A 57671-nucleotide genomic window follows, 5' to 3' on the forward strand; every position below is an offset into this window, starting at 1 on the left:
CGGCAATTTGTCCGAAGCGGCGGCGGAGGCGATCGGAGCCGACGGATTGCTATGCCGCGTCGGGTCGTTCTATCACGATATCGGCAAGACGAAGCGGCCGAGCTATTTTATCGAAAATCAAACAAATATCGAAAATCCGCATGACTCGATCGAGCCGCAATTAAGCAAATCGATCATCGTCGCCCATCCTCGGGACGGCGTAGAGATGTTGAAGGATTACAAAATTCCGAAACCGATCCGCGACATTGCCGAACAGCATCATGGCACGACGTTTCTGAAATACTTTTACTATAAAGCGCTGAAACAGGCGGAAGAGCAAGGAATCGAGCCGGATTTCACGGAGGACGACTACCGCTATCCGGGCCCCAAGGCGCAATCGAAAGAAGCGGCGATCGTCGGCATTGCGGACTGCGTCGAGGCGGCGGTACGAAGCTTGCGCAACCCGACAGTGGACCAAATCGAGTCGATGATCAGCAAAATTATTAAAGACCGGCTGGAAGATCAACAATATAACGAATGCGATCTGACGATGAAAGAATTGGATGTCGTCGCCAAATCGTTGAAAGAAACCGTCATGGGAATTTTTCATTCCCGGATCGAATATCCGGAAGAAGTGAAGCTTAAGGCTAAAGGAGCCGATGAATCTTGAGTTTACAGTTGGAATGGAATAACGAACAAGAAGAAATGGATATACCGGATTCGTTGATCGAAAAGCTGCAAACCGCGCTGCAGCATGCAGCGGAAGCGGAAGGGATCGAAGAAGGGCTGGTCGATCTGACGTTCGTCGACGACGAGCAAATTCATCAACTGAATCGGGAATATCGCGGCATCGACCGCCCTACGGACGTGTTATCCTTTGCGATGAACGAATCGCTGGATGAGGAGCCGGACATTATTTACGAGGTCGAAAGCGAAGACGAGCTTGCGCCCTTGGGAGAGATGCTCGGCGATATCATCATTTCTGTGACGCGCGCCAAAGCGCAGAGCGAAGAATACGGGCATTCCATCGAACGGGAAATCGGCTTTTTGTTCGTACACGGTTTTTTGCATTTGCTCGGTTACGACCATCAAGACGAACAAAGCGAACGAACGATGATGGACAAGCAGGAAGCGGCTTTGGCGAAAGTCGGGCTGACCCGGTAATGTCTGGCCGCCGTTCCTGGTTTGATACGTTCAAAGTCGCGTTTCTCGGCATCGGATACGCATTCCGGCATGAGCGTAATATGAAAGTTCACGGCGCGGCGTCCGTCGCTGTCATTGCCGCCGCCGCCTATTTTCGCGTATCGGCGGTGGAATGGCTGTTCCTGCTGCTGGCAATCGCTCTCGTCATGACCGCGGAAATGATCAATACCGCCATCGAAAGAGCGGTCGATCTGCAGGTGCATGAGCCGCATCCGCTTGCCAAAGCGGCCAAAGACGTCGCTGCCGGCGCGGTATTGCTGACCGTGCTGTTCGCTGTCATTGCGGCGGGCGTCATTTTTACGAAACCGGTTATCTCTTTATTAGGAGGATGATGTACATGTTCGACGCGAAAAAATTGATGGAAGAAGCGGCGAAAGCGCGCAGCCGCGCTTACGTGCCCTATTCGAATTTTCAGGTGGGGGCCGCGCTCGTAGATGAAGACGGCAATATCCATTACGGCTGCAATATTGAAAATGCCGCTTACGGCCCTACAAACTGCGCGGAACGGACGGCTGTATTCCGCGCGATTGCGGACGGCCATCGCCCGGGAAGCTTCAAGGCGATCGCCGTCATCGGCGATACCGACGGGCCGATCGCGCCGTGCGGCGTATGCCGCCAAGTGATGGTCGAGCTATGCCCGAGAGATATGCCGGTCATTATGGGCAATCTGAAGGGAGATATCGTTCAAATGACGGTCGGCGAGTTGTTGCCCGGAGCATTTGACAAGACGAGCTTAAAAGGGTAGAACAGAGGAGGCAACTGCAGAACGTGCAACAATCAAAATCGTTTAGATCCGGTTTCGTCGCGATTATCGGGCGTCCGAACGTCGGCAAATCGACACTGATGAATCAAGTGATCGGACAGAAAATCGCGATTATGTCGGACAAGCCGCAAACGACGCGCAACAAAATCCATGGCGTCTATACGACGGAAACGTCGCAAATCGTCTTTTTGGATACGCCGGGCATTCATAAACGCCAATCGAAGCTTGGCGATTATATGAACCAGGTGGCTCTGAATACGCTGAACGAGGTCGAGGCGGTTCTCATGCTGGTCGATGTGTCGGAAGGGCTCGGAGGAGGCGACCGGTTTATTATCGAACAGCTCAAAACCGTTTCCACCCCTGTTATTTTGGTGCTGAACAAAATCGATCAAGTCCATCCGGAGCAATTGCTGCCGGTTATCGATCAATATAAACAATTGCACGACTTTGCGGAAATCGTGCCGATCTCCGCATTGAACGGCAATAATGTGGGCGCTCTGCTGGAACAAATTACGAAATATTTGCCCGAAGGCCCGCAATACTACCCGGAGGATCAAGTAACGGATCATCCGGAGCAATTTGTTTGCGCCGAACTGATCCGCGAGAAAATTTTGCATTTGACCCGCGAAGAAGTGCCCCATTCCATCGCCGTTACGATCGAGGATATGCGGGTTCAGGATAATGGCGTCGTATACATTTCAGCGGTTATATTCGTGGAGCGCGATTCGCAGAAAGGAATCGTCATCGGGAAGCGGGGAGCGCTGCTGAAGGAAGTCGGCAAGCTTGCCCGGCAAGATATCGAAAATTTGCTAGGTTCGCGCATTTATCTTGAGTTGTGGGTCAAAGTGAAAAAGGATTGGCGCAACCAAGAACGCATTTTGAAAGATCTCGGTTTTCGGCACGACGAATAATCGTCATTCCAGTTATTGTGAGGGATAGGTTGCCTGAATTCGCACATCCTAACTATTGAATTCATTTCTCATGATCAATGGAAGGGATGAATACCTATGCGGGATTTTGTATGGAATTACTTTGCGAGAACGGGCGATGTCGATGCTTATATGCTGTACAAAGAAATGAACGGAAGAGACGATGCCGAATCATTAGAGAGCAATATGGAACAGGTACCCGATGAGACGGCAGAATGACCGGTATTTTATGGAGTTGATGGGGGAAGAGGCGTGCTATACAGGGTGGAAGGGATTGTCATCCGCAGCATGGACTACGGCGAAGGGAACAAAATCATTACGCTTTGCACAAAAACGAACGGAAAAGTAGGCGTGCTGGTCAGGGGAGCTAAAAAAGTAAAAAGCAGGCATGCGGCCATGACGCAATTGTTTACTTACGGAGAATATGTTTTTTTCAAAACAGGACAGCTCGGCACGTTGAATCAGGGTGAGATTTTCGAATCTCACCATCTTTTGCGTGAACAGCTTCATTTGGCCGCCTACGCTTCTTATGTCGCCGAATTGCTAGACCGAGGGCTGCAGGATACGGATGTCGGCAGCTTTTTATTCGAACAGCTCAAGGCATGTTTGGCCGCGTTGTCGGAAGGGAAAGATCCGCAAGTAACGGTGCATCTGTTCGAGATGAAAATATTGCAGGCGTCCGGATACGGTCCCGAGCTTCATTCATGCGTCAATTGCGGCCGGGAGGATCAGCCGTTTCTTTTAAGTCCGCGGCTCGGAGGAACGCTCTGCCTGTATTGCCGCGCGAAAGATCCCGCGGCGATTGCCGTTTCGGAAGGAACGCTCAAGCTGCTGCGCATATTTGAGAAGCTGGATCTTCGCAGATTGGGCAATATTAGCGTCAAAGAAGAGACGAAGACGCAGATGAAGCAATGCATGAGGGAACTGATGGATATGCATTTGGGTTTGCGTCTGAAATCGCGAAATTTTCTCGACCAAATGGATAAATACGATATTTGAATGCACCGGAAGGAAGCTTGCAATTTGATGTTGCTTTCTAGGCCGGGTAACGATATAATATATAAAGTTTTAAACCAATCAGGAATATACGTGGTATGGAGAAAGTAATCGATTATGTTTCGATGCAGCGAACGGGGATGGTGGGAGCCCGGACGAACCGATCGATGAAACGGCACTCCATTGCGACAGCCACAATGATGGAAAAAGAGGATCAAGCTTGAGACGGGGGTCGTTTTAAGCAGGTCAAGTAGGGTGGAACCGCGGGAACATATCTCTCGTCCCTACGTCTGTACGGCAGGCGTAGGGCGGGAGTTTTTTTGTCGTATAGAGGAGTTGACTTTTTGAACACTATTTGAACACGCTTATAAATATTTCCCGCAGCGTTTTTCAGGTAGGAAGGTTTATTTCAATTTCAAAAGTAAAGGAGCTGCGCAACGTGTCAATGAATTTTCAACAAATCATTTTGACGCTGCAACATTTTTGGGCGGAACAAAACTGTGTCATCGTACAGCCTTACGATGTCGAGAAAGGGGCGGGGACGCTCAATCCGATGACGTTCCTGCGATCGATCGGTCCCGAACCTTGGAATGTGGCTTATGTGGAGCCTTCGCGGAGACCGGCCGACGGGCGGTACGGCGAGAATCCGAACCGGCTGTACCAGCATCATCAGTTCCAAGTCATCATGAAACCTTCCCCGGACAATATCCAAGAAATGTACTTGGAAAGCTTGAAACGGCTCGGCATCGATCCGCTGCGGCACGATATTCGTTTTGTTGAGGATAACTGGGAGCATCCGGGGCTCGGAGCATGGGGACTCGGATGGGAAGTATGGCTTGACGGCATGGAAATTACGCAATTTACGTACTTCCAGCAGGTCGGAGGGATCGAAACGAATCCGGTCGCCGTTGAAATAACGTATGGATTGGAGCGCCTCGCCTCTTATATTCAGGAGAAAGAAAACGTATTTGATCTTGAATGGGTGGAAGGCGTCACGTATGGGGATGTATTCTTGCAAGCCGAATATGAGCATTCCAAGTATACGTTCGAGACGTCCGATGTGAAAATGTTATTTGAATTGTTCAATACGTATGAAGAAGAAGCGAGAAAAACGATGGAGCAAAATCTTGTCTATCCGGCATACGACTATGTGCTGAAATGCTCGCATACGTTCAATTTGCTCGATGCGCGCGGAGCGATCAGCGTTACCGAACGAACGGGCTATATCGCGCGGGTCCGCAACATGGCGCGCCAAGTGGCGGCGACTTATTTGGCGGAGCGCGAAAAGCTCGGCTTCCCGATGCTGAAGAAAGGAGTGGAGCAGCATGGCTAAAGATTTATTGCTGGAACTCGGTATGGAGGAAATTCCGGCCCGCTTCATTCGCCAGGCGATGGAGCAGTTGAAGGAACGGACTGCGAAATGGCTGAACGATTCCCGTATCGAATTCGAACAAGTACAAGCCTATGCGGCGCCGCGGCGCATCGCGGTGTTGGTTGGCGGCGTGGCGGAGAAGCAACAAGACGTGCGGGAAGAAGTAAAAGGGCCATCCAAGAAAATCGCGCTGGACGAAAACGGCGGCTGGAGCAAAGCGGCGTTAGGCTTCGCGCGCAGCCAAGGCGTCGACCCGGAACAGTTTTACTTTAAAGAATTGGGCGGCGTTGAATATATCTACGCGAATAAGAGCAGGATCGGAACGGAAACGTTCTCGGCGCTGTCCGACGGTTTGATGCAGATCATAACGGCGATGAATTTTCCGAAAAATATGCGTTGGGGCGGATATGAATTCAAGTTCGTTCGTCCGATCCGCTGGATCGTTTCTTTATTCGGCGATCAGGTTGTGCCGATGGAAATTTGCGGCGTGCGCTCCGGCAACGTGACGCGCGGCCATCGTTTTTTGGGCGGCGAAACGGCTATCGCGCAGCCGTCCGAATATGTCGAGCGATTGCGCGAGCAGTTCGTGATCGCGGACGTCGAAGAACGCGAGCGGCTGATCGTCGGCCAAATTACGGCATTGTCCGAGGACAAGGGGTGGAAAATCGCCGTTAAGGACGATTTGCTTGAAGAAGTGCTATTCCTCGTCGAATACCCGACTGTATTGTTCGGTACGTTCGATCCTGCGTTCCTGCATATTCCGCAAGAGGTGCTTATTACTTCGATGCGCGAGCATCAAAGGTATTTCCCTGTGTTGGACGATGGCGGGAAGCTCTTGCCGTATTTCGTCACCGTACGTAACGGGGACGCGAAGTCGCTCGATCTTGTGGCGAAAGGGAACGAGAAGGTGCTGCGCGCCCGTCTGTCCGACGCGAAATTTTTCTATGAGGAAGATCAGAAATTGGCGATCGCCGACGCCTTGGCGAAGCTGGATTCGATCGTTTTCCATGAAGAATTGGGTACGATCGGCGATAAAGTGAGACGCATTCGCGCCATCGCGGATCGACTGGCCGGACTGCTGCATGCGGATGAAGAGACGGCTCGCTACGTGTCGCGGACGGCGGATATTTGCAAGTTCGACCTTGTCACGCAAATGGTATATGAATTTCCGGAACTGCAAGGCGTAATGGGAGAAGATTACGCCCGCAAGGCCGGCGAACCGGAACAGGTCGCGCGCGCCATATTCGAGCATTATCAACCGCGTTTTGCCGCGGATGGCACGCCGGCGTCGCTCACAGGAGCCATCGTCAGCATCGGCGATAAAATCGATACGATTGTCGGATGCTTCTCGCTCGGCATGATTCCGACCGGTTCGCAAGATCCGTACGCATTGCGCCGCCAAGCCGCAGGCATCGTGCAGATCATGTTGGATCGGAAAATGGCATGCCTGTTGTCCGAACTGTTCGAGCTTGCATTGCAAGTGCATGAAGCGAGCGGATTGCTGAAACGTTCCGCGGACGAAGTGCGTAAAGATTTATACGAATTCTTTGGCCTGCGGGTGAAGAACGTTCTATCCGACACGGTGCGCTACGATGTTGTCGACGCGGTCATGGCGGCAGGATTCGACGATATTGCGCAAACGGTATTGCGCGGACAGTACTTGATGCAAGCCGTAACGGGACAATCCGATTTTAAAACGACTGTGGATTCGTTCAATCGCGTGAACAATTTGGCCGCCAAATCTACCGGCGCGGCGGAGGCGAATCCGGCCTTGTTCGCACATGCGGCGGAGAAGCGGTTGTATGAAAAGGCGATCGATGTACGATCCCGTTACAAAGAGGCGCTGGCGGCAGGCGATATCGGGAAGGCGTTGGCGGAATTAAGCAGTTTGAAGCAACCGATCACCGAATATTTCGATCATGTCATGGTCATGGACGAGAACGAAGCGGTTCGCGCGAATCGTCTTGCAACATTGGCCGGCATTGCGGCCGATCTGCAAACTTTTGCCGATTTTTCCAAGCTCGTTTGGTAAGGAAAGGGGCGGCGGCAATAACAAATCGTCGATTGCCGTCAATTCTTCGCTACCTTCAAGCAGGATTTTTCAAATCTTCATCGTATATAATATTACGGTAGATTTTTATAAAAGCGGGTGATTCCTCATCCATGCGCCAAATTACCAAATCATTGTAGATGCCGATGCTTGTCCCGTAAAGCAAGAGATCGTGTCCGTCGCCAGATCGTTCTCCGTCGGCGTACTGATGGTCGCTTCCTTCGATCATCGTTTGCCGGAAGAAGCCGGCGTTCGAGTCGTGCAGGTGGACCGATCGGATCAGTCGGCGGATTTGTACATCGCGAATCATATTCGCGCGGGGGATGTGCTGGTTACACAAGACTTTGGCCTCGCGACGATCGGGCTTGCAAAGCGCGCGATCGTTTTATCACCGCGCGGTCAGCGGTATACGGACGAAACGATCGATTTTTTGCTGGATCGCCGGCATCATCAGGCGAAACAAAGGCGGGGCGGCAAGCATTCGAAAGGGCCAAGGCCGTTTACGGATGAGGATCGACATTATTTTCAACATAAGCTGACAAAAGTTTTAAAGAATTTGCAGGAGAATGTTGTCCTGTAGCGAATAGTAATACGTGCGTGTCTTAAAGAGATGAAGGTGGTAGGGATGAGTACCGGACACGGCAACATTCCGGACGAGGTCATAGCCGCGGTCATCGCAAGGCATGACATTGTGGATACGGTAAGCAAATACGTTCATCTGACCAAGCAAGGCAAGTATATGAAAGGACTATGTCCTTTTCATTCGGAGAAGACGCCGTCGTTTACCGTAACGCCGGAAAAACAAATTTTTCATTGCTACGGATGCGGCAAAGGCGGTAACGTTATCCGCTTTCTAATGGATATCGAAGGATATTCGTTCCCCGAAGCCGTCAAATGGATGGCGGAGGAAGCCGACATCCCGGTTTCATGGGAATTATCGGATCATCGTTCTCCCCGCAATCAAATGCGCGATATATTGCTGCAAGCTCATGAATGGTCGGCCAAACTGTATCATTTCCTGCTTAACAATACCGATCACGGCCGGCCGGCTATGGACTATTTGCGGGCAAGAGGAATTACCGACAAGCTGATCAACCAGTTTCAGATCGGGTATGCGCCGAACCGTTGGGATACGCTGACCCAGTTTTTGACGAAGCGCGAGTTCGATCTCGCCCTGATGGAGAAAGGCGGATTGCTCTCGCAACGCACCGACGGAACGGGATATATCGATCGGTTTCGGGACCGCATTATCTTCCCGATCTGGGATCAACACGGCAAGGTGATTGCGTTCGCGGGCAGATTGATGGGCGAAGGACAACCGAAGTATTTGAATTCGCCGGAGACGCAGTTGTTCAATAAAAGCCGCAGTTTGTACCATTTCCATCAAGCGAAGGCGTCCATTCGCAAATCGCGCGAGGTCGTCCTGTTCGAAGGCTATGTCGATGTGATACAAGCCTGGGATGCGGGCGTAACGAACGGAGTCGCTTCAATGGGAACGGCGCTGACGGAGGAGCACGTCCGATTTCTGAAACAGCAGGCCGAACGCGCGATTATATGTTACGACGGAGACGAAGCGGGCAAAGCCGCGGCGATGAAAGCTGTACCGCTGCTTGAAAAGGCCGGACTGGACGTTCGGGTCGCGCTGCTTCCCGACCGGATGGATCCCGACGAGTACGTCAAAACATACGGCAAGGAACGTTTCCGGCGTCAAATCATCGAATCGGCAGTATCAGTCACGAAATTTAAGCTTATATATCTGAAAAAAAACCATATACTGCTAGAAGAAGAAGGCAAAATCCGTTACGTCAAGGATGCGGTTAAGGTCATAGCCGAGATAAGCTCTCCTACGGAACGCGAAGTGTATTTAAAGGAACTGTCTCACGAATTCAAGATCGAGTACGAAACGTTGAAGCAAGAATGCAACGAACTGCGCCTATCTTTGCAAAAATTAAGGCAAGCTGGGGATAATAAAGACAATTTGTGGAATAATGTTATGAATGAAAAACGAGCAACCCCTCCCCATTTGCTTCCTGCTTACCATAACGCGGAGCGCAGTTTACTCGCCCTCATGTTTCAGGACGCCGAGGTGGCTCGTTACGTACAAGATCGTCTCGGAGATCGATTCAACGTGGAAGATCATGCAGCACTCGCTGCTTATCTATATGCATATTACGCGCAAGGCAAAGAACCGGACATCAGCAGATTCATTTCCTCTTTGATGGACGATCGATTGGAAAAGGTCGCCAGTTCCATTTCCATGACCGATCTGCGAATTGAGTTTAACGCTCAAATGTTGGACGATTACATTCGGGAAATTGGAAAAGTACCGAAGCTAGCGGACATCGAACGCAAAAAAGAAGAAATGCTGCATGCGCAGCGGTCCGGAGATTCTGTGCGCGCTGCACAAATTGCAAGTGAGATTATTGCCCTAGAGAGAGACCTGAAATGAAGTTATGATCGCAGTTTCTAGGGAGGAGGGAGTCGAAATATGGCGAATGATCAACATACTGAACTAGAAACAGAATTGACATTAGAGCAAGTAAAGGAACAGTTGATTGAATTAGGCAAAAAGAGATCTTCGTTAAGCTACAAAGAAATTATGGAGAAAATGTCGACCTTTGACCAAGACCCGGAGCAAATGGACGACTTCTTCGAACAATTAAGCGATTTGGGCATTGAAGTGCTGGGCGACAGCGACGAAGAGTTGACAATGCGCGATAACAGCGACGAACGCGAACACGACGATTTCAACTTCGACGACGATCTGGCGCTGCCTCCGGGTATTAAAATTAACGATCCGGTTCGTATGTACTTGAAGGAAATTGGCCGGGTACCGCTGCTTTCGGCCGATGATGAGGTGGAACTGGCCAAACGGATTGAGAACGGAGACGAAGAGGCGAAGCGAAGATTGGCGGAAGCGAACTTGCGGCTTGTCGTTAGCATTGCGAAACGTTATGTCGGGCGGGGCATGTTGTTCCTGGATTTGATCCAGGAAGGGAATATGGGTTTAATTAAAGCCGTAGAAAAATTCGACTATGACAAAGGCTTTAAGTTCAGTACTTATGCGACATGGTGGATTAGACAGGCGATTACCCGCGCGATCGCAGATCAAGCGCGCACCATCCGCATTCCTGTACACATGGTTGAGACGATCAACAAACTGATTCGCGTTTCCCGACAATTGCTCCAAGAATTGGGGCGCGAACCTACGCCGGAAGAGATTGCGGCCGAGATGGAATTAAGCACGGATAAAGTTCGTGAAATTATGAAAATTGCGCAAGAGCCGGTATCGCTTGAGACGCCGATCGGCGAGGAAGACGATTCCCATTTGGGCGATTTCATCGAAGACCAGGAAGCGCTGGCCCCGGCGGACGCGGCGGCGTACGAATTGTTGAAAGAACAATTGGAAGACGTCCTCGATACGCTTACGGAACGCGAAGAGAATGTTCTGCGCTTGCGATTCGGACTTGACGACGGACGAACGAGAACGCTTGAGGAAGTCGGCAAAGTATTTGGCGTTACCCGGGAGCGTATCCGGCAAATCGAAGCGAAGGCGCTGCGCAAGCTGCGCCACCCGAGCCGCAGCAAGCGACTCAAAGATTTTCTCGAATAATGCGTTATGCTGACCTTCTGCGCCATGCAGCAAGGTCTTTTTCTTAACAGGGCGGTTAACCCGATAATCAAAGGGAGGCGAACGGGCCAGTGGATCAGGAAAAACGGAAAATTATCGTGAAAGAAATCGAACATTGGCGAAGCAGCAGATTGCTGCCGGAGCAGTATTGCGATTTTTTGCTTAATCTGTATACGGAACAAAAGCCTGCGAACCGTTCGTTTTCCTCTTTCGCCGCTACCGCCGTGAAACAAGGAAATTGGATCTACTGGTTGTTCGGATTTGCAATTATTTCCTTGTTTTACAGTGTTGTACTTCATTTTAATGCTTTTCATCCCGGATTGCAAATTTTGACCTCCACAATTTTTGTTGCGCTCTGCTACGGGGCGGGAGCGATCGCGCGCCGCAAAAGCCAAGTCTTCGCGCTGCTCGCGATCGGAGCCGGCAGCATATTCATGTTGTTTATCGGAATCTATTTGCTGCGTTTGCACGCCATCGACGGGAATCATTGGATCGTCCTCTATGTAGCGCTTTGCAGCATCGTATGGATCGTCGCGGGATACCTTTTGCGTTTCGGGATGCTTCATTTTTGCGGTTGGTGCGGGCTCGTTCTGTTGTATGCCGGATTTTTGTCTCAAACGCTGCCAAATGCGAGCGGCTTGGAACTGCAGCTGTACTGGCTGCCGGCAAGCGTTGCGTTTCTTTGGTTGAGCTGGTTGCTTCGCGGGCGGAACAAGACGGTTGGCGCCGTTTTTTTCCTGGTCGGTGCGTTGCTATGGTTTATGCCGGAAGTCGGTCAGATGATCTTTTACGATGCGACAGTCGCGCTATTGCAATGGGCTTTGTTTGCGAAAATGGGTTTGGCGGCCGTCGCACTCTTTATATTACGAAAAAAATGGATTGAGTGGGTATTGTAACGTATGAAAATAACGAAATTGTCTGCAAGATTACTGAAAATCGCCCAAAAGGTGCCGCAGGGGAGCAGATTGGCCGACATCGGTTCCGATCATGCGCTGCTGCCGGCCTATCTCGTTGGAAACGGTACGGTGCCTGCGGCGATTGCCGGCGAAGTGAATGACGGTCCGCTGGAAGCGGCGCGGAAACAAGTCGGAGCGGAAGGGTTGGAACGGCAAATTTCCGTCCGCAAAGGGGACGGGCTTGCCGTCATCGAGCCGAACGAAGTGGATGTCGTGACAATCGCGGGCATGGGCGGCGCTTTGATCGTGAAAATATTGTCGGCGGAGCCGCAAAAGCTGGAAGGCGTCGGGCGGCTCGTATTGCAGCCGAACGTTGGGGAAGATCTCGTTCGCCGCTGGTTGCTCGATCACGATTGGTTTCTGCTCGACGAGGAGATATTGGAGGAAGACGGCAAAATATACGAAATATTGACCGCGGTTCGCGCGGCGGACGCGCAGCGGCAAAACGCCGAGTTATATGGCGCGAATCCGCTGCCGGAATGCGGCATTTCCATGACGCGCGAGCGTTTGCTATATATGGGCCCCTACTTGCTTCGGCAAGGGGACGAAGCGTTTATGAGCAAATGGCATCAGGAGCTGGATAAGCTGCAGCATATTTGCCGTACGCTTCAGCGTTCGGAAACGGAGGATGCACGCAGCAAGGAACGGGAATTCAGGCATAAAATGAAGGAAATCGAGGAGGTATTGCAATGTTTGCAAAAGGACAAACCGTAATCCAATACATGGAGCAGATTGCCCCGAAACATTATGCGGTGCCGGACGACAGGATCGGCTTGCAGCTCGGGACGCTGCGCAAAGAGATTCGGAATGTGCTGATCGCGCTGGACGTAACGGAAGAGGTCGTGGAGGAGGCGATTGAGCGGGAAGTCGATTTAATCATTGCGCATCATGCGATCATATACCGCCCGGTGAAGCAATTGAATACCGATACGCCGATGGGGAAATTGTATGAGAAGCTGATCAAGAACGACATCGCCGTTTATATTGCGCATACGAATTTGGACGTGGCGGAAGGCGGAGTCAACGATCTGATGGCTGAAGCGCTAGGAATTCGCGATGGAATTTGCTTGGAAGAGATTCATACCGACCAATTGTTCAAGCTGGTCGTTTTCGTGCCGGAAGCGCATCACGAACCGGTGTTGCAAGCGGTTCTCGATGCCGGAGCGGGCTGGATCGGCAATTATTCGCATTGCAGCTTTAATATAAACGGCTTCGGTACGTTCAAGCCGCAGGAAGGCACCGATCCGTTCATCGGCAGCCAAGGCCGGCTGGAACGGGTGCCGGAAGTCCGTATCGAGACGATCGTGCCGCATAGCATGCGCAAACAAGTGATGCAAGCGATGCTGAAAGCCCATCCGTATGAAGAGGTGGCGTACGATTTGTATCCGGTCGATTTGAAAGGCCGTTCCTTCGGGCTGGGACGCGTCGGAAAGCTTGAGGAACCCATTACGCTGCAGCAGATGATCGAACGCGTGAAAGAGAAATTTGACGTGCCTGTCGTTCGCGCAGTGGGCGACTTGCAGCGCGAAATCCGCAAAGCTGCCGTGCTCGGCGGTTCCGGCGCGCGCTATGTCAAACATGCATTGTTTCACGGGGCGGATGTGCTTGTGACCGGCGATATCGATTATCATACGGCGCATGACGCGCTCGCCGACGGCATCGCCTTGATCGACCCGGGCCATAATATCGAGAAGATCGTTAAGCCGGCCGTGGCGGAGATGCTGCAGCGCAAGCTGGAGAAGGATAAATACGAGACGAAAGTGTTCGCATCCCGCATTCATACGGAACCGTTCCGATTCGTTTAATGTTCGCATTGTTGGAAAAAAAAGCTTCGTCTTCTAGTCGTTTAATATTGTGATTTGCGGCGAATGCTAGTATACTATCTAATGTTGTCGGAAAGTTTGACAGACAATCGCTGGTGACTTCGGTCACGAGAGGAAAGTCCGGGCTCCGAAGGGCAGGATGCTGGATAACGTCCAGTCAGCGCGAGCTGAAGGATAGTGCCACAGAAATGGACCGCCGATGGCCGCTTGCGCGGCACAGGCAAGGGTGGAACCGTGGTGTAAGAGACCACGAGGAACGCTGGCGACTTCGTTCCTGGTAAACCCCATCCGGAGCAAGACCTAATGGAACGCGAGCGGCTTCGAGCCGCAGCCTTTGCCCGAGGCGCGTTCGGGTTGGTCGCTGGAACCGTGCAGCAATGCGCGGTCTAGATAGATGATTGTCGCTTGACGTGGGAGGGTAGTTCCCGTTCAGACCACTACAAGTACAGAACCCGGCTTATGGCAAACTTTCCAAACTGCAACTTTTTTCCTTATACATAATCGAAATGACATTTCGGGCTGATCGCAGTCCAGATGTCATTTTTTTTTGCAATCAATCATATTCGCGCCATACCAATGTAGAGCCAATGAAGCTCCCTTTATTAGAAAAGCTGCGAATGGAGTCGATTTCATAATCCGCCACCGTTGATGTAAAGGCTTTATTGCGCATATAGAAGGCGGTACCTCCCTATTTCGAAGGCGATCCGCGCAGTACTTCTTGTTTGGCGCTAAACGAAACTGACAATCCTTATTGGGCTCAAAATGAAGACGGCGTCATTCTAACGAATGTACAAATCGTTATTCATTGGAAATCGGCGGTTTTTTTGCCTTTTCCCCCTCATTAGCGTGTTTGAGTTTCGTTAGACATTGCAACATGGAGATTTACAAGCGATTAGCGTGTACACGTTTCGTTAGCGCGCTCGATGGGTCGTCAGCCGCCGGCGATATTTTGAGATTAACTCTAATCACCCATCAAAGCCCGTTGCGCGCCCTGAAGAGATTCGTCCCATTGGTCAAATGGATGTTTTCCCATAAATATCGGGCATCCAATCCTTTTGTAACGACGTTTCTCGTGCCTTCTGTCGATATCCCCTTTGTTCAGAGAGGTGCCTTCTGTCGGTATCCCTCTCGTTCAGAGAGCCGATTTCGCAAATCATATTTGAACATTCAAGCATTCTCGTTGCTTGTCCCGGGGCGTCGGTTTGGCAATGAGGTTCTTACATTTTTAACCTTCCGCGGTCAGAGTGAACGGAATTAAGATGAGGCGCTAAGCATGGTTCTGAGTCAAAGGGATTTCTACAAACGGCGCAAACGTGGCTCTGAGCGAACGGGATTTCGACAAAGGGCGTAAATTCGTAAACTTTCTCCTGAAAGAAAGGGATTTCCACAAACGGCACGGTACCAATGAAAAGCAGAGGCTTCTGTGAAGTTCGGTTAGTTGGTATTCAAAGAGAAATTGCGTTTATAATTTCCTTATATAGGATAATATTGGGTAATAGGGGGATTCGCGTGAATAAGTTTGCAAAGAAAATTGGGTGGGTTGTTGTTTTGGTGACCATCATAGCGATAGGAACGCTATTTTATTTCAACATGTTTATGTACGCCTATGGCTTGATGTTTGTTCTGTTAGCGGGTTTGATGTTCGCGGGAGAAGTATGTATGATGTTGTCACAAGTATTTGCCGCCGACTCTCAACTGTATTTAAGCAAAACGGCAAGAACCGAAGGGCGCCGGAAAGTCTATCCCGGGTGAAAAGCGATGAAAAAGATCGCGAAAAAAATTTTAATCGTATTGGTTATCGCTATTGCGGCCGGCATTTCATAAACAGGAATAAGGCAGCACGGAGAATCGTTCCGAGCTGCCTTCGTTATTTTATTGCCCAAACTTGCGCATCGTTTCTTCGAGACGGCGGCGCATTAGCTGCGGGAAGAAATGTAACGATTGCCGTCCTTGATCCGCTTCGCGGAGCGCTTTAATGACATCCACCTGTCCATAGCCGAATATTTCGTCCCGGCCGGGATTTCCCAGATCGATGGACGTTCTTCGCATAATATCCATCACTTCCGTATTGGTTAACGCCGGATTTTTCGAACGGATTAAAGCCGCGAGCGCAGCGACATGCGGGCTGGCCATCGAGGTGCCGGACAGCGCTGCGTATTGATTGTCCAAATAGGTGCTGGCAATGGTGGCGCCCGGAGCTACGACGTCGATATAATTGCCGTAATTGGAGAATGACGCCTTCTTCCGGTTATAATCCGTTGCCGAAACGGCGAACACTTCGGGATAGGCTGCCGGATAACCGGGACGATCCGTATTGTCGTTGCCTGTGGCGGCGATGAGCACCACGTCGCGATCGAAAGCGTACTTGATCGCATCGTGCAAAAATTGGGCTTCCGCATAGTTGCCGAGACTTAAATTGATCACTTTGGCGCCGTGATCCGTCGCCCAAATAATGCCTTCCGCCACCGAGTACGATGTGCCGGCGCCTGAACTGTCCAGCACTTTGACCGGCAATATTTTGTTGTACCAGGTCATGCCCGCGACGCCTTCATTGTTGTTGACCAAGGCGGCTATAATGCCGGCGACATGCGTGCCGTGTCCGACATCGTCCTGCGGAGGTTTGGAAGGATCGATGACGTTGTACCCGTCAAGCAATTGTCCTTTCAAATCCGAATGGGTCAAATCCACTCCGGTATCGACGACGGCTACAATGACATCGTTGCTGCCTTTCGAAATCGACCAGCCTTTATTCGTCTCGATCATCGGCAAATTCCATTGATACTGCTGATACAGCGTATCGTTCGGAATTTCGGCCGCCTGCGGGTCGGCAGGCAACGGATCGGCTGGTGCCGGATTGGCAGGCGCCGGGACGGCGGGGGCTTGAGCGGGCGGAGCCTCATTGGTCAAATATAAGTAATGAGGTTCGACATAAAGCGGATTCCAGCGCTGGAAATATTGCTCCAATTGCTTGACGCTCATGCTTCTGGATTTGAAAATATAGGTGTTCCCCACTTTGCGCTCATGCTCGCAATCGATATCCGACCGGATCTGTTCCATCTGCTCCGCCGTCGGGTCTTGCTGGAAGCGGACGACCAGCTCGCGTTTATAATAATGGCTTGCATTGCCGTTATCCTCGCCGTCTTTGACGGTAGTGTCCCGCATCGTATCCGCATCGACCGATTCGGTCCGGTACCTCGACTCGCTAGGAAACGGTACGAGCCGCAAATTCCGGCGTTGGTGGTTGGTTACATGCTGCACGACATTTTGACTGATCACGGCAACAACGCCGCGCTCTCCGTCGCCGTCGGACGGCATGCCAAGCACGAGGTAACGTTTCCCTTCTAGGGTAATGGACGGGGATTCGTACGGCTTGCGGCCGGCTACGTTTTGTTTGGCCGCAACGACATGTTCATGGATCGTTTGCCGCGATTTGTCGGTCCACTTTGCCGGCAAAGCTCCGAATTCTTTTTCCTGCCCGGTTTTCCGATCCATCCATAATATATAAGAGAGATGCTTGTGGTCTTTCTGCAGTCCGTCCACGTACGTTTTTATTTTTTCCGGAGACGCTTTATCCAATTCGGTCAGCATCATTCGCATATGATTGCCGCAGTCGAGCCGGCATAACCGCTCGGTCATCGCCGCATCGTTTTGCAGCGTTTCAAGTTTCATGCGCATTTCTTCCTTCGGCGAAGTATCCGGTTCGGTCGTTTTAAAGGTTACGGGACCCCATAGCGGGTAAAGAAGGGTGCCGACCCCCAGTACGAACAATAAAGCGATTAATCCGCGCCGCATATATAACCCTCCATCAATCGTTTTTCTTCTGATCATTTCGCATTCATACTTTGTAGGTTGCAATCGAACGGGCTTTTTTATGCAGTTTTCCTAATCATAATTCGATCCGACCGAAATTTGCCGCACGCCTATTTCAGCCCAAAAAATATAATATTTGCTTGAGTAAGACCGTACGGCCCAGGGAAAGTTGATAAAGGGGTGATATTATGGCGAACAAGCCGGTAGTAAAATGCAGCGTAGCAAACTGCGCCTATTGGGGAGAAGGCAACAATTGCAATGCCGATGCCATTATGATCGATATCGACGAGCATGCCGGAGCGAAGTATAAAGCGGAATTCGCCGGTGAAACTTTCGATACCGAGCATCAAGATTATGCGTCGAAGTCCTCCGAAACTTGCTGTCATACATTTAAACCTAAAGCGGGTGCATCCAAATGAAGAAAAAGGGAAAAAAGCGTATTGTAGACAAACGGCAAAACCATAACCGCGAGCATGAAGAATATGCCGCGGAAATCGCTCCCGACAACTCGGCTCGCCGCGAGTTGACGAATACGGACAGAGCGGAAGAAAACAACGAGGCGGCAGCCGGCGTAAATATCGGTTGGGTTGCGCTCGTGTTTGCGATCGCTTCGTTATTTTTCTGGCCTGTCATTCTTGGTCCCACTTCGGCAATATTAGGTTTATTCGCTTATTGGCAAGGCAAACGGACGATGGGAGCATGGGCGATAGGGATCGGAGCGGCGGCGTTTCTTTTATCGTTCTTCATGTACAGGTAAAAGCTGCGCGCAACATCGGAAGGAACGGAGCGACGGTGCGAACCGCGGCTCCGTTCGTTTTTTTCGACAGATTTGCATAAAAGTATGGTCGTCCTGCGCAAAAAAGTGTAAAATAGATAAAACATAACAATGAAACAGGGGAATCGATCATGCAAATTGAGCCTCGATTAATGAAAGAAATGATTCGATTGCAAATGACGAACGATGCGGATATTACAAGCGCTTCATTGCAAAGCAACGGCAGTAGCCGCGGCAAGGACGACAATTTTCAAACGATGCTGGAGCAATTGATGTTTGGCGGCTTGCCGGCAGGCGGCGGACGCGGGGCAAGCTCGTTCGATCAACCGTTGTTCGGATACGGAGATGTCATGGAATCGGTTCTGGCTTGGAGCGAACCGACGGATACGGCATCGTCTCATTCGGCAGCGGCTGCTCCGACGGCGTATGACGATATGATTGCGAGGGCAAGCGCGAACTACGGAGTTGACGAATTGTTGGTGAAGGCCGTCATCCGGACGGAATCGTCATTTCGCCCGAATGCGGTTTCTTCCGCAGGGGCCAAAGGGTTAATGCAATTGATGGACGGTACGGCGCGCGGCTTGGGTGTCACCGATTCGTTCGATCCGGAACAGAACATCGACGGGGGAACGAGATACTTATCGTATCAGCTGAAGCGCTTCGGCGGTCATGAGAAGGTGGCGCTGGCAGCGTACAACGCCGGTCCGAACCGTATCGCGCAATTAGGAATTCGGACGGAACAGGACTTGATGGACAAATATCATTTATTGCCGAAAGAAACGCAAAATTATATACGTAAAATTGAAGAAGCGAAACATAAATTGGCATGATAACGTCGAAAGACGTTTTTTTTGTTCATAACCGGACGACGATAATAAAGACATGAATTCAATTATTCGATGAAGAAGGGGACAACATGATTTATTTCGACCACAGCGCGTCAACGCCGCCGTATGCCGAAGTGATTGAGACGGTTGCCGAAGTGATGAAACTGCATTACGGGAACCCGTCTTCGCTCCATCGCGCCGGCGTGGAAGCGGAGAAGCTGATCGAACGGGCCCGCGCGGTAATCGGCAAAGCGCTGCAAGTCAAGCCCGGCGAACTGATATTTACGTCCGGGGCGACGGAAAGCAATAATTTGGCCATTAAAGGGGCGGCCATGCAGTATGCGGGGCGCGGCAAGCATTTTGTTACGACTCAGGTGGAGCATGCTTCCGTATACGAATGTTTTCGCCAATTGGAAGAGCAAGGCTGCAAAGTCACCTATTTGCCCGTAGACCGCAACGGCGTCGTGTCCGTCGATCAGGTGAGGGAGGCTTTGACGAACGAAACCGTGCTGGTCAGTGTCATGCATGTCAACAACGAGGTCGGGAGCGTACAGCCGATTGCCGAAATCGGCGAACTGTTGAAAAGGTACCCGCGCGTATTATTTCATGTCGACGGCGTGCAAAGCGTCGGGAAGCTGCCGCTCTCGATTCGCGAATGGGGAATCGATTTGTTCAGCCTGTCGGCGCATAAATTGCGCGGCCCGAAAGGAACCGGTTTGCTGTATTGCCGGGAGGGGGTACGTCTGACGCCGCTGCTTAACGGGGGAGCGCAGGAGCATGGCATGCGTGCCGGTACGCAAAACGTTCCGAACATCGTAGGGATGGCCAAAGCGATCCGAATAACGATCGAAAGCCAGCCGGAAACGGCCGCGCATTTGTACAAGCTTAGAGATCGATTGATCGAGGCGATCGGACAGATGCCGCAGCTAACCGTGAACGGAGACGCCGCCAGCTCTCTTCAAACAGCGCCGCATATCGTCAACGTTTCCTTTCCGGGCATGAAACCGGAAGTCGTCCTGCACATGCTGGAGCAGCGAGGCATCATCGCTTCGACGCAATCGGCTTGCTCTTCCAAAACCGGAAAGCCGAGCCGGGTGCTGACTGCTATGGGCGCCGGCGAGCTTTGCGCGGCCAGCGGTATACGGTTCAGCATGGCGGCGGAACATACGGAAGAGGACATCGACGTTCTTGCATCGTCGCTTCGGCAAGTGACCGATGAGCTGGGGCGGATCGGGCGTAAGCTTCCGCACGGCTCTTAGCGCGGAACAGGCCTAGCGGGAAACGCCGCCGGCCCAAATTTGAGGAGGAACGATAACCAGATGAATTATGATATGATACTTGTCCGTTTCGGAGAATTTACGATAAAAGGCAAAAACCGCACCCGGTTTGAAAATACGATGCTGCGTCAAGTTCAGCGAGCGATGGCGGCGTTTCCGGAAGCGAGCATCATCAAAGAATACGGGCGTCTTTATGTCGCCTTGAACGGAATGGCCTCCGAGCCGGTCATCGCCGCACTTCGGAACGTATTCGGCATCGTCTCTTTAAGTCCGGTAAAACGAACCGAATCGGTATTGGAGTCGATTCAGACGACGGCGAAGCAATTTATCGAACGGATCGACTTTAAGCCGGGAACGACTTTCAAAGTCAATGCCCGCCGCGTATGGAAACAGTTCCCTCACGGATCGCAGGAAATGAACCATCTTGTCGCCTCGCCGATACTGCAAACATTTCCGGGATTAAAGGTGGATGTCCGCCGTCCGGATATCGAGCTTCGAGTTGAAATTCGCCATGATTATACGTATATCTATTATGAAACGATTCCTGCGGTGGGCGGTTTTCCGTACGGTTCGAACGGGAAGGCGATGTTGCTGCTGTCCGGCGGCATCGACAGCCCGGTGGCCGGCTGGCAGGCGCTGCGCAGAGGTTTGGCGATCGAAGCCGTTCATTTCCACAGCTATCCGTTTACAAGCGAACGGGCGAAACAGAAAGTGATCGACTTGGCGCAAGTGTTGGCCGGTTATGCGGGAGAGGTTCGGCTTCATCTCGTTCCTTTCACGGAAATTCAAACACGGTTGACGCAGACGGGCCACGATAATTTAATCATTACGCTGATGCGCAGAGCGATGCTGAGGATCGCGACGCTGCTTGCCGAAAAGCAAGGTGCTCTGGCGCTCGTCACCGGCGACAGCTTGGGGCAAGTGGCCAGCCAAACGCTCGGCAGCATGAATGTCATCGGCAAAGTAACCGATCTGCCGCTGCTGCGGCCGCTAGTGATGATGGACAAGTCCGAAATTACGAAAATCGCGCAGGATATCGGAACATATGAGCTGTCGATATTGCCGTACGAAGATTGCTGCACGCTGTTCGTGCCGAAAAATCCGTCGACGAATCCGAACCTGAACATTGTGGAACTGGCGGAAAGCAGCATCGAAAATTTGCAGGAGATGATTCGAATCGCGGCAGATACGACCGAGACGCTCGTGCTTAAGGACGAGCCGCAGCCGCAACTGGTCGAATGCGACGACGACCGCTGGTTTTAGCAACGTCCGCCATAAACTTGGAGAGAGCCGTTAATGGCTCTCTCCGCTTTTCTTGTTGGCCGACAAGAGCGGCCGGTCCGTGTGCTTATGTTTTTTGGTGACGAAGCCTGCCGAAAGAATGAACGCGATGAGTAAAGCTATAAACATACATTGAATCAAAAGATGCTGGTCGAAAAAAGGTTTCAGCTTCGGCTCTTCGGTAATCATGTTCGACGCGGTGTAGGCAAGTACGGCGGAGCCGAGATATACGATCCATTGGAACCGATTGATTAGTTTAATGAACAAAGTGCTTCCCCATATCACGATCGGAACGCTGATAAGGAGTCCGAGGACGACGAGCAGCAAATGCCCGCGGGCGGCTCCGGCAACCGCGATCACATTGTCCAAGCCCATGGCGGCGTCGGCGACGACGATGGTACGCACCGCCGCCCATAATGTGCCTTCGGCTTTAATGCCGCCGTGTTTGTTCTCCTCGATTAACAGTTTATAAGCGATCCATAATAATAAAATTCCTCCGACTACAAGCAGCCAAGGGATTTTCAGCAGCCATACGACGATTGCCGTAGCGGCGATTCGAATGGCTACCGCTCCGAACGTACCGTAAATAATCGCTTTCTTCTGCTGGGTGGCCGGCAAGTTTCTCGCCGCCATGCCGATGACGATCGCATTGTCCCCCGCTAAGATTAAGTCGATGAATACAATGTTGGCCAGCGCGAATAAAAATTGCATACTGAAGATTTCCACTTCTGTCACTCCTTTGCCTTGTAATACGGATGGGCGTCCAATAAGATTCATCGAACATTTTCATGCGAGTTCAAAAAGTCCGCTTTTCAGCACCGAGAAGCTCTTTTGGAGAAATCGGCATGCATAGCTTGGCCCCTTCATTCATACAAGTGTAAAGGGGGGATGTCCGTGGAAAATATATGGTTGCTATTGGAAATTTTGATTATCAATATGGTGCTCAGCGGCGATAATGCCGTCGTCATTGCACTCGCGGGGAAAAATTTGCCCCCGAAACAGCGCAAGCTTGCCGTATGGTGGGGAGCGTTCGGAGCTGTTGCGATGCGGTCGATCCTTACCGTTGCCGCCCTATTCCTGCTGAAAATTCCATATATTCAAGCGATCGGTTCTTTGCTGCTTTTGTATATAGCTGTGAAGCTGCTGATCGATGAAGAAAATTATACGAAAGTTCGCGAATCTTCCTCGTTGTGGAGCGCCGTCTGGACGATCATGGTGGCCGATTTCGTCATGAGTCTGGACAATGTCCTTGCCATCGCCGCCATTGCAAGGGGCGATTTTGCCCTCATTGTCATCGGGATCGCGCTTAGCATTCCGATCGTCGTTTGGGGCAGCGGCATCATTATGAAGTTGCTGCACCGCTTTCCGGTGCTCGTCTATATCGGCGCCGCCATATTAGGGTACACATCCGGCGAAATGCTGATGAACGACGCCAAATTGGAATCTTTGTTCAGCGGGTGGGCGCCGGCGCACGCGTATGTTCCGATCGTTCTCGCCGTCCTTGTTATTGTCATCGGAATCGTGAAAAAATATCGATCCTCCGTTCATTCGTAAACGGTATTTTTTCGAATTTGTGGTTTTTTTTCAAAAGTTCAGATAAAATATATTTAGAAACTGTCGTTTCGTGTCTAGTCCATATATGATGAACGGGGGGATAGGACTGGTGTCGAACAAACAGCATGCGATAGGTATCTTTATCGTCATCGCCGGTGTGGTCATATTGCTGGGAAAACTGGGCGTAATCGGTTTTTTGGGAAAGGCGCTATGGCCGCTTCTCATTTTGATTCCAGGACTGCTCGCCCATTATTTCGTTTTTGCCCGTATGGTTCCTTCGATCGTTCTTGTCCCTGGAGGAATGCTAACGGTTTACGGTTTGCTTTTTATTTTTTGCAACTGGTTCGGATGGGATAAGATGAAATATGCATGGCCGGTACTGATTCTGGGCGTTGCCGTCGGATTGTACGAATATTACTTGTCCGATCCTTATCAATCCCGCGGCCTGTTTGTGGCTGCCGCCGCGCTTGGCGTCGTTTCCTTGCTCCTGTTGTTTATTACGCTTTGGAGCTCCATGATTTATTTTTTAGCATTTGTTCTCATTCTGCTCGGTTTATGGCTTGTTTTCCGCAGAAAACCGCGCACTTGGTAAAGATTACGGGGTGTTACGGGGGCTCCGGCGATTTGCAATTTTATTACAATCCCGTATAATATAAGAGATATGTAGCGTCGGCTTATTCTCCGGCGCTTCTTTTGTGTCGATCACTCGCAAAAAATGTCAAATTGATAATTGAAAGGGTTTGGAACTTAGTTATGCATACAAGAGAAAATATACGCAATATCGCTATTATCGCTCACGTCGACCACGGCAAAACGACGCTTGTAGACAAGCTGCTGCAGCAATCGGGTACGTTTCGCGAGCATGAGCATGTTCATGAGCGCGCGATGGATTCGGGTGATTTGGAACGCGAACGCGGGATTACCATTTTGGCGAAAAATACGGCCATTACGTATAAAGATTATTTAATCAATATCGTCGACACGCCGGGACATGCCGATTTCGGCGGCGAGGTCGAGCGGATTATGAAAATGGTCGACGGCGTCTTGCTTGTCGTCGACGCTTTCGAAGGATGCATGCCGCAAACGAAATTCGTCTTGCGCAAAGCGCTTGAGCATCAGTTGACTCCGATCGTCGTTGTCAACAAAATCGACCGTCCGAACGCGCGTCCGGTGGAAGTGATCGACGAAGTGCTGGAGCTGTTTATCGAACTTGGAGCCAGCGACGAGCAGTTGGATTTTCCGGTCGTATACGCTTCGGCGTTAATGGGAACGTCGAGCTTGAATCCCGAACAGCAGGAAGAGAACATGTTCTCGTTGTATGAAACGATTGTCGGGCATATTCCGGCGCCTACGGAAGACGCGGAAGCGCCGCTCCAATTTCTGGTCACGCTGATGGATTACAACGAATATTTGGGAAGAGTGGCGATTGGCCGTGTCAATCGCGGCCAAATCCGGCAAGGCCAGTCGGTTGCCGTTCTGACTCGGGAAGGCCAAACGAAGCAAGCCCGCATCGAGAAGCTTTTCGGATTTCAAGGCTTGAAACGAGTCGAGATTGCCGCAGCCGGAGCGGGGGATATTATCGCCATCGCCGGCATCAAAGATATCAATATTGGAGAAACGATCGCCGATCCGGCCCATCCCGAGGCGCTGCCGGTGCTTGAAATCGACGAGCCTACGCTGCAAATGACGTTCCTGGTCAACAACAGCCCGTTTGCGGGCCGCGAAGGGAAATGGATTACATCGCGCAAGCTGCGGGAACGTTTAATGAAGGAATTGGAGACGGACGTAAGTTTGCGGGTGGACGAAACCGACAGTCCGGATGCATTTATCGTGTCCGGGCGCGGAGAGCTTCATCTTGGCATCTTGATCGAAAATATGCGCCGCGAAGGCTATGAGTTGCAAGTGTCCAAACCGGAAGTGATCGTGAAGGTGGAAGACGGCGTCAAGATGGAGCCGATCGAACGGCTGCTCATCGATATACCGGAAGACAGCATGGGCGCGGTTATGGAAAGCTTGGGAACGCGCAAAGCGGAGATGGTCAATATGGTCAACCACGGCAACGGCCAAATCAGGCTCGAATTTTTAATCCCCGCCCGTGGATTGATCGGATACCGCACTCATTTTCTGACCTTGACGAGAGGGTACGGCGTCATGAATCACGCCTTCGACAGCTACGGTCCGTTCGCAGGCGGACAAGTCGGCGGCCGGCACCAAGGCGTGCTCGTTTCGACCGAGAATGGGACGGCGACGATGTACGGCATTTTGTCGGTCGAAGACCGGGGCATTTTGTTCGTGCAGCCGGGTACGGAAGTCTATGAGGGCATGATCGTCGGCGAGCATACGCGCGATAACGATATCGTCGTCAACATTTGCAAAGAGAAGCAGTTAACGAATATTCGTTCCGCGACGAAGGACGACACCGTCAAAATGAAGACGCCTCGCCTCTACTCCTTGGAGCAGGCGCTCGAATATTTGAACGATGACGAATATTGCGAAATTACGCCGAAATCGATCCGGCTGCGCAAAAAGATATTGAACAAAAGCGAGCGCGAACGCGCGGAAAAACATCGAAAAATGGCCGAGGCCAATTCATAGTTCGACTTTCTCGCATGGAAGAGTGGCGCAAGCACGACATGAACGTGTACAATAACTAGGGAAAGGAGTGATCGTATGCTGCACGATTGGTTTGCCTCCCACAAAATCATTTCGTATATCATTATATACGTTTTGCTGATGTACATTTTCAACAAAGTGTTTCGCGTTCGCAGGCTGCCTCTACTAAAGGAGATTCTCATCTATCTGTTAATGGGGGTAGGAGCGTTTATTTTGTTGATTTTTCAAGTCGACAAGCTGCCGATTATACCTTGCCTGCTCGTTGCGGTCGGTTTAATGCTGCTGGTGCGCATTCGCTATTTCGTCGAAGCGCGCCAGAAACGCAAGGCCGAAGCCTCCGCATCGGCGGGCCAATCTCCCTCTCCCGGGGAATAGAGAGGAGGGAGAACTCGGGTGAAATTTCAGGATGCGCTCTTTAACTGGCTGCAAATCAAAATCGTGGCCAACGCTCGTCCGGACGATCGGGCGGCGCTCGATACATGCGAATTTTTCGCCGCCATTTTGACGGAAGATCATGGGGTAAGCGAATTGAATATCGAAACGACCGACGCGACGATGGTTCATATCCGTTACGTCGTCGACGGACAGGCGAAGAAGCAAATGTTTCCGCGGGAAGTCGCGGAACAATTGCTCCATGACATTAACTCCAATCCGAAATATAACGAGTAAGACGGGGATCGTAGGAGGGCTTTGGAAGCAACCTCTAAAAAGCATAAGGGTGTTGGATACATGAAGAATTCTGTTGCGAATCTTCCGCCGCGGGAGCGGGGCAAACGTTCCAAGACGAATCCGTGGTGGTACGTTCTATATGTTTTTATTGCAATCGTCATTATTTTGCTAATACTGTCTATTTTATCGGTTCTAGGTTTGATCGGATATACCGGCGTCAAAGTGAACGATGCCATCAATGAAATTTCGACGGTGGAGGATGGCGAACCAAGCGATCTCCCCGTTCCGTCTGCGAAGGAAAAACCGGTGTCCATGTTGATTCTGGGCTTGGATTCGCGCAAAGAGACGGGTTCTTTGAATACCGACGTTATTATGGTAGCGGTGTTGAATCCGGAAACGAAGAAAGCGACCATCGTTTCGCTGCCGCGCGATACGTTAGTCGAAATGGACGGATACGAGAAACATAAAATCAATTGGTTCTACCCGAACTTCAAATCGATGGAAAACCGCAAAAAAGTAGAAGACGGCAATGCAGAAATGAAGAAGATGATGAGCCAGTTTATCGGGATTCCGATCGATTACTTGACGACGATCAATTTCCAAGGTTTCGTGGACGTCGTCAATACGTTGGGCGGCATTGAAATCGATGTCGATATGGATATGAGATATAAGGATACGGCGGACGGAACGAACATCGATTTGAAAAAGGGATTGCAAACGTTAAACGGCGAGCAAGCTCTCGATTTTGTCCGTTACCGCAAATCGTCCTCCAACGTGAAAAAGCCGACGAGAGAATCGAGCGATTTCGAACGGAATCAGCGGCAAACGAAAGTGCTTAAAGAAATTGTGCGCAAACTGCAATCGTTTAATGCCGTCATGAAGATCGACGAAATTTTCGGGGCTGTCGGCAAAAATTTGAAAATGGACGTGCAGCCAAGCCAAATTCGCGAGATGATCTCGACATACTACAATATTAATAGAGACGATATCGAATACATACCTGTGCCGGGGACGTGGAAAAGTCCATACGTCTATTTGGATGAGACCGAATTTGCCGCGGCGAAGGAGAAATTGAAGCAGCATTACGATACGGAAGCGCCGCAATAATCCGTAGTTGTCATATAGCGGCCATAATGCGCCTATGCTATAATATATAAACATCATTGCTTCGGCAACGCAAAGGAGGTCGGCCCATGACGGAACCAGTTACGGTATTGTCAGCGGCTTTATTCGATCAATTGCAAAAAGAAACGTTCGCTCTATTGAACACCATCGATGCCGAAACGGGCGCTCCGACCTGCAGCGCTATATCGTGGATCTACGCTGTGAATCAAACGACGCTTCGTTTCGCGATCGATCAGCGTTCCCGGTTGATCGCGAACATGAAGAACAATCCAAACGTGACGGTCTCCGTGTTTGGATTGGGTACGCTGTATGCGATATACGGGAAGGCATCCGTTGCGGACGGTACGCTGGAAGGCGTTCCTATCAAATTGGCCTGTATCGATGTAGGGATCGACGCGGTGCGCGAAGCGATGTTTTACGGCGCCCGCATTACCGCAATGCCTGAATATGAAAAAACATACGATAAGCGTGCGGCGGCAAAATTGGATGGACAAGTGTTTGCCGCATTACAAAAAGCCTAGTGATATGCTCACTTGGCTTTTTGTTTTTTGGCGGGTTCGCCAACTTGCGGAAGCTATAGATGCCGGTTCAATTTTGGCTCGTCTACCGGTTTTCGATCCGGATTTTCCCTGACGGGAACGGTGTCTTTCGGCATTTGCGGCACGATTCTGCCGACGATATCGGCCAGTTCGTTTAAGATTCCGGCGATCGGTTTTCCGTTTTGTATATCGAGCCCAACTTCGCGAATCCGTTCGCGCAAATCAACGTCGGCGGTTACGACGGCATTCATGCCGTAAGGATCTTTGCGGAACGCCTCGGCAACGGAATATTTAATCGTGCCTACGCGCGATCGTTCCATCTTTTCATTGACATCGATCCCGACGACGGCCGTGTTGCCGAGGATGACGCAATTCGCTCCGCGAACGCCCGGGATGCTCGTAGCGAGTCGTTCCAAATGCTGTTTCACGGCATTGGCGTCGTATATAGCATTGTTATTCCCTGTATTATAGGTTCTTGCAGATTGCGTTTGCGGTCCCATACCTTGCGGAGAGGGTGATGTGTTGTTCCGTACTTGATTGCAGCTTGTGAGCAATAGCATCAGCGCTACAATCGACAGCCATGTTCGCATTTCTACCCGTCCTTTCAATTTCCAACTTATCATCGTCATTATTTTGTCCTGCGCCCATTTGTTTTATGTACAAAGGCATAGTCGTCGGCAACCGAATACCACGCTTGGAGGGAACTCGAGTGAAAAAAATATTTGTGTTGGATACGAATGTATTGTTGCATGATCCCAATGCGATTTTTGCGTTTGAAGACAACGAAATGATTATTCCTGCGGTGGTATTGGAGGAGATCGATTCGAAAAAAAGAAACGCTGACGAAATCGGGCGCAACGCCCGCTACGTTTCACGCTTACTGGACGGATTGCGCGATAAGGGACATTTGCACAGCGGTATATTGCTTCATAACGGCGGCATGCTGAAGGTGGAATTAAACCACCGCAGTTTTGTCAAAATGCAAGAAATGTTCGGGGAGACGACGAACGATAATCGAATATTGGCCGTGGCTCTCAATTATAAGTTGGAAGAGGATAAAAGAAAGGAAGCGAGGCCGGTCGTTCTCGTCAGCAAAGATGTGCTCGTACGCATTAAAGCCGATGTGCTGGGGCTGAACACGCAAGATTATTTGTCGGACAGAACGGCGGATCCGGCGGATCTGTATCTGGGCTGCTTGACGGTCAACGTCCATCCGTCGCTCATCGACGAGTTTTACTCGTACCGTTATTTGCTTGTTAAAGACTTGCAGGTCGGATATCGTTTATATCCGCATGAATTCGTCATCTTGAAGGACGAGATGGGAACGAGCAAATCGGCGCTCCTGAAAGTGAATCAAGACGGAACGAGGCTTGAACCTTTGTTCCTGAGCAACGATCCGGTGTGGGGAATCGCAGCGCGCAACGCGCAGCAAAGAATGGCGCTGGAATTGCTGCTGAGCGACGAAATCCCGCTCGTGACCATTACGGGAAAAGCGGGAACGGGCAAAACGCTGCTGGCGCTGGCCGCCGGTTTGCTGAAGGTCGAAGACGAGCGCAAATATAAAAAATTGTTGATCGCAAGGCCGGTTGTGCCGATGGGGAAAGACATCGGATATTTGCCGGGAGAAAAGGAGGAGAAGCTTCGCCCGTGGATGCAGCCGATATACGATAACCTGGAGTTTTTGTTCGATACGAAAAAGGCCGGCGATATCGATAAAATATTGGCGGGCATGGCCAGCATCCAGGTCGAAGCGCTCACTTATATTCGAGGCAGGTCGATCCCCGGGCAATTCATCATTATCGACGAGGCGCAAAATTTGTCCAGGCATGAAGTGAAGACGATCGTCTCGCGGGCCGGGGAAGGAAGCAAGATGATTTTGATGGGCGATCCCGAACAAATCGATCATCCGTATTTGGATGCGGCGAGCAACGGTCTGACTTATATTGTAGAACGGTTCAAAGACCAGAATGTCAGCGGCCATATTACGCTGGAGAAAGGAGAGCGCTCCAAACTGGCGCAACTGGCGGCCGATTTATTATAGTTTGCAAGATCAAGCCGATTCGAGAGCGGATCGGTTTTCTTTTTTCAACTTTGCTTTTTTTGAAAATAAGGGACAAAGGGCCCATTCATTTGTTAGAATAAGAGAGATTAGAAAGCGGATGAAAGGAAGAAAGTCGTGTCCAAAAAGAAATATGCGATTGTCCTTTTCTCGATGCTGCTCTTATGCTTTGTATTGTTTTCCCAATTTTTCATTGCCGCTCCTACGGTGGAGAAGACCGATCCGGGCGGAAAGGAAGGGAGTCAACAGCCTTCCGATATAGGCAATCCGAACGAGAACATGAAAGAGCTTCACGTAACCGTTCAAATGGATCCGCTCGACTTCACCGTATTGAATCAGATGAATATGGAGTATATGGAGCGCAACAACGTGAAAGTCTATCTTGAAAATATACCTCCCGAAAGCGCATACACCGAAATGAAGAGGGCGGCGCGAATCGGCGACGCGGCCGACGTCATGCTGCTGGACAGCGAATGGATCCGCGAATTTGCCGTTTCCGGTTACATTTTGCCTGTCGATTCGTATTTCTCGAGCGTAGCTTCGAACGAGGCTCTCGACGTTGTGATGAATATGGTGAAATGGAACGGATACATATGGGCGGTCCCGAAGGATGTCGATCCTTACGTTTTCGTTTGGAACGAAAGCTTGCTGCGCGAGCTTGGCGCCAATCGGCTTCCCGCAGACCGGGAAGCTTGGCTCGACTTGCTTCATCGCCTGGACGAAGCGGCGGATCGCAGCTATTTATTGGCGCTCCAACCGGAAGATCCGTACAGCTTCGTCTCGTTGTTGCGGCGGCTCGGACCGACCGGCGACGCGATTCCATTGCTGGAAGCGATTCAACCTTATCTATACATATCGATCCAAGATGATCGCGGTGCGTGGGAGTTGATGAAGGAAGGCAAACTGTTAGGGTTTGTCTCGACCTGGTCTCAAGCGATGAAACAGAAAGTTCGCGGCATCCAGATCGAGCCGGCCTCTCCGGAACGGGCAGGGGGCGAATTGTGGATTGCCAGCCGAAGCTTTGCCGTCTTCGCCGGATCGAAGCAAGAGGAGGAGGCGAAACGCTGGATTTTGGAAATGACGTCTCCCGAGACGCAGAGGGAATGGCTGGAGAAGACGGACGGGCTGCCCGCCATTAAAGCCGAATATGCCGGATTGAACCCGCAGATGTATCCGGCTGCCTTGCGGGAACGAATGATATCGGCCGCCGATCAAGGCATCGCCGCAAGTCCCGAGCTTGCCGAACAAATGGCCGCTTTATCGAAGCTGGTGCGGCAATTTGTGCAGAAGAAGACGCCGGCCGCGTTAATCGCCGAACATTTGCTGGCGGCGGGAGAAGGGCGGAAGGCAAGCGACGATCCCGAACGGGAACAGTCGGAGCCGCCGCAAACCATTGGCGAGCTGTCGCCTTCGTCATAAGTTTAGCGTTAATTTCACTTTCATCAGGCCGTCCTCGATTTGCACTTCGGTCGCTTTCAAGAAAGGCATGATTTGTTTCGGGTAAAAACCGAGATCGAATTGTTCCTCAAGCGAGCGGCGGGTCGTATCCGGCAATTCCAAGCCGTTAAAGAGAAGATGGTCGACATGGAATAAAATCGAGTTTTGCGGTTCTTCCTCAACCGTGTAATGACCTTGGATCGCGACGATAATATCGTTCCGTTTGCCGGTGGCGACCAGCCGGTCTTGCTCGAACGCAAATGCGAAATTGTCGAACAAGTTGTTTTTGCTGCGCAAAAAGGCGTTTAATTGATCGTCCTTGACCTGCACGGTATAGTTTAATCCGTCGATCGACAAGCTGTCCTTATCGCTTGTGATCATTTCCGGCAAATCTTGCATGACCGAAGCGAGCGCCTCGAAATATTGGCGCACTTCCCGGATGCCGATATTTTGCCAAAATTCGCTCAGTTCGGCGATGAGCCTTTTCATCGTTTCCGGATCGGCGCTTTGCGCCAAGGCGTTGTCGATATCGCTTTGCAGCCCAAGGACGCGTTCCCGCTGGGCGAGCAAACTCGTTTTCAATGCGCCGAGCTCGGCTTGCGTCGCCTGCAACTGCTCGTCTAGCTCACGGACTTGCCGGTAGTCGGCCATATATGTATGTAACAACTTGTGATCGTGTTCGACGATAATATTATAATATTCCCACATGAGCAGCATGTCGTTCCAGTTTTTCGTGGAGAAGAGCGCCGATAGGAGTACGTCCCGGTCTCCCATATAATAAGCGCGCAGCACGGCGCCGGCTTGGCCGCGTTTCTCGGCGACAAGACGGTCTTTATCGAGCAATTCCCGCTCAAGCGAGGTTAGCCGCGCAGCGATGTCGCGCTGCTGTTGTTCGATACGGGCGATTTCTTTATCGATTTCGACGACGGACAAACTTTTCTCCAAGATCGCTCTCGTCTCTTCCGGTGTCGGTTCCGCGAGCAACAAGGCGGGCTTGGACAGTGACGCGAATATAAACATACAAAGGGCTGCCGCAATCATGCGAATCCAAGCGTTCATATTGAGTGGCTCCCCTTTCACTTATAATGCTGTGTTCAACCTCTAATAGCTGGCAATTTAATATATGTTTCTCCAATCCCAATCATGATGCCGGTCCCGGTATTCCGCGGGCAAACATGCGAAATACGGCTGCACCGGAGGAAAGGTGATCCTATTGTCTCATTATCGTGGTTCCGCGAACTTAATTCAACATATTTATGATCAAATCGATCGCAGCGGCCGCAAAGCGATTCCTTTTTCTACCTATATGGAAAGTTGCTTGTATCATCCGGAATACGGATACTATATGACTCCCCGGATGAAAATCGGCAAAGACGGCGATTTCTACACCAGTTCGTCCATCGGGACAGTAATGGGCGAAACGCTGGCCTCCTATATCGTGAAGCGGATTGATGCGGAAGGATGGAAGGACGGGGAGGTGGCGATCGTCGAATGGGGCGCGGGGAACGGCAATATGGCGGTGCATGCCATGCTCGAGCTGGAGCGGATGAAGCGGCCGATCCGCTATGCGATCGTCGAACAAAGTCCTTACCATCGGGAGCTGGCCGGAGCGGCTTTGGACGCGAATGGGCTCCGGGCCGAATGGTGGTCTTCCGCCGAATTCGCCCGTCGCGCCGCCCGTACGAAAATCGTCTTGATCGCCAATGAATTGCTGGACGCGTTCCCGGTAGAGCGTCTCAGAGTCAAGGAAGGCCGCCTGGAACAGCTGCATGTCGCCCGCGGCAACAATGCGGACGGATTTGCTCCGGCATGGCTGCCGGCAGAGGGCGCGATCGCCGACCGGTACGGCAAGCTGCCGTGGACGGAAGGGCAACAATTCGAGGCGAACGATGCGGCGCTTGCCTGGTTGCGGCGTATGGCCGCCGCGATGAGCGAAGGGTATATGATCGCGATCGATTACGGCGATGAAGCGGATGAACTGTTCGGCGCCCATCGCATGAACGGAACGTTCGTCTGCTATTATAAGCACCGGGCTCATGACGACGCTTTTCTGCTGCCCGGCGAACAAGATATGACCGCCCACGTCGATTTTACGGCTTGTATTGCCGCCGGGGAAGAGGCGGGCTTAGAATCGGTAAGTTACGGCACGCAAAAACAATTTTTGGTCGAAGCGGGCATTTTGGAGCGGCTGCAAAACGATTGGGGCGGCGACCCGTTCGGCGAAACGGCCCGCCGCAACAGGGCGATTCGCCAATTGCTGCTGAGCGATCAAATGAGCGAATTGTTTAAAGTGTGGATCGCACGAAAAAAAGCGACCGGCGCATAAGCGCGGTCGCTTTATTGATTTTGTCGTTAGAAAGGCAGCCCCATTTTGAAAATGGTCCAATAACTGAATCCCGTAAACGTAACGATCATGTATCCCCAGAAAATTAAAATATATGTTCTTTCGGTAAATTTCAAGTACCCCAACAGAACAAAGACGGCCGTTTGCATAAAGAAAAGCAAAGCCATCTCAACCATGTCCCCGGCGAATGCCATGAGTCCGATCACAAGCGTGAAAAAGCCCAGTACGCGAAACATGCGTGCCATGTATTCATCCCCCTCTCGTCGTATGGATCGCCCATAATTTTCTATTCATCATTATAGCTCTTGATTGCCAAGGTGTAAACCGTGTTGCGTGACGAATTATCAAATTTTTTGCGGGCGCTATAATATTTATTATTGTTTTTTGCAATTCGGCAAAAAATATGTATGAGCCTCCGTAAATTTGGAAATACAAAATAGTATTAAATAGATTCTATGAACTCTACTATGGGCATAGAGATGAAGTAAGCATTTTTTTTCATTCAAACGCGAACGGGCGTTAGTTTCCATGGCGGGAATCGTTATTTGGCTTGCCTGCGGAAGGTAACGTTTCACAAAAAAACGAGCGTATGCTTTCGAAGCAAGTTTGTTTGCGGCAATTTCGCGAAAGCAACGCTTCATAAAACTTTTAGGAGGTTATATAGCATGACTGCAGTTAGACAGGATGCTTGGAGCGCAGACGACGATTTGATTTTGGCGGAAGTGACGCTGCGCCATATTCGGGAAGGGAGCACACAATTGGCCGCATTTGAAGAAGTGGGCGAGAAAATCGGTAGAACATCGGCCGCCTGCGGTTTCCGCTGGAACAGTTGTGTCCGCAAAAAATATGAGACGGCAATTCAAAATGCGAAAGCGCATCGGCAAAAACGCAATTATATGAAGAAACAACCGCTTGGCGCAGGAGGCGCCCAGGTTGCAAGCTTGATGACAATGGAAGGGGAAGAGAGCGGGTATAAGCACGACGGCATTAGCGAGGAATCGATCTCGATCGATGCGGTTATTCGGTTTTTGCGCCAATGGAAAAGCTCCTATCAAGAAACGAGCCGCCAATTGAAAATGTTGGAGCGGGAATACCGCGAGAAAGAAGAGGAACTGCAATATTTGCGGAGAGAAAACGAGCGTCTGTCTAAGGAAGTTAACGAAGTGCAAACCGATTATCGCGTCGTAAACGACGACTATAAAGCATTGATTCAAATTATGGATCGTGCCCGGCGTCTCGCCTTCTTAAGCGAAGAAGACGACGAAACGAAAACGCGGTTTAAAATGGACGCGAATGGAAACTTGGAACGAATTGAATAAATGTAAAGAGTAAAAGGGATCCTGAAGAAGTTTGCACGGCAGGTGCGAACATTCAGGATTTTTTGTTTTTTTATTCATTCTTTGTTATATATGAAACGAGAGAATTAACTGCGGGTGGGAGGATAAATACATGTACATACAAATCGTAGGCGCCGGCGCAATCGGCCTGTTATTTGCCGGCAAAATGGCGGCGGCGGGGGCTCGGGTCCGTTTGTTGACGCGGACCGCCGAACAAGCGGAACGATTGAATCGATTCGGCATAACGCTGACCGGTACCGACGGTTCCAAACTGGCGGTAGCCGGTTGTTCGGCCCGGCCTGCCGGGGAAACGGGCGAAATCCGGCGGCAGGGGGCGGAGGAGCCGGACTGGGTGTTCGTTACGGCGAAACAGCGCCATCTGGACGATCGGTTGATGCGAATGGTGCGGGACGAAGCCGGAAAGCAGGCAAACGTGCTCTGTTTTCAAAACGGGATCGGCCATATCGAGAAGCTTGCAAACTATATTCCCGCGAATCGAATCTACGCGGCGGTTACGACGGAAGGAGCGAGACGGGATTCGGGCATTGAGACAGCGCATACCGGAAGAGGGCAGACGTGGATCGGACGAACGGGCGGCGACGCGGGCCGAAAGGTCGAAACGGAGGAACGATTATCGGAAAAATGTTTGATTGCTTTGCTCAAAAAGGCAGGATTCGAAGCGTTTATGTCGAAAGACATCGATAGGATGATTTATCGCAAACTGACGATCAACGCTGTGATCAATCCGTTGACCGCGCTGTTCCGTATTCGAAACGGCGAATTGCTCGCCAAGCCGGAGCGGCTCGAATGGATGCGTACGCTGTACGAGGAGACGCAACCGGTTTTCGAGGCGAAAGGTGTCGATTTGGGAGCGGGACTGTGGGAACAGATCTTGCAAGTATGCCGCGATACGTCCGGCAATACGTCGTCGATGCTGAAAGATGTGGAGAACGGCGCGCCGACGGAAATCGAATGGATTAACGGAGGCTTGATCCGTTTGGCGGAAGAAGTCGGCATCGATGTGCCGGCGCATCGATACATATATAAGCTCATCAAAGCGATTTGATGTAAAAAAATGTTATCCAATTGTAAAAAAATTTAAATTTTTTTTAAGGGGGGGCGGTTTATTGATGAATTTTATTACATCTATTTTCGGGTCGATGGCCATTCTTCCGTTTATACCGTTTTTGGCGATTTGGCTAGGATACGGCGCCTGGTCCAAAGACCGCAAACGGGCATTCCGCCTGGCGATGGATGTGACGACCGCGTTTTTGATCGCGTCCGTCGCTGCGTCGTACAATACGATTTTCGGCGGACAATTCGGTTTTTATTTCATATTAATACTGCTTCTCGTCGCTGCGGGTTTGCTCGGCGGGGCGCAGAACCGGCTTAGAGGCAAAATCGACGCGCGAAAACTGGCGAAAACGATATGGCGTTTGACTTTTTTCGTCATGAGCGTGTTCTATGTCATTTTCTTGTTTATCGGAATCTTTCATTATACTTTTAAAGTGTAAAATCTATTCTTGAATTTGGTATAGATTTTTTTGACCATTGGATGTATAATTGGTAATTATAAATTTTAATCATTTAGGGGGAGTAGTGCTTGATGAAAAGGAAGAGTTTGTTAATTATTTTAACATTAGTGCTCACTGTAGGCTTAGCTCTTGCAGGTTGCGGCGCTAAAGAGGGTCAGGCGCCCGAACAAACGCCGAATAATGAAAACCCGCCGACAACAAACGAACCGGCACCGGAAACGCCTTCTGTGAAGAAAGGCGGAGAGTTCCGCATGAATCTTCACACCGAACCGCCGACACTTGATCCGGGTCAAGCGCAAGATAATACTTCAGGTACGGTTCTTGACGCAATTTACGAAGGATTGGTCAATGTAGACGAGGATGGGAAGGTAGTCCCTGGCGTAGCTGAAAGCTGGGATGTTTCCGAAGACGGATTAAATATTACTTTTCATCTTAACAAAAACGCGAAATGGAGCAACGGCGATCCGGTAACGGCGCATGATTTCGAATATGCGTGGAAGAAGGTGCTCGATCCGAAGACTGAACCGGCTCCTCCATATGCTTATCAATTGTACTATTTGAAAAATGCGGAAAACTTCAACAAAGTAAATAATGACGACGGAACGCCGAATTCGAACCATATTGACGATCCGAACCAAGTCGGGGTGAAAGCGGCAGATGATTATACGCTGGAAGTAACTTTGGAAAGTCCGACGCCATATTTCCTTGGTTTAACGTCTTTCTATACCTATTATCCGCTTCATAAATCGACAAAAGACAACGACAAGTGGGCTGCAGAAGCAAGCACGATTATTTCGAACGGCTCGTTCAAAATCAGCTCTTGGCAGCATAACAACTCCATCGAGCTTGTTCCAAATGAACATTATCATGGCAAAGAGAACGTTCACTTGGACAAAGTCAGCTTGGCGATGATCGACTCAAGTGCAACAGAACTTAGCGCATACCAAACTGGGCAATTGGATTATGCTGGTCATCCTACGGGAGAACTTCCGACAGATCAAATTCCAAGCTTGAAACAATCTCTGCCGGACGAATTGATAATTCAACCGTACGCAAGCGTTTATAACTACATTTTCAATAATAAAGCCGAACCGTTCGATAACGCCAACATCCGCAAAGCTTTCGCGATGGCGATCGACCGTCAAAGAATTGTAGATAAAGTAACTCTGGGTGGACAAGTGCCAGCATTCGGATGGGTAGCGCCAGGCCTGCTTGGAGCGGAGAAGACGTTCCGCGAAGAGCATCCGGAAAGCGACTACTTCAAAGAAGATATCGAAGAAGCAAAAGCATTGCTGCAAAAAGGTATGGAAGAAAAAGGATATACAAAACTTCCGGAAATTACTTTGATTCATAACCAATCCGACGCTCACAAGAAAATTGCACAAGCGATTACGGATATGTGGAAACAAAACCTTGGCGTCGATGTGAAAATCGAGCAACAAGAATGGGGCGTATTCCTGAAAAACCGTACGAACGGTAACTATCAAATCGCTCGTTCCGGTTGGGGCGCGGATTACAACGATCCGATGACGATGCTCGACATGTGGATGACGGGCAACGGAAACAACGATACATTCTTCTCCAATGCAGAGTACGACAACTTGTTAAAAGAAACGAGAACGATGACCGATGCTAAAGCACGTATGGAAAATTTCGCGAAAGCGGAAAAAATCTTGATCCAAGACAACATGGCGCTTATGCCGATCTACTACTACACGAACGTCAGATTAACCAAACCGTACGTGAAAGGTGTTTATATCGACTATAAAGGTAATATTCACTTCAATAACGCGTACCTTGACAAGTAATCATCATTTCTAAAATGGTGGCCTTGGGATATATGTGGCGTCCCCATATATATCCCCTTTTTTATTGATAAAATTAATCGAGGTGTACACGAATGGTTCGTTATATATCTAGCAAATTTATCTATATGTTAGTCTCGATCTTCGTGCTGGCGACCCTGACGTTTATGCTGATGAAAGTCATCCCTGGCGACCCGTTCATGTCGGAAAAAGCAGTACCGCCGGAAGTGAAAGCCAGATTAATGGCGCAGTACGGGTTGGATAAGCCTCTTTATCAGCAATACGGCCAATATTTGAACAATATTATCCATGGCGACCTCGGCGTCTCAATGAAAATGCAAAACCAGGACGTAGGACGGGTCATCCGCGACTCGTTCGGATTCTCGCTGCGCTTGGGGATCGTATCTATTATCGTCTCGGTCGTCGTAGGGGTATCGCTAGGCATGATCGCGGCATTGAATCACCGCAAGCTAATGGACAATATCGCGATGGTATTAGCGGTGATCGGGGTATCCGTCCCGAGCTTCGTGTTGGCGTCATTTATGCAGTACTTTCTTGGAGTAAAGCTTCGCTGGTTTAATGTGGCAGGATTGAACGGCCCATTGGATTATGTGATGCCGGTTATCGCTCTATCGGCATTATCGATCGCCTTTATCGCGCGGTTGACCCGTTCCAGCATGCTGGAAGTATTACATGCCGATTACATTAAAACAGCGAAAGCAAAAGGTTTGACTAATTGGTATATTATTCGCAAACATGTGATCCGCAACGGCATTTTGCCTGTCGTTACCTATTTGGGGCCGCTTACGGCCAACGTTCTTACCGGTTCCGTCGTGATCGAATCGATCTTCGGAATCGGCGGCCTAGGGAAAGTGTTCGTATACAATATAACGAACCGCGATTATCCGATGATTATGGGGATCACGCTGTTCTACGGCATTATTTTGATGGTTGCCCGCTTTCTGACGGATATCGCTTACGGATTGGTCGATCCGAGAATTAAACTTACCAGAAGGAAGGAGGGCTAACAATGGCGGCGAATAAAACGGAACGCGTCGTACTTGTGCAACCGAAGCCGGAAGATTTCCAGCATGTTGGGCCGAATATTGCGCAGAACGAGGAATTGAAGCGCGAAAGCATCTCGGCTTGGCGCGATTCATGGGAACGGCTGAAAAGCAATAAGCTGGCGATGACGGGACTTTACGTTCTTATCGTCTTGATTATTATGGCGATCATCGGACCATTGATTTCACCGCATGATTTTTATACGAACAACTTGGACAAAACGAATCAGCCCCCTTCGGCGGAATTCTGGTTCGGCACGGACGATCTTGGCCGCGATCTGTTCGCCCGTACATGGATGGGAGCGCGCATCTCGCTTACCGTCGGCGTTGTCGCCGCATTGATCGACGTATTGATCGGCGTCATCTACGGAGGCATTATGGGTTACGTAGGCGGCCGCACCGATGAGATTATGAATAAAATTGCGGAAATTCTATACTCCATTCCGTATTTGCTTGTTGTTATTTTGCTGCTCGTCGTTATGGAACCGAGTTTGGTAACGATTATCGTAGCGTTGTGCATTACGGGATGGATTAATATGGCCTGGATCGTACGCGGGCAAATTATGCAGCTCAAAAATCAGGATTACGTGCTTGCATCCCGTTCGCTTGGGGCCGGGGCGTCGCGTATTTTGTTCAGGCATCTCGTCCCGAATTCGCTAGGGCCGATTATCGTTACTTTGACATTAAGCGTGCCTTCGGCCATTTTTGCAGAGGCCTTTTTAAGTTTCTTGGGATTAGGCGTTCAGGTGCCTGTCGCATCATGGGGAACGATGATCAATGACGCGATCGCCTCCTGGATGATCTATCCGTGGCGCATGGTATTCCCTGCAATCCTGATCAGCTTGACGATGCTTGCCTTTAACGTGCTCGGAGACGGCTTGAGAGACGCGCTGGATCCGAAGATGAAAAAATAGGAGGTGGGAAGGTATGCAACCGATATTGGATATTAAAGATTTACACGTATCGTTTCATGTGCGCGGCGGGGAAGTTAAAGCTGTGCGCGGGGTGAATTTGCAAGTGAACGAAGGAGAAGCGGTGGCGATCGTCGGCGAATCGGGATGCGGAAAAAGCGTAACGGCGCAGACCATTATGCGATTACTACCTACTCCTCCTAGCGTGATTAAACAAGGCTCGATTACGTTTAAGGGCCAAGATATATTGAGCAAGACGGAAAAAGAGATGGAATCGGTCCGCGGCAAAGATATGGGCATGATCTTCCAGGATCCGATGACATCGCTCAATCCGGTCATTCCGATCGGCAAGCAAATTACCGAAGGGCTGATCAAGCATCAGAACATGTCCGCGAAGGACGCCCGCGACCGGGCCATTGAAATGCTGAAATTGGTAGGCATTCCGAACCCGGAATCGCGGTTCAATCAATATCCGCATGAATTCTCCGGCGGGATGCGGCAGCGTGCGATGATTGCGATCGCGCTGGCATGCAATCCTTCGCTGCTCATCGCAGACGAGCCGACAACGGCGCTTGATGTGACGATTCAAGCGCAAATTTTGCGGGTGATGAAAGAAATGCAGCAGCGCTTGGGCACATCGATCATTCTCATTACGCATGATCTCGGCGTCGTTGCGGATATGTGCGACCGCGTCGTCGTTATGTATGCCGGCGAAGTGGTGGAAACGGGAACGAAATGGGAAGTGTTCAAAAATCCGCAGCATCCGTATACTCGCGGTTTGCTTCGTTCGCTGCCCAGACTCGATCAAGGGAAGGACGAGCCGCTCGTTCCGATTCTCGGCACGCCGCCCGATTTGATCAAGCCTCCGGCGGGATGCGGCTTCTGCGCGCGCTGCGATCATGCGATGCGCATTTGCGAGAAGGTTGCTCCTGAAGCCACAACGCTGAGCGAGACGCATATGTCCCGTTGCTGGCTGCTTCACCCGTCAGCGAAGCAGGAGGTGAAAGCATGAGCCATTCATTGATTGAAGTCGATAATTTGAAAAAATATTTCAATTTAGGCAAAGGCAATATATTAAAAGCCGTTAACGATATCAGCTTTTCGATTCAAGAAGGGGAGACGCTCGGAGTCGTCGGCGAATCCGGCTGCGGCAAATCAACGGCGGGCCGTACCGTTCTTCGCTTGTACGAACCTACCGCCGGGCAAGTGCGTTTCAACGGCACGAATATTTACAGCTTGAACGGTGCGAAGATGAAAGCCTTGCGCCGGGAAATGCAGATGATATTCCAGGATCCGTACGCTTCCTTGAATCCGAGAATGACGGTAACCGACATTATCGGCGAAGCGTTGGACGTTCACCATTTGGTTGGCAGCAAGGCGGAACGCAAGAAACGAGTGGAAGATTTGCTCGATATGGTAGGTTTGAACCCGGATCACGCTACCCGTTATCCGCATGAATTTTCCGGCGGGCAACGCCAGCGAATCGGAATTGCGCGGGCGCTCGCGGTTGAGCCGAAATTTATCATTTGCGACGAGCCGATTTCAGCGCTGGACGTGTCGATCCAGGCGCAAGTCGTCAACTTGCTGCAGGAATTGCAAGACCGATTAGGCCTTACGTATTTGTTTATCGCCCACGATCTGTCGATGGTCAAGCATATTAGCGACCGCGTCGCGGTTATGTATCTCGGCAAAATGGTAGAGCTCGCCGACAGTGCGGAACTGTACGACAATCCGCTTCATCCGTATACGAAAGCTTTGCTCTCCGCGATCCCGATTCCGGATCCGGAAGTGGAAGCGTCGAAAGAACGGATCGTGCTCTCGGGCGATTTGCCAAGCCCGATCAATCCGCCGAGCGGCTGCCATTTCCGCACTCGTTGCCCGATGGCGACGGAGAAATGCGCGCAGGTCGAGCCGGAATTCGTCGAAGTGAAGAAAGGCCATTGGGCCGCTTGCCATTACGCGTAAATATAATATCGTTAGACGAAGCCGCCGCTTCCGCCGTCCGCGGAAACGGCGGCTTTCATGTTTCTTTTGACGTTGAAATCGCAGTTGTGTACAATCAAGGAGTATCATATATCTTGTTTGAACTTATATTTGTTCTTATATAAGGAGGCAGGGGAGGCAGTCATGAAGGTTGTGAATGGGCCGGTCGCCGCAAGCAATCCATTGGCGGAACATGTCATGCGCCGGTTTCAAGAAGTGCGCGAACTGTTCGAATTCGATCCGCAGACGGATTGGGAAGCGCGCGCCTCCTGGATTGACGGATCGGCCGACACGCGAGTCGATCGCAAGCAGCTGGCCGCATGTTTGCGGAGCTATAATGCGGGCCGAAACGATGCGGACGCCGTACGCGAGGCGCTGGAAGCGCTCGAGAGAGAGGAGACGCTTGCCGTCGTCGGCGGGCAGCAAAGCGGTTTGTTTACCGGACCGCTGCTGGTCGTCTATAAGGCGGCGACGATTATTCAGACGGCTCGAATGGCAGAGCGCAAGCTTGGCCGCAAAGTGGTGCCCGTGTTCTGGATTGCCGGCGAAGATCACGATTTTGACGAAGTGAACCATACCTATGTATTGTCGCCGGAATTGAAGGCCGAGAGAATTAAGCTGGACCGTCCGACCGAGGAACGTACCTCGATTAGCCGAATCGCCTTCCAAGCGGAACAGTGGGACGCGGCAATCGAACAACTTGCATCCTTGCTGCCGGATAGCGAATGGAAACCGGCATTGCTTGCGAGACTGAAGCGATTCGCCTCGGAGTCCGCGACGTTGAGCGACTATTTTGCCCGCATGATTGGCTGGCTGTTCGGCCAATACGGATTGGTGCTGCTCGATTCGGCCGATCCCGGGCTAAGACGGGTTGAAGCGGGAATGTTCGAACGGCTGATCGCGGACAACGATGAGCTCGAGCGGGCGCTATTCGCTTCGGAAGAGGAAGTGCGACGTCTCGGGTTCGCGCCGCAAGCCGACGTCGTCGAAGGCAACGCGAATCTGTTTATTTTGCATGAAGGGATGCGCCTTCTTTTACATAAGGAAGGAGAGCGGTTTACCGACCGCAAAGGCCTTGTATCCTATACGGCTTCGCAATTGCGGGAGGAGGCGCGGCTGCATCCCGAACGGTTCAGCAACAACGTATTCACCCGCCCTCTTATGCAGGACCATCTGCTGCCCGTCTTGGCTGCAGTGCTCGGTCCGGGGGAAATCGCCTACTGGGCGTTAACGCGCCGGGCCTTTCGGACATTTCGCATGCGGATGCCGATCATCGTGCCGCGGATGGCGTTTACGCTGCTTGACGGTACGCTGGAGAAGCATATGGACAAATTCGGCTTGCGGTTTGCCGACATCGGCGACAAGTTCGCCGAGCGCCGGGACGCTTGGCTCAAGGGGCAGGACTCGCTTGAACTTGATGAGCAATTTGCGGCATTGAAGACGGAAGTGGAGCGAATGTACGCCCCGCTGTTGGGCAAACTGACGCTCATACAGCCGGGTTTGGGCAAGCTGGGCGAAACGAATCGGCAGCGAGTGCTGGATCAGATCGCATATTTGGAGCAGCGCGCGTTCGAAGCGATTGCGAAGCAGAACGATGCCGAATTGAAACAGTGGGAACGCATTCAAATGTCGCTCTTGCCCCTTGGCAAACCGCAGGAACGCGTTTATAATATCTTTGCGTATTTGAACCGGTATGGGGAGACCCTTATTTCGGACATCATGGAAATTCCCCTTGATATATCCGGGCAGCATCGACTTATATATCTATAAGAGGAATGACTATTTGAACATGCATTAAAAGGAGGTTTTTTCATGAGTACGTTAGCGAAGCAAAACAGTATGATTACCGATTTGAATTTAGCGCCGGAAGGCCACTTAAAGATTGATTGGGTCAAAGCGCATATGCCCGTTCTGAACCGCATCCGGGAACAATTCGAGCGGGAGCAGCCCTTCAAAGGGTTGAAAGTGGCCATTTCCCTTCACTTGGAAGCGAAAACGGCTTATTTGGCCAAAGTGGTGCAAGCTGGCGGGGCCGAAGTGACGATTACCGGCAGCAATCCGCTCTCGACGCAGGACGACGTATGCGCGGCATTGGTGGAAGACGGCATTACCGTTTACGCCAAATACAATCCCGATCCGAAGGAATATAAGGATTTGATGGTAAAGACGTTGGAGACGAAGCCGGATTTGATTATCGACGACGGCGGGGATTTGGTGACGATCTTGCATTCGGAACGTCCCGATTTGCTCGCACAAGTGCGCGGGGGCGCGGAAGAAACGACGACCGGGATTTTGCGCTTGAAAGCGTTGGAAAAAGACGGGCAATTGAAATTCCCGATGGTGGCAGTCAACGACGCGTTCTGCAAATATTTGTTCGACAACCGTTACGGTACGGGCCAATCCGTATTCGACGGCATTAACCGTACGACGAATCTCGTCGTTGCCGGCAAAACGGTCGTCGTTGTCGGTTACGGCTGGTGCGGCAAAGGCGTGGCGATGCGTGCCAAAGGACTCGGCGCGAACGTCGTCGTTACCGAAATCGACGCAATCCGGGCCGTGGAAGCTTATATGGACGGGTTCGCGGTTATGCCGATGAGCGAAGCTGCCAAAGTCGGGGACTTGTTCGTAACGGTAACCGGCAATCGCGATGTCATTCGCGGAGAGCACTACGAGGTAATGAAGGACGGCGCGATTCTCTCGAATGCCGGCCATTTCGACGTCGAAGTGAATAAACCGGAACTTGCCGCTTTGTCCTCTTCGGTTCGCACGGTTCGCCGCAATATCGAAGAATATCAGTTGAAGGACGGACGCAAAATTTATTTGCTTGCCGAGGGACGATTGGTTAACCTCGCGGCAGGCGACGGACATCCGGCGGAAATTATGGATATGACTTTTGCGCTGCAAGCGATGTCGTTGAAATATGTGAACGAACAGTACAAGCAAATCGGCAGCAAAGTCGTGAACGTTCCGTACGAGCTGGACGAACAAGTGGCGCGCTTTAAACTTGCCTCGCTCGGCATCGGCATCGACGAACTGAGCGCCGAACAGAAAGCTTATCTTGACAGTTGGGCCGAGCATTAATTGCCAATCGGCGAATCGAACAGCCCGGGCCTGCGCCCGGGTTGTTTGGCTAGGAAGGAGCGCGCGATGAAGCGGATTTTTATGCCGTTGGCCATGCTTTTTACGCTAATGTTAAGCGGTTGCAATCTACTGGAATCCGAAAAATATGAGGTGCCGATTGAGTTGGTTGCTTTCGGGCAGCTTACCGATGCGGAAAGGGAGCGAATGGTCGCGAGCCCGAAAGATTCGGTTGTCGAGAAAGTGACCGTTATCGGCGATATGGCAGCATTTCTGGACAAAAACTTGATCGGGTCGGAAGTGTACGCCGTAACGTTTCGCCGCACCGCGACGGATGATACCGGGAATATTACGGTGTACATTGCATTGGATAAACAAACGGCGCTCGGAAAAGGGTTCAGCGATAAAGAACAGTAGAACCGGAGGCAGTTTCCTCCCGAAGCTGCGAAAATACAGTTTTCTCCTCCATTTCTTCTAACGCCCTGCTTCCCCAAGTTCGCGGACACAGGAGACGTTAATTGTGACAAACGACCCGCTTTCGGGCAGTTTCCTGACATACGATCCTTTATTCGTGGCAAAAGCGTAAAAATAGGCCCCCAACGAACGGATAAAGGAACCAATGTCCGCCTAAACAGCGAGTAAGCGATTTTGACGCAAAATAACGGCCGTACGGTCCGGATGCATTTTCTCGTTGCAACGGCATTGCATAAACGGCGACTATTGTATGAAATTTCGAACAAAATCGACGGATCCGATGCTTGCGCCGCTCGTTGTGTGTGATATTTCGTCTACATTTTGTCATGCCTATGCTGATTCATCACCCCAACCCTAATGCAACGCCATTGCCTCAAAATCCGCTCACTCCGCCAAAACAGCGCTTATGGACAAAATAAGGCCTCCAATATCCGCTAACCAATGTCCATCTCTTCGGAACCGTCCGCTGAAAACACAGTAATACATTCGATGCTACGCTAGTGCGTTAGCGGCCGGCTTGCTCCTGCAGAACGGCAAAACCTGCGAAAGCGCATGCCTTCCCGACCGCAAAAGGGCATCAATGTTATACCGATAACTGCTCATACTTAAATTAAACAGATTAAAAAATGCAAATTAAATTAATTTTACTCATTCGCCACCGCTGATGAAACTGGCTTTATTGCGCATATACAAGGAGATGCCTTCCTCCATTTCGAAGGCGATTCGCGCGGCGCTCTTGTTCGGCGCTAACGAAATTGACCATCCTTATTGGCCTCAAAATGAAGACGTTCCCATTCTAACGAAAGTACGTATTGTGTCGCCAAGCTATCAATCTCTTGCTCCTCCTATTCATCTATTACTATAATAATAGAGTACGCCCCAATTATTAGGAGGAATATTATGGAGAAGAAAAGATGGCAATTCTCTCTCGCACTTTTGCTTTGTCTCGTCCCGTTTATGGCAAACGTCCCGTCTGCGAACGCCGAATCGAAGACGACGATTTTGCTGGACGACTATCCTCTATCATTTCCCGCAGAACCGAAAATAATAGACGGAACGACGATGGTCCCTTTCCGCGCGATCGCCGAAGCGCTGCGCATTCCGGTTGCATGGGACGCGGCATCCAAGACGATTACGGCCGTGCAGAAAACGGCAGACGGGGATAAAGAAGTCGTGCTGGAATTGAACAGCACGACCGCGAAAGTCGACGGCGCGCCGGTTGCGCTTTCGGTTAGCCCTGTAAGCGCAGGAGGCACAACACTCATTCCGTTAAGCTTCTTCAGCAAACAATTCGGCGCGGACGTCTCTTGGGATGCCGCAACGAAAACGGTCCGCATCGTTTCCCCGCAAACGGACATGTACAGTTTAGCATTCTACGCTATCTCGTCCTTCGGACAAAAACATTTGATCGAACATTTCGACGCCGTATCTTTCGGCTGGGCAAGAATTGACGGCGATGGGCGGCTGACAACGGAAGGGAAAGACTTTTACTGGCCGAAACCGGCCGGCGAGGTAACTCCCGAACAAATTGTCGCAGACGCATCGCAGGAAGGGGCCGCCGCATACTTGATGGTTTTCGCCGGAGACGATACCGGGGAATTGACCAAGCTGATCGAAGATTCGGCCCTGACGGAGAATGCCGTCGCCGAGATGGTGAAGCTGGCGCTAGAGAAGAAATTTTCGGGCATTTCGCTCGATTTCGAAGGACTGGGACTTACGGGCGACATCGACAAAGCGAAGGCAAGCTATACCGCTTTTGTCAAAAAGCTCGCCGCAGAAACGAAAAAAGCGGGTTTAAAGCTTTCGCTCGTCCTGCATCCGCTGAACGGCGCGTACCGAGGCTATGACTATGCCGCCCTAGGCGCTTTGGCCGATGAAATTATCGTGATGGCCTACGCTTACGAGGGGGAGAAGGGGCCCGAACCGCTGAAGAGAGTGGACGAAGCGATTCGCCTCGCATTGCAAGAAGTTACGAAAGAGAAATTGGTGCTCGGCATTTCCATGGGGAGCGAGAATGAGCAATCGGTAGGCAGCAAGATCGGGCTCGCCAAACGTTATGACTTGAAGGGAGTCGCCATATGGAGGCTCGGACTCGTTAGCGATGCGGCAATGACGCAAATCGGATCCAGCATTTCTCCGCTTCGGAGCTTGTAATCATATCTATTTTTTCGGACGGTGCAACCTCTTTGCCATCCGTTTCGTCTTTATGAAAAACATGGAAATTCATAATGAAGACGCCGAAAGGCAAGGGGGTTGTCATTTTGACAAAACATGTGAGGAAAACGTTTGCGATGATTGGCGCATTCTTGTTGCTGGCCGCGCTTATCGCGGGCTGCAGCAGCGCCGGCAAATCGGACAGCGCTTCGGACGCCGGGTCCGCGCAATACTCGGGCAGCGCCGAATCGCTTGCGGCGGACATGAAGGCACCAATGAATGAAGCGGCGCCGGCGGAAGCTCCGCAAGCGGATGAAGCGGTGAGCGGGGAATACGCCTCCGCTTTGGCAAATTCCGCTGCCGGAATGGGTACGGATGCGATGATAGCGGACGAGGGGTTCAATCGCAAACTTATTTATCGCGCCGATCTTTCCATGGAAGTGGAAGATTACGTCAAGGCACAAAGCGAGCTGTTGAACCGCGTCCAACTGGCAGGGGGGTACGTTCTGGAATTTTCGGACCAGAAAAGTCTCTATGAACTTGGCGGAATCTTCACCGTGAAGGTGCCGTCGGGCGGATTCATGAATTTTATCCAGCAATTGGAGCAGATGAAGCATCTCGAATTTTCGCGCAACTTGCAGGCAAACGATGTGACGGAAGAATACGTCGATCTGGAAGCGAGATTGAAAGCGAAGCAAGTGGTGGAGGCCCGTCTCCTCTCCTTTATGGAAAAGGCGCAGAAGGCGGACGATCTCGTCCGGTTCTCGTCCGAACTCGGAAGCGTTCAGGAAGAGATCGAGCGGATTAAAGGGAGAATGCGCTACCTGGAGCAAAACGTCGCCTTTTCCACCGTCAATCTTCGACTGTATCAGACTTTGGAAGATGCCGATCAAGCGTCGATCAAGTCGAAAAAACCGTTCGGCGAACGAATTTCCTCCACGCTGTCGACCAGTTGGCAATGGACGGTCGCATTTCTGCAAGGAATCGTCCTTTTTGTCGTCGGAGCGCTGCCAGTCCTCGTTCTTTTGTCGATTGCCGCCGCTGTTTACTGGGGCGTTTACCGCAAGAAATGGAAAGCGAAAAAGAAATTGGCCGGACAAATCGGACCTTCCGAACAAGACGAAAAGAAAGATTAACATAATTTTAGGATGTTTGGCAACAAAAATTTAATAATTTTGAAAAAATCCTGCTTGCATAGCAGGATTTTTGTTTGTTTCGGCGAATTAATATGTCATTGGTGGTGAAAAGTGGTGTAAAGTGGGAGACTTGGGGTAAGGGGTGGAGCGGCCGATGTTCATGGGCGAATATCAACACAGCATTGACGATAAAGGTCGAATGATCGTGCCTGCGAAGTTCCGCGAACCTCTCGGATCCTCATTTGTACTTACCCGCGGCTTGGACCAATGTTTATTCGTTTATCCGAAAGAGGAATGGTCATTGCTCGAGCAGAAGCTGAAAGCTTTGCCACTGATGAAATCCGACGCCCGCGCGTTTACAAGGTTCTTTTTTTCCGGGGCGACGGAATGCGAGTGGGATAAACAGGGCAGGGTAAACATACCGGCCAATTTGCGCCAATATGCAAAGCTGGATAAGGAATGCGTCGTCATCGGCGTATCCAATCGGGTGGAAATTTGGAGCAAAGACATTTGGGAAAACTATTTTGAGCAATCGGAAGAAGCGTTCAACGAGATTGCCGAGAAGCTGGTGGATTTTAATGTTGACTTATAACGGTTCTGCGGCTCGCCCGGCTTAGAAGGGTGCCATAACGAAAGCAGTATAGGGGGCTTAACGTTGTTTCATCACATCACGGTTCTAAAAGAAGAGGCCGTAGCGGGCCTTAACATCAAGCCCGACGGAATCTATGTCGATTGTACGTTAGGCGGGGCGGGGCATAGCGCTTCCATCGCTTCCAAGCTTAACGGCGAAGGCAAATTGATTGCTTTCGATCAAGACGATCTGGCGCTTGCCAATGCCGAAACCCGGCTTGCCGATTACAAGGATCGCATTCAACTGGTGAAAACGAACTTTAGATACATCGAAGAAACGCTGCTGAATTGCGGCGTGCCGCAACGAGACGGCATCCCGCAGGTGGATGGCGTGCTGTTCGATCTAGGCGTGTCGTCGCCTCAGCTCGATGAGGCCGATCGCGGATTCAGCTACAATCACGACGCGCCGCTCGATATGCGCATGGACCGAACGGGGGAATTGACGGCTTTCGAAATCGTCAATCGTTGGTCCGAACAAGAAATTGCCCGCATTTTGTTCGAGTACGGGGAAGAGAAGTTTTCGCGCAGAATCGCGAAAACAATCGTGCAAGCTCGCGCGCAGCAGCCGATCGAATCGACGGGACAGCTCGCCGAGCTGGTGAAAGCGGGCATTCCGGCCGCCGCACGCAGAACGGGCGGACATCCCGCCAAGCGCAGCTTCCAGGCGCTGCGGATTGCGGTGAACGACGAGCTAGGCGCTTTCGAAGAAGCTTTGCATAAGACGATCCGCTGCCTGGCGCCGGGCGGACGCGTATCGGTCATTACGTTTCATTCGTTGGAAGACCGGATATGCAAGCAAACATTTGCGAGCTACATTGAGAAATGTACCTGTCCTCCGGATTTTCCGATGTGTGTTTGCGGCAAAACAAGCACGTTGAAACTGATTAACCGAAAGCCGACATTGCCGAGCGACGAGGAATTGGATTCCAATCCGCGCGCGCGTTCGGCGAAATTGAGAATTGCGGAAAAGCTGTAAATGATTCCGGGTTCAAAAAATCCGCGAAAAAATCCGCGAAAGTTGCATTGAACAATCATTATGAATGATTTGTTGGAGGGTATACCGTATGGCCTATGTACGCGGCAATTTAGCCTTGCAAGAAAAGAAAATTAATCGCACTCCCGAACGATACCGCGAAACGACGAAAGTCGTAAAGCGGAAAGTAGCGCTGCCGATGCAGGAAAAGCTGCTCTATTTGTTCACGATCGTTATTTGCGTGTTTGTCGCGGGGGTCATCATATGGCGTTACGCGCAAATCTACGATTTGAATACGCAAATGCAGCAAATGAATCGGGAGATTCAAACAATGCAGCAGGAAATCGCGGTTTTGAAAATCGAGAAAGAAAAGCTTGAAAGTCCGGAACGGATTCGGGAAGAAGCGGAAAAACTCGGGCTGATTGCGCGAGCGGCGGACGGGGATGAAATTGACGTACATACTACCGGCTCCAAAGGCAAAAATGTGAAAACAAGCACGGCACAGTGAGGGATTTTGAATGAATAAAAGAATAAGAATTCGCACCATGTTTATTGGGGGATGTTTTACCATCCTTTTTTTTATTCTATTGGCCCGAGTCTTTTGGTTCCAAGTCGCGAACGCGGAATTTTGGCAAGTGAAGGCAAAGGAAACTTGGTCGACGCAAATTACGTTAAATTCGGTTCGAGGCACGATTTACGACCGGAACGGGAGCGCGCTTGCGATGGATGCTCCCGCCTATACGGTTGCGGTCAGCCCGAAAATTATCGATCATTTGAAAATTGCTGACGAAGTCGTAGACATGCTGCACGGAATATTGAACAAGCCGAAGGATGAATTGTATAAAATCGCAACGGCGAAAAAAGACGACGGCGAGTTTTATCAGCAGCGCGAAGTGCATCCGGAAGGCTGGAAGGTCGACGTTGAAGTTGCGGAACGGTTGAAAGAGGAGATCGCGGCATTAAGCAAGGAAACCGAACAGAAAGACGTAGGCATTTATTTGCTGGAAATGGATAAAAGGTATTATCCGAAGGAAACGTTGGCGTCGCATATATTAGGCTATATGGACAAAGAAGATAAGCCTGTCAACGGGCTGGAATCCTATTACGACGAGTTGCTGAGAGGCATACCCGGTTCCATCTCGTACGAAAAGGATAGAAAAGGCTATAAGCTGCCGACAGCCAATGAAGTCTACAAACCGAAAACGGACGGCAAAAACATCGTGCTCACGATTGACGAAACGATACAGCACTATACGGAAAAAGCGATCAAAGCCATTTACGACCAATACAAACCGGTCAGCGTGACGGCCATAGCGGCAGATCCGAAAACGATGGAAATATTGGCCATGGCGAATATGCCGAATTTCAACCCGAATTCGTATTGGGAAGCGGGGAGCCAGGCCGCATTCTACGATCACGCGATTCGTTCGATTTACGAGCCGGGTTCCACGTTTAAAATCGTAACCCTGGCCGCAGCGGTCGAGGAAGGCCTTTTTAATCCCAATGAGTGGTACATGTCAGGCCAAATTAAAGTAAAAGGCTGGCCTAAACCGATTCGCGACGTGAAGCGGGGCGGATGGGGAGAAATTACGTTATTGGAAGGGGTCAAGCGCTCCAGTAACGTTGCATTCGTCAAGCTAGGGATTGAGAAATTGGGGGAGGAGAAAGTAAAACAATATATCCATGATTTCGGTTTCGGCCAAAAAACAGGCATTGAACTGCCCGGAGAAAGCAAAGGGACCGTCTCTATCGAAAGAACGATCGACGTGGCAACGGCAACATTCGGCCAAGGCGGGGTTGTCGTCACGCCGATCCAACAGGTTGCGGGCATTGCCGCTGTCGCTAACGGCGGAACGCTGTTAAAACCTCACATTATTAAGGAAATCGTAGATCCGGTAACGGGTGAGAAAACAAAAACGGAACCGGAAGTCGTGCGCAAAGTCATTTCGGAAGAAACTTCCCGCAAAGTCGGCGAATATCTAGAGCAAGTCGTTTCCGACCAGAAGATTGGCAGCGGTAGAAATGCTTATATCGAAGGCTATCGCGTCGCCGGTAAAACGGGAACGGCGCAAAAAGCGGTCAACGGGAAGTATGTCGACGGGAAATATGTTGTCTCCTTCATCGGGTACGCCCCGGTCGAAGATCCGAAAATTCTTGTCTATATCATTGTGGATGAACCGAACGACCCGTACGCCGGAGGAGGATCGGTCGCCGCCCCCGCATTCAAGGAGATCGTCAGCCAATCGCTCCGCTACATGAACATCCCGTCCAACAAGTCTGCGCAGCAGACAGAGAAGAAGGAGGGGAAAGAGAAAACGATACCGCGTACGTTAGTGCCTAGCGTGACGAAGCAGAGAACGGCGGACGCGAAAAGCCAGTTGACCCATGCCGGAATTACGTTTGAAACGATCGGCGACGGGGACGAAGTCATCGGCCAATATCCGGAGGCGGGATTGCCTCTGCCGCAAAGCAAGCGGGTCTATCTCTTTACGGAAGATCCGAAAAATATGGATGTGCCCGATATGAAAGGAGCCTCCCTGCGGGATGTCATCGAAATGTGCTCCTTGCTTGGCATCGATTATTCCGTTTCAGGCGAAGGTTATGTCGTCGAACAGACGGTTACGCAAAACGGCGACGTGCGGAAAGCGGAATTTACTTTGGAACCGTCCGCACCGTCCGATTCGGCGGAAGACGAATCGGAGAAGGCGGAGGAATAGCTTGTTCTAACCCCTGTTTGTCCCGAATAGTCATGATTATGAAACCGTCATAATTATGAGGAGACAGGAGGGGCCGATGTGAAAGGTTCGAATGTTACCGTTCGGCGCAGATTGTTCTTATCGATTGTGCTTATTACGATCGGATTTGCCGCCTTATGTATTCGTCTCGGCTATTTGCAGTTATGGAAGGGAGCGGAGTTGACGGAGAAGGCGGAAAATTCATGGAGACGCCAAATACCTTTTACCGCAAAGCGCGGAGAAATATGGGACCGCAACGGCGAACGTCTAGCGTATAATGTCAGTTCGCCGACGATTATGGCCGTACCGGCCCAAGTGAAGGAAGCGAAATCGACGGCGAGCCGGCTTGCCGCGGCGCTGGGTATGCCCGAGGACAAAATATACGGCCAATTAACGAAACGCGAAAGAATTGTGCGTATTCAACCGGGCGGGCGGAAAATTACGATGGAGAAAGCCCAAGAAATCCGCAATTTGAATTTGCCGGGAATTTATGTCGCGGAAGACAATAAAAGATACTACCCGTACGACGGGTTGGCCGCACATATTCTGGGATTTGTCGGGATCGAGAATCAAGGCTTGACGGGAGTGGAAGTCAAGTACGACAATGAATTGAAAGGCAGCGAGGGCAACGTTTCGTATTTGGCGGACGCGGCCAATCGCCAGATGCCGAATTCGACGGAAAAATATGTTGAACCGAGAGATGGATTAAATTTGCAATTGACGATCGACAAATATATTCAGACAATAATGGAGCGGGAACTTGATCAGGCGATGCTCAAATTTCAGCCGAATTCGATTTTGTCGATCGCGATGGATCCGAAGACGGGCGAGATTTTGGCGATGGGAAGCCGTCCGGGATACGATCCCGGCAATTATAGAGATTATCCGGCGGACATTTATAACCGGAATTTGCCGATTTGGATGACTTACGAGCCGGGTTCCACGTTTAAGATCATTACATTGGCCGCCGCGCTGCAAGAGGGAAAAGTCGATCTGAAGCACGATCACTTCTACGATCCGGGATTCATTGAAGTAAGCGGGTCGTTTCTGCGCTGCTGGAAGCGCGGCGGGCATGGAAGCGAAACTTTTATGCAGGTGGTGGAAAATTCATGCAACCCCGGCTTCGTGGCGCTCGGCCAACGGCTCGGGAAAGACAAATTATTCGAGTACATACGCAATTTCGGATTCGGGGCGAAAACCGGCATCGATTTGAACGGCGAGGCGACGGGGATCTTATTCAAGCCTTCGCGCGTCGGTCCGGTAGAGCTCGCTACGACGGCATTCGGCCAAGGGGTTTCGGTGACGCCGATTCAACAGGTAGCGGCGGTAGCGGCGGCGGTGAACGGCGGCAAGCTGTTTAAGCCGCATGTGGCCAAAGCGTGGATTCATCCGGTAACCGGCGAAGTCGTCAAGGAAGTGGAACCCGAGCTCGTCAGGGAGGTCATTTCCCCGGAAACGTCCAAATTGGTGCGCGAGGCGCTGGAGAGCGTCGTCGCGAAAGGAACGGGACGCCCTGCCTTTATCGACGGCTATCGTGTCGGCGGCAAGACGGGGACGGCGCAGAAAGTTGTTAACGGCAAATATTCCGCTAGCGAACATATCGTTTCTTTCATCGCCTTCGCTCCGGCGGACGATCCGCAAATTGTCGTGTACATAGCGGTGGATAACCCGCAAGGGATTCAATTCGGCGGCGTCGTCGCGGCGCCGATCGTCAAAAATATTATGACCGATACGCTGCAATATATGGGAGTCGAACCCCGTAAAGATCAATTGGCGCGCGAATATAAATATAACGAAACGCCGCTCGTGAAAGTGCCGAATTTAGTAGGAATGTCGCTCGTCGATATTTACGAGGATTTGCATATGGATTTCTCGCTCGCCAAGTCGGGAACCGGCCCGGTTGTCGTCAGCCAGGCGCCGAAGCCGGGAGCGCGCGTGGAGAAAGGATCTACGATCCGCATTTATATGGGGAATGAAGAAACGAATAAGAGTGAATGATGATAGTGACAGATATTCTTCATCTGCCTAGACTGCAGCAGGTTGGGGAACATTGGACGGAGGGGTATGACATGCAAGTAACGGAGCTCGCTTCTTTGCTGGTGACCGCACGGATCGAAGGGGAAGGCGGAACGGAAATAACCGGCATCGAAACGGATTCTCGCAAAGTGAAGCCGGGAGATTTATTCATATGTTTGCCGGGACATACGGTCGACGGGCACGACTATGCCGATAAAGCGGTCCAGTCAGGCGCGGCGGCGCTCGTCGTGCAGCGGAAACTGGAGGTTGCGCTGCCGCAAATCGTCGTGAAAGATTGCCGGCATGCGATGGCGGTATTCGCCGATTATTATTACGGCTTCCCGAGCCGTCGATTGAAATTGATCGGTGTAACGGGCACAAACGGCAAAACGACCACCACTTATTTGGTGGAACGCATTATGAACGATTTCGGCCAACATACAGGCATCATCGGAACGATTCAAATGCGCTACGGCGGCCGGACGTTCGATATGTCGCGAACGACGCCGGATGCGCTGGAATTGCAGCAGTCGCTGCATGCGATGGCGGAACACGGCGCAGCCTGCTGCGTCATGGAGGTCTCTTCGCATGCATTGGAGCAGGGGCGCGTGAAAGGTTGCCGATTCCGCACCGCGATTTTTACGAATTTGACGCAGGATCATTTGGATTACCATAAAACGATGGAAGAATACCGGGCTGCCAAGGGTTTGTTCTTCTCCCGTATGGGCAACGAGTTCTCCGGTTCTCCGGAACAACGGCGATACGCCGTTTTGAACGAGGACGACGAAGCTTCGCCCTATTTCCGGAAATTGACTTCGGCGGAAGTCATCACTTACGGTTTGCGGGAGAGCGCAGACGTATATGCGTCGAACATCGAAGTGACCGCGAAAGGAACGAGCTTTCATGTCCGGACGTTTGCCGGCGAAACGGATATCCGGCTGAAGATGGTCGGCAAATTCAATGTGTATAACGCGTTGGCGGCGATCGCAGCCACGCTCGCGGAGGGCGTTCCCCTGGAGCGGATCAAGTCGAGCCTGGAGGCGATGCCGGGCGTTGCCGGGCGTGTCGAAGCGGTCGATGAAGGCCAGCCCTTCGCCGTCATTGTCGATTATGCGCATACGCCGGACGGGCTTGAAAATGTGCTCAAAACGGTGAAGGAATTTGCCAAAGGCCGCATTTATTGCGTGTTCGGCTGCGGCGGGGATCGCGACCGGACCAAACGGCCGGTTATGGGGCGCATTGCCGCCGATTATGCGGACTACCTTCTGGTCACTTCCGACAATCCGCGTACGGAAGATCCGTACCGCATCTTGCAAGATATCGAGCAAGGCTTGACGGACCCAAGTGGCGGCCGGCAATCTTACGAACTCGTCGTCGACCGGCGCACTGCGATACAAAAGGCTATTGAAATGGCAAGCCCCGACGATGTAGTATTGATTGCGGGGAAAGGACATGAAACCTATCAAACGATTCAAGGGGTCAATTACGACTTTGACGATAGACTCGTTGCCAAAGAAGCGATAAGGGGCAAAGTATTGTGATTAATAAAACATTGCGTGAATTGGCCGATATGTGCGGCGGAACATTGACAGGCACCGATTCGGATACGGAATTGGTAAAAGTTGCGGGCGTTGCGACCGATACCCGCAAATTGACGGAAGGCAGCCTGTTCTTCCCGTTAAGCGGGGAGAAGTTCGACGGGCACCGGTTCGTCGAAGAAGCGTTCGCGAGCGGCATCGCCGCCTCCTTATGGCGAAAGGACATCGCCGTTCCAAGCGGATTGCAAGAAAGGCCGCTTATTATTGTGGACGATCCGCTGGCGGCGCTG

At 51.1% G+C, this 57671-nt stretch carries 57 protein-coding genes and 1 other RNA gene (2 of these 58 cut by a window edge); 53 read left to right on the forward strand and 5 right to left on the reverse strand.

From position 1 onward, the window contains the following. From KQI79_RS00260 to KQI79_RS00340, 18 genes are all read left to right on the forward strand, one after another. On the forward strand, window positions 1–649 hold the 3' end of the coding sequence (locus KQI79_RS00260) for an HD family phosphohydrolase (protein ID WP_483311356.1). 1598 nt of this gene lie to the left of the window's left edge; only the last 649 of its 2247 coding nucleotides appear in the window; its start codon lies beyond the left edge, outside the window; it ends in the stop codon at window positions 647–649. Further along, window positions 646–1143 (forward strand): rRNA maturation RNase YbeY, encoded by a 498-nt coding sequence (gene ybeY / locus KQI79_RS00265; RefSeq protein WP_216536206.1) that lies wholly within the window; start codon window positions 646–648, stop codon window positions 1141–1143. The genes KQI79_RS00260 and ybeY overlap by 4 nt, the downstream gene beginning before the upstream one ends. Beyond that, window positions 1143–1514: a diacylglycerol kinase family protein gene (locus KQI79_RS00270; RefSeq protein ID WP_216536207.1), complete on the forward strand. Its 372-nt coding sequence runs from the start codon at window positions 1143–1145 to the stop codon at window positions 1512–1514. Before ybeY ends, KQI79_RS00270 begins: the two co-directional genes overlap by 1 nt. 5 nt (window positions 1515–1519) lie before the next feature. After that, complete coding sequence (gene cdd / locus KQI79_RS00275) at window positions 1520–1927, forward strand: cytidine deaminase (RefSeq protein ID WP_483311357.1); 408 nt, start codon at window positions 1520–1522, stop codon at window positions 1925–1927. Between the two features lie 23 nt (window positions 1928–1950). Beyond that, window positions 1951–2856: a GTPase Era gene (gene era, locus KQI79_RS00280; protein ID WP_216536208.1), complete on the forward strand. Its 906-nt coding sequence runs from the start codon at window positions 1951–1953 to the stop codon at window positions 2854–2856. A 96-nt stretch (window positions 2857–2952) separates the two neighbouring features. After that, on the forward strand, window positions 2953–3093 hold the full coding sequence (locus tag KQI79_RS00285) for a YqzL family protein (protein WP_216536209.1): 141 nt from the start codon (window positions 2953–2955) through the stop codon (window positions 3091–3093). 33 nt (window positions 3094–3126) lie between these two features. Further along, window positions 3127–3873 carry a DNA repair protein RecO gene (recO, locus tag KQI79_RS00290; protein ID WP_216536210.1) on the forward strand — a complete coding sequence of 249 codons (747 nt, stop codon included), beginning with the start codon at window positions 3127–3129 and terminating at the stop codon, window positions 3871–3873. A 95-nt stretch (window positions 3874–3968) separates the two neighbouring features. After that, window positions 3969–4094 (forward strand): hypothetical protein, encoded by a 126-nt coding sequence (locus tag KQI79_RS27930; protein WP_290370024.1) that lies wholly within the window; start codon window positions 3969–3971, stop codon window positions 4092–4094. 221 nt (window positions 4095–4315) lie between these two features. After that, entirely contained in the window at window positions 4316–5203 is an 888-nt protein-coding gene (gene glyQ, locus KQI79_RS00295) for a glycine--tRNA ligase subunit alpha (RefSeq protein ID WP_216536359.1), read from the forward strand. Then, on the forward strand, window positions 5196–7274 hold the full coding sequence (gene glyS, locus KQI79_RS00300; RefSeq protein ID WP_216536211.1) for a glycine--tRNA ligase subunit beta: 2079 nt from the start codon (window positions 5196–5198) through the stop codon (window positions 7272–7274). Before glyQ ends, glyS begins: the two co-directional genes overlap by 8 nt. Window positions 7275–7401: 127 nt before the next feature. Beyond that, on the forward strand, window positions 7402–7872 hold the full coding sequence (locus KQI79_RS00305) for a YaiI/YqxD family protein (protein WP_216536360.1): 471 nt from the start codon (window positions 7402–7404) through the stop codon (window positions 7870–7872). A 45-nt stretch (window positions 7873–7917) separates the two neighbouring features. Next, window positions 7918–9741, forward strand: coding sequence for a DNA primase (dnaG, locus tag KQI79_RS00310; protein ID WP_216536212.1), 1824 nt, complete (start codon window positions 7918–7920; stop codon window positions 9739–9741). 39 nt (window positions 9742–9780) lie between these two features. After that, window positions 9781–10905 carry an RNA polymerase sigma factor RpoD gene (gene rpoD / locus KQI79_RS00315; RefSeq protein WP_216536213.1) on the forward strand — a complete coding sequence of 375 codons (1125 nt, stop codon included), beginning with the start codon at window positions 9781–9783 and terminating at the stop codon, window positions 10903–10905. An 89-nt stretch (window positions 10906–10994) separates the two neighbouring features. Further along, a complete protein-coding gene (locus KQI79_RS00320; RefSeq protein WP_216536214.1) occupies window positions 10995–11819 on the forward strand; it encodes a hypothetical protein in 825 nt (274 codons plus the stop codon). Window positions 11820–11822: 3 nt separating this feature from the next. Beyond that, window positions 11823–12593 (forward strand): tRNA (adenine(22)-N(1))-methyltransferase, encoded by a 771-nt coding sequence (locus KQI79_RS00325; protein ID WP_216536215.1) that lies wholly within the window; start codon window positions 11823–11825, stop codon window positions 12591–12593. Further along, entirely contained in the window at window positions 12569–13684 is a 1116-nt protein-coding gene (locus tag KQI79_RS00330) for a Nif3-like dinuclear metal center hexameric protein (RefSeq protein ID WP_216536216.1), read from the forward strand. The genes KQI79_RS00325 and KQI79_RS00330 overlap by 25 nt, the downstream gene beginning before the upstream one ends. Window positions 13685–13775: 91 nt before the next feature. Further along, an RNA gene (gene rnpB / locus KQI79_RS00335) (RNase P RNA component class A) lies at window positions 13776–14177 on the forward strand. A gap of 1034 nt (window positions 14178–15211) precedes the next feature. After that, on the forward strand, window positions 15212–15454 hold the full coding sequence (locus KQI79_RS00340) for a hypothetical protein (protein WP_216536217.1): 243 nt from the start codon (window positions 15212–15214) through the stop codon (window positions 15452–15454). Between the two features lie 120 nt (window positions 15455–15574). On the opposite strand, the gene KQI79_RS00345 is transcribed toward KQI79_RS00340, so the two are convergent. After that, window positions 15575–17494 (reverse strand): S8 family peptidase, encoded by a 1920-nt coding sequence (locus tag KQI79_RS00345; RefSeq protein WP_216536218.1) that lies wholly within the window; start codon window positions 17492–17494, stop codon window positions 15575–15577. 206 nt (window positions 17495–17700) lie between these two features. Between KQI79_RS00345 and KQI79_RS00350 the strand changes: the two genes are divergently transcribed. From KQI79_RS00350 to thiI, 5 genes are all read left to right on the forward strand, one after another. Next, entirely contained in the window at window positions 17701–17931 is a 231-nt protein-coding gene (locus KQI79_RS00350) for a DUF1540 domain-containing protein (protein ID WP_216536219.1), read from the forward strand. Then, entirely contained in the window at window positions 17928–18269 is a 342-nt protein-coding gene (locus KQI79_RS00355) for a hypothetical protein (protein WP_216536220.1), read from the forward strand. The genes KQI79_RS00350 and KQI79_RS00355 overlap by 4 nt, the downstream gene beginning before the upstream one ends. 149 nt (window positions 18270–18418) lie before the next feature. Then, window positions 18419–19117, forward strand: a complete 699-nt coding sequence (locus KQI79_RS00360; protein WP_216536221.1) for a lytic transglycosylase domain-containing protein — start codon at window positions 18419–18421, stop codon at window positions 19115–19117. A gap of 86 nt (window positions 19118–19203) precedes the next feature. After that, entirely contained in the window at window positions 19204–20373 is a 1170-nt protein-coding gene (locus KQI79_RS00365) for a cysteine desulfurase family protein (protein ID WP_216536222.1), read from the forward strand. Between the two features lie 60 nt (window positions 20374–20433). Further along, the gene (gene thiI, locus KQI79_RS00370; RefSeq protein WP_216536223.1) at window positions 20434–21654 is read left to right on the forward strand and encodes a tRNA uracil 4-sulfurtransferase ThiI; all 1221 of its coding nucleotides are present in this window, start codon (window positions 20434–20436) and stop codon (window positions 21652–21654) included. 30 nt (window positions 21655–21684) lie between these two features. Here thiI and KQI79_RS00375 read toward each other — a convergent pair whose 3' ends face one another. Further along, window positions 21685–22407, reverse strand: coding sequence for a TerC family protein (locus KQI79_RS00375; protein ID WP_367398118.1), 723 nt, complete (start codon window positions 22405–22407; stop codon window positions 21685–21687). 153 nt (window positions 22408–22560) lie between these two features. On the opposite strand from KQI79_RS00375, the gene KQI79_RS00380 reads away from it, so the two are divergent. The 7 genes from KQI79_RS00380 (at window position 22561) to KQI79_RS00410 (ending at window position 28154) form a co-directional block, all read left to right on the forward strand. Continuing rightward, complete coding sequence (locus tag KQI79_RS00380) at window positions 22561–23226, forward strand: TerC family protein (RefSeq protein ID WP_253297870.1); 666 nt, start codon at window positions 22561–22563, stop codon at window positions 23224–23226. Between the two features lie 109 nt (window positions 23227–23335). Then, the gene (locus KQI79_RS00385; RefSeq protein ID WP_356710314.1) at window positions 23336–23818 is read left to right on the forward strand and encodes a hypothetical protein; all 483 of its coding nucleotides are present in this window, start codon (window positions 23336–23338) and stop codon (window positions 23816–23818) included. A gap of 161 nt (window positions 23819–23979) precedes the next feature. Further along, a complete protein-coding gene (gene typA / locus KQI79_RS00390) occupies window positions 23980–25821 on the forward strand; it encodes a translational GTPase TypA (protein WP_216536226.1) in 1842 nt (613 codons plus the stop codon). Between the two features lie 78 nt (window positions 25822–25899). Further along, window positions 25900–26214 (forward strand): YlaH-like family protein, encoded by a 315-nt coding sequence (locus KQI79_RS00395; protein WP_216536362.1) that lies wholly within the window; start codon window positions 25900–25902, stop codon window positions 26212–26214. 18 nt (window positions 26215–26232) lie between these two features. Further along, on the forward strand, window positions 26233–26508 hold the full coding sequence (locus tag KQI79_RS00400) for a hypothetical protein (RefSeq protein ID WP_216536227.1): 276 nt from the start codon (window positions 26233–26235) through the stop codon (window positions 26506–26508). A gap of 60 nt (window positions 26509–26568) precedes the next feature. After that, window positions 26569–27615, forward strand: a complete 1047-nt coding sequence (locus KQI79_RS00405; RefSeq protein WP_216536228.1) for an LCP family protein — start codon at window positions 26569–26571, stop codon at window positions 27613–27615. 86 nt (window positions 27616–27701) lie between these two features. Beyond that, window positions 27702–28154: a pyridoxamine 5'-phosphate oxidase family protein gene (locus KQI79_RS00410; protein WP_216536229.1), complete on the forward strand. Its 453-nt coding sequence runs from the start codon at window positions 27702–27704 to the stop codon at window positions 28152–28154. 53 nt (window positions 28155–28207) lie between these two features. Here KQI79_RS00410 and KQI79_RS00415 read toward each other — a convergent pair whose 3' ends face one another. Then, window positions 28208–28801, reverse strand: a complete 594-nt coding sequence (locus KQI79_RS00415; protein WP_253297871.1) for a YhcN/YlaJ family sporulation lipoprotein — start codon at window positions 28799–28801, stop codon at window positions 28208–28210. A gap of 80 nt (window positions 28802–28881) precedes the next feature. Here KQI79_RS00415 and KQI79_RS00420 point away from each other — a divergent pair, with 80 nt between their 5' ends. Together KQI79_RS00420 and KQI79_RS00425 are read left to right on the forward strand one after the other, a co-directional pair. Continuing rightward, window positions 28882–30213, forward strand: coding sequence for a PhoH family protein (locus KQI79_RS00420; RefSeq protein ID WP_216536230.1), 1332 nt, complete (start codon window positions 28882–28884; stop codon window positions 30211–30213). Between the two features lie 135 nt (window positions 30214–30348). Continuing rightward, window positions 30349–31650, forward strand: a complete 1302-nt coding sequence (locus KQI79_RS00425) for an ABC transporter substrate-binding protein (protein ID WP_216536231.1) — start codon at window positions 30349–30351, stop codon at window positions 31648–31650. On the opposite strand, the gene KQI79_RS00430 is transcribed toward KQI79_RS00425, so the two are convergent. After that, on the reverse strand, window positions 31645–32727 hold the full coding sequence (locus KQI79_RS00430; protein ID WP_216536232.1) for a coiled-coil domain-containing protein: 1083 nt from the start codon (window positions 32725–32727) through the stop codon (window positions 31645–31647). The two genes, KQI79_RS00425 and KQI79_RS00430, sit on opposite strands and share 6 nt — an antisense overlap. A 154-nt stretch (window positions 32728–32881) precedes the next feature. On the opposite strand from KQI79_RS00430, the gene KQI79_RS00435 reads away from it, so the two are divergent. Further along, the gene (locus KQI79_RS00435; protein WP_216536233.1) at window positions 32882–33994 is read left to right on the forward strand and encodes a class I SAM-dependent methyltransferase; all 1113 of its coding nucleotides are present in this window, start codon (window positions 32882–32884) and stop codon (window positions 33992–33994) included. Between the two features lie 26 nt (window positions 33995–34020). On the opposite strand, the gene KQI79_RS00440 is transcribed toward KQI79_RS00435, so the two are convergent. Beyond that, window positions 34021–34257: a DUF2626 domain-containing protein gene (locus tag KQI79_RS00440; RefSeq protein WP_216536234.1), complete on the reverse strand. Its 237-nt coding sequence runs from the start codon at window positions 34255–34257 to the stop codon at window positions 34021–34023. 420 nt (window positions 34258–34677) lie between these two features. On the opposite strand from KQI79_RS00440, the gene KQI79_RS00445 reads away from it, so the two are divergent. From KQI79_RS00445 to KQI79_RS00540, 20 genes are all read left to right on the forward strand, one after another. Then, window positions 34678–35331, forward strand: coding sequence for an RsfA family transcriptional regulator (locus KQI79_RS00445; RefSeq protein ID WP_216536235.1), 654 nt, complete (start codon window positions 34678–34680; stop codon window positions 35329–35331). A gap of 130 nt (window positions 35332–35461) precedes the next feature. Next, the gene (locus KQI79_RS00450; RefSeq protein WP_216536236.1) at window positions 35462–36415 is read left to right on the forward strand and encodes a ketopantoate reductase family protein; all 954 of its coding nucleotides are present in this window, start codon (window positions 35462–35464) and stop codon (window positions 36413–36415) included. Window positions 36416–36479: 64 nt separating this feature from the next. Then, window positions 36480–36863: a DUF3397 domain-containing protein gene (locus tag KQI79_RS00455; protein WP_216536237.1), complete on the forward strand. Its 384-nt coding sequence runs from the start codon at window positions 36480–36482 to the stop codon at window positions 36861–36863. A gap of 92 nt (window positions 36864–36955) precedes the next feature. Next, on the forward strand, window positions 36956–38692 hold the full coding sequence (locus KQI79_RS00460) for a peptide ABC transporter substrate-binding protein (RefSeq protein ID WP_216536238.1): 1737 nt from the start codon (window positions 36956–36958) through the stop codon (window positions 38690–38692). Window positions 38693–38784: 92 nt separating this feature from the next. After that, window positions 38785–39717: an ABC transporter permease gene (locus KQI79_RS00465; RefSeq protein ID WP_216536239.1), complete on the forward strand. Its 933-nt coding sequence runs from the start codon at window positions 38785–38787 to the stop codon at window positions 39715–39717. 2 nt (window positions 39718–39719) lie between these two features. Then, entirely contained in the window at window positions 39720–40667 is a 948-nt protein-coding gene (locus tag KQI79_RS00470) for an ABC transporter permease (protein WP_216536240.1), read from the forward strand. Window positions 40668–40680: 13 nt separating this feature from the next. Next, window positions 40681–41676, forward strand: coding sequence for an ABC transporter ATP-binding protein (locus tag KQI79_RS00475; RefSeq protein ID WP_216536241.1), 996 nt, complete (start codon window positions 40681–40683; stop codon window positions 41674–41676). After that, window positions 41673–42629 (forward strand): ABC transporter ATP-binding protein, encoded by a 957-nt coding sequence (locus tag KQI79_RS00480; protein WP_216536242.1) that lies wholly within the window; start codon window positions 41673–41675, stop codon window positions 42627–42629. The genes KQI79_RS00475 and KQI79_RS00480 overlap by 4 nt, the downstream gene beginning before the upstream one ends. A 162-nt stretch (window positions 42630–42791) precedes the next feature. Then, entirely contained in the window at window positions 42792–44417 is a 1626-nt protein-coding gene (gene bshC, locus KQI79_RS00485; RefSeq protein WP_216536243.1) for a bacillithiol biosynthesis cysteine-adding enzyme BshC, read from the forward strand. A gap of 42 nt (window positions 44418–44459) precedes the next feature. Beyond that, complete coding sequence (locus KQI79_RS00490) at window positions 44460–45728, forward strand: adenosylhomocysteinase (RefSeq protein WP_216536244.1); 1269 nt, start codon at window positions 44460–44462, stop codon at window positions 45726–45728. 66 nt (window positions 45729–45794) lie between these two features. Next, entirely contained in the window at window positions 45795–46142 is a 348-nt protein-coding gene (locus tag KQI79_RS00495) for a hypothetical protein (RefSeq protein ID WP_216536245.1), read from the forward strand. A 957-nt stretch (window positions 46143–47099) separates the two neighbouring features. Further along, window positions 47100–48353, forward strand: coding sequence for a stalk domain-containing protein (locus KQI79_RS00500; protein ID WP_216536246.1), 1254 nt, complete (start codon window positions 47100–47102; stop codon window positions 48351–48353). 107 nt (window positions 48354–48460) lie between these two features. Beyond that, window positions 48461–49489, forward strand: coding sequence for a DUF4349 domain-containing protein (locus KQI79_RS00505; protein WP_216536247.1), 1029 nt, complete (start codon window positions 48461–48463; stop codon window positions 49487–49489). Window positions 49490–49643: 154 nt separating this feature from the next. Beyond that, window positions 49644–50081, forward strand: coding sequence for a division/cell wall cluster transcriptional repressor MraZ (gene mraZ / locus KQI79_RS00510; RefSeq protein ID WP_216536248.1), 438 nt, complete (start codon window positions 49644–49646; stop codon window positions 50079–50081). 63 nt (window positions 50082–50144) lie between these two features. Continuing rightward, complete coding sequence (gene rsmH / locus KQI79_RS00515) at window positions 50145–51095, forward strand: 16S rRNA (cytosine(1402)-N(4))-methyltransferase RsmH (protein ID WP_216536249.1); 951 nt, start codon at window positions 50145–50147, stop codon at window positions 51093–51095. A gap of 88 nt (window positions 51096–51183) precedes the next feature. Next, window positions 51184–51600 (forward strand): cell division protein FtsL, encoded by a 417-nt coding sequence (gene ftsL / locus KQI79_RS00520; protein WP_216536250.1) that lies wholly within the window; start codon window positions 51184–51186, stop codon window positions 51598–51600. A gap of 10 nt (window positions 51601–51610) precedes the next feature. Further along, window positions 51611–53809, forward strand: a complete 2199-nt coding sequence (locus KQI79_RS00525) for a penicillin-binding transpeptidase domain-containing protein (RefSeq protein WP_216536251.1) — start codon at window positions 51611–51613, stop codon at window positions 53807–53809. A gap of 78 nt (window positions 53810–53887) precedes the next feature. Further along, on the forward strand, window positions 53888–55825 hold the full coding sequence (locus tag KQI79_RS00530) for a stage V sporulation protein D (protein WP_216536252.1): 1938 nt from the start codon (window positions 53888–53890) through the stop codon (window positions 55823–55825). Window positions 55826–55896: 71 nt separating this feature from the next. After that, window positions 55897–57384, forward strand: a complete 1488-nt coding sequence (locus tag KQI79_RS00535) for a UDP-N-acetylmuramoyl-L-alanyl-D-glutamate--2,6-diaminopimelate ligase (protein ID WP_216536364.1) — start codon at window positions 55897–55899, stop codon at window positions 57382–57384. Continuing rightward, window positions 57381–57671: the 5' end (the start) of a UDP-N-acetylmuramoyl-tripeptide--D-alanyl-D-alanine ligase gene (locus tag KQI79_RS00540; RefSeq protein ID WP_216536253.1), read on the forward strand. It continues 1122 nt past the right edge of the window; only the first 291 of its 1413 coding nucleotides appear in the window; it begins with the start codon at window positions 57381–57383; the stop codon falls past the right edge of the window. The genes KQI79_RS00535 and KQI79_RS00540 overlap by 4 nt, the downstream gene beginning before the upstream one ends.

Source organism: Paenibacillus sp. MSJ-34 (assembly GCF_018918005.1).
GTDB lineage: Bacteria > Bacillota > Bacilli > Paenibacillales > Paenibacillaceae > MSJ-34.

Excerpts from the sequence above, each read along its gene's own strand:
- KQI79_RS27930 (WP_290370024.1), top strand. The coding sequence starts at position 3,969 with ATGGAGAAAGTAATCGATTATGTTTCGATGCAGCGAACGGGGATGGTG.
- KQI79_RS00475 (WP_216536241.1), top strand. The coding sequence starts at position 40,681 with ATGCAACCGATATTGGATATTAAAGATTTACACGTATCGTTTCATGTG.
- KQI79_RS00380 (WP_253297870.1), top strand. The coding sequence starts at position 22,561 with ATGTCCGTGGAAAATATATGGTTGCTATTGGAAATTTTGATTATCAAT.
- KQI79_RS00270 (WP_216536207.1), top strand. The coding sequence starts at position 1,143 with ATGTCTGGCCGCCGTTCCTGGTTTGATACGTTCAAAGTCGCGTTTCTC.
- KQI79_RS00480 (WP_216536242.1), top strand. The coding sequence starts at position 41,673 with ATGAGCCATTCATTGATTGAAGTCGATAATTTGAAAAAATATTTCAAT.
- KQI79_RS00410 (WP_216536229.1), top strand. The coding sequence starts at position 27,702 with ATGACGGAACCAGTTACGGTATTGTCAGCGGCTTTATTCGATCAATTG.
- KQI79_RS00405 (WP_216536228.1), top strand. The coding sequence starts at position 26,569 with ATGAAGAATTCTGTTGCGAATCTTCCGCCGCGGGAGCGGGGCAAACGT.
- KQI79_RS00445 (WP_216536235.1), top strand. The coding sequence starts at position 34,678 with ATGACTGCAGTTAGACAGGATGCTTGGAGCGCAGACGACGATTTGATT.
- KQI79_RS00460 (WP_216536238.1), top strand. The coding sequence starts at position 36,956 with ATGAAAAGGAAGAGTTTGTTAATTATTTTAACATTAGTGCTCACTGTA.
- KQI79_RS00440 (WP_216536234.1), bottom strand. The coding sequence starts at position 34,257 with ATGGCACGCATGTTTCGCGTACTGGGCTTTTTCACGCTTGTGATCGGA.
- KQI79_RS00365 (WP_216536222.1), top strand. The coding sequence starts at position 19,204 with ATGATTTATTTCGACCACAGCGCGTCAACGCCGCCGTATGCCGAAGTG.
- KQI79_RS00465 (WP_216536239.1), top strand. The coding sequence starts at position 38,785 with ATGGTTCGTTATATATCTAGCAAATTTATCTATATGTTAGTCTCGATC.
- dnaG (WP_216536212.1), top strand. The coding sequence starts at position 7,918 with ATGAGTACCGGACACGGCAACATTCCGGACGAGGTCATAGCCGCGGTC.
- KQI79_RS00350 (WP_216536219.1), top strand. The coding sequence starts at position 17,701 with ATGGCGAACAAGCCGGTAGTAAAATGCAGCGTAGCAAACTGCGCCTAT.
- KQI79_RS00535 (WP_216536364.1), top strand. The coding sequence starts at position 55,897 with ATGCAAGTAACGGAGCTCGCTTCTTTGCTGGTGACCGCACGGATCGAA.
- ftsL (WP_216536250.1), top strand. The coding sequence starts at position 51,184 with ATGGCCTATGTACGCGGCAATTTAGCCTTGCAAGAAAAGAAAATTAAT.
- KQI79_RS00455 (WP_216536237.1), top strand. The coding sequence starts at position 36,480 with ATGAATTTTATTACATCTATTTTCGGGTCGATGGCCATTCTTCCGTTT.
- KQI79_RS00500 (WP_216536246.1), top strand. The coding sequence starts at position 47,100 with ATGGAGAAGAAAAGATGGCAATTCTCTCTCGCACTTTTGCTTTGTCTC.
- KQI79_RS00525 (WP_216536251.1), top strand. The coding sequence starts at position 51,611 with ATGAATAAAAGAATAAGAATTCGCACCATGTTTATTGGGGGATGTTTT.
- KQI79_RS00415 (WP_253297871.1), bottom strand. The coding sequence starts at position 28,801 with ATGACGATGATAAGTTGGAAATTGAAAGGACGGGTAGAAATGCGAACA.
- KQI79_RS00470 (WP_216536240.1), top strand. The coding sequence starts at position 39,720 with ATGGCGGCGAATAAAACGGAACGCGTCGTACTTGTGCAACCGAAGCCG.
- rpoD (WP_216536213.1), top strand. The coding sequence starts at position 9,781 with ATGGCGAATGATCAACATACTGAACTAGAAACAGAATTGACATTAGAG.
- KQI79_RS00285 (WP_216536209.1), top strand. The coding sequence starts at position 2,953 with ATGCGGGATTTTGTATGGAATTACTTTGCGAGAACGGGCGATGTCGAT.
- KQI79_RS00355 (WP_216536220.1), top strand. The coding sequence starts at position 17,928 with ATGAAGAAAAAGGGAAAAAAGCGTATTGTAGACAAACGGCAAAACCAT.
- glyS (WP_216536211.1), top strand. The coding sequence starts at position 5,196 with ATGGCTAAAGATTTATTGCTGGAACTCGGTATGGAGGAAATTCCGGCC.
- KQI79_RS00430 (WP_216536232.1), bottom strand. The coding sequence starts at position 32,727 with ATGAACGCTTGGATTCGCATGATTGCGGCAGCCCTTTGTATGTTTATA.
- bshC (WP_216536243.1), top strand. The coding sequence starts at position 42,792 with ATGAAGGTTGTGAATGGGCCGGTCGCCGCAAGCAATCCATTGGCGGAA.
- thiI (WP_216536223.1), top strand. The coding sequence starts at position 20,434 with ATGAATTATGATATGATACTTGTCCGTTTCGGAGAATTTACGATAAAA.
- KQI79_RS00345 (WP_216536218.1), bottom strand. The coding sequence starts at position 17,494 with ATGCGGCGCGGATTAATCGCTTTATTGTTCGTACTGGGGGTCGGCACC.
- KQI79_RS00330 (WP_216536216.1), top strand. The coding sequence starts at position 12,569 with ATGTTTGCAAAAGGACAAACCGTAATCCAATACATGGAGCAGATTGCC.
- typA (WP_216536226.1), top strand. The coding sequence starts at position 23,980 with ATGCATACAAGAGAAAATATACGCAATATCGCTATTATCGCTCACGTC.
- mraZ (WP_216536248.1), top strand. The coding sequence starts at position 49,644 with ATGTTCATGGGCGAATATCAACACAGCATTGACGATAAAGGTCGAATG.
- KQI79_RS00360 (WP_216536221.1), top strand. The coding sequence starts at position 18,419 with ATGCAAATTGAGCCTCGATTAATGAAAGAAATGATTCGATTGCAAATG.
- KQI79_RS00325 (WP_216536215.1), top strand. The coding sequence starts at position 11,823 with ATGAAAATAACGAAATTGTCTGCAAGATTACTGAAAATCGCCCAAAAG.
- cdd (WP_483311357.1), top strand. The coding sequence starts at position 1,520 with ATGTTCGACGCGAAAAAATTGATGGAAGAAGCGGCGAAAGCGCGCAGC.
- KQI79_RS00490 (WP_216536244.1), top strand. The coding sequence starts at position 44,460 with ATGAGTACGTTAGCGAAGCAAAACAGTATGATTACCGATTTGAATTTA.
- glyQ (WP_216536359.1), top strand. The coding sequence starts at position 4,316 with ATGAATTTTCAACAAATCATTTTGACGCTGCAACATTTTTGGGCGGAA.
- KQI79_RS00495 (WP_216536245.1), top strand. The coding sequence starts at position 45,795 with ATGAAGCGGATTTTTATGCCGTTGGCCATGCTTTTTACGCTAATGTTA.
- KQI79_RS00450 (WP_216536236.1), top strand. The coding sequence starts at position 35,462 with ATGTACATACAAATCGTAGGCGCCGGCGCAATCGGCCTGTTATTTGCC.